The organism is Nonomuraea salmonea, assembly GCF_042428605.1.
In the GTDB taxonomy this organism is placed as follows: domain Bacteria; phylum Actinomycetota; class Actinomycetes; order Streptosporangiales; family Streptosporangiaceae; genus Nonomuraea; species Nonomuraea salmonea.
Genome location: NZ_JBHMCF010000051.1, coordinates 112,374 through 170,044 on the forward strand (window position 1 = coordinate 112,374; position 57,671 = coordinate 170,044).

The following is a 57,671-nucleotide window of genomic DNA, read 5'->3' on the forward strand; positions in this document are numbered from 1 at the left end:
TCGCCTGACGCCGCGAGATGTCGCGCATTGGGGGGATTCCTTCCCGTGATTCTGCTGGGTAGAGGGGGGCGGGGACGTCAGCCCTTGACCGCGCCGAGCATGACGCCGGAGACGAAGTACCGCTGGACGAACGGGTAGATCAGGAGGATGGGCAGGACGGTGAGCACGATCGTCACCGCCTGGATGTTGGCCGCCGCCTGGGTCACGTCGCTCGCCACCGCTCCATAGGAGTCGGCGCCGGTCGCGCCCGCGATGAGGTTGCGCAGGTAGACGGTGACCGGGAACAGCTCGGACTCGTTCATGTAGAGGAACGCGGGGAACCAGGAGTTCCAGAACGAGACCGCGTAGAACAGGATCATCGTGGCGATCACCGCCTTCGACAGCGGCAGCACGATCTTCCACAGGATGCCGTACGTGTTCAGGCCGTCGATCGCGGCGGCCTCCTCCAGGTCCTGGGGCAGGTTCTCGAAGAACGCCTTCATGACCAGGAGGTTGAACACGCTGATCGCGTTGGGCAGCACGATGGCCCAGATCGAGTTCTTCATGCCGAGGCTGGTGATCAGCACGTAGTTGGGGATCAGGCCGCCGGTGAAGAACATGGTGAAGACCGCGACGCCGATGAGGAACGTCCGGCCCTTGAGGTGTTTCTTGGACAGCACGTACGCGTAACAGGTGGTCATCACGATCGCGATGAACGTCGCGACGACCGTGTAGACGATCGTGTTGCGGTAGTTCGTCCAGAACATCGGGTCAGAGGCGACGATCTTGTACGTGGTCAGGTTGAACCCCTTGGGCAGCAGGTTCACCTCGCCCGCGCTGATCGCGCTCTGGCTGCTGAACGAGCGCGCCAGGATGTTGACGAACGGATAGAGCGTCACGATCACGACGACGGTCAGGATGAGAGCGTTGAACCACTGGAAGACGCGGTAGCCCCGGGTCAGGTCGTGCGTAGTCACCACAGGCTCGTCCCAACTGTGCGACGGGAGATCACATTGGCCGAGAGGATCAGCACCAGGCCGACCAGCGCCTCGAACAGGCCGATCGCCGCCGCGTAGCTGAAGTTGCTGGCCTCGAGGCCCATCCGGTACAGGTACGTCGAGATGACGTCGGCCGTCGGATAGGTCAGCGGGTTGTAGAGCAGGAAGACCTTCTCGAAGCCCACCGCCATGAACGTGCCGATGTTGAGGATCAGCAGCGTGACCGCCGTCGGCCGGATGCCGGGCAGCGTCACGTGCCAGATCTGCCGCATGCGGCCGGCGCCGTCGATCCTGGCCGCCTCGTAGAGCTGGTCGTCGATGGTGGTCAGCGCGGCGAGGTAGAGGATCGTGCCCCACCCGACCGTCTGCCAGACCTCCGAGCCGACGTAGATCGTCCTGAACCAGTCGGGGTCCTGCATGAAGGAGACCTTCTCGCTGCCGACGAAGTCGAGGAAGGCGTTGATCGGCCCGTCCAGCGCGGTGATCTGCATGACCAGACCGGCCACGATCACCATCGACAGGAAGTGCGGCAGGTAGGTCACCGACTGCAGGAACCGCTTCAGCGTGCGCCGCCTGACCTCGTTGAGCAGCAGCGCCAGCACGATCGGCAGCGGGAAGCAGAAGATCAGCGTCAGCGCGCCGAGGACGAGGGTGTTGGTGAAGACGTTCCAGAACGTGGGGTCGTTCAGGAACAGCTTCACGTAGCGCAGGCCCACCCACTCCTCGCCGAAGATGCTGCCGCCCGGCTCGAACTTCCTGAACGCGATGACGTTGCCGATCATCGGCGCGTACCGGAAGATCAGGAAGAACAGCAGGGGCAGGATCGCCAGCGTGTAGAGCTGCCAGTCGCGGCGCAGCGCCCGCCGCCACGAGCCGCTCTTCTCGCGGCGGCGGCGGCCCGGCGCGGGTTTCTCCTTGGCCGGCTGCGGCCTGGCCGGACTCAGCGTGTCGGGTGTGCTCATCCTCGGCCCTCCGGGGGGTTGCGATCGATCTGCGCCGGCGCCTGGAGCCGGCGGCCGTGGCCGATGTCGCGTACGTCGCCGGTGAGGCGCAGCGGCAGGGTCGCCACGGTCTCGGCGCACGAGCGGCCGAGCCGCAGCTCGACGTCGCCCGGCTCGACGATGCGCCGGCCGTGCGTCCCGGTGAAGGACGTCGCGTCGGCCGGCACGGTGAAGCTCACCCGCGCGCTCTCCCCCGCCTCCAGCGGGACGCGCGCGTAACCGATCAGGCGGACCACGGGCCTGGTGGTCTGCGCCACGGGGTCGTGCAGGTAGAGTTGGACGACCTCGGCGCCGGCCCGGTCGCCGCTGTTGCGCACGGTGACCTCGACCCGCACCTCGCCGTCCACCGGCCAGTCCGTGACGCCGTCGCCGACCTGAGCCTCGCTCCACTCGTACGTGGTGTAGCCCACGCCGTGGCCGAACGGGTAGGCGGGCGTCGGGTCCACCGACGACACCTGGGTGCGGCGGCCGAGCGGCGGCGCGAGATAGGTGGCGGGCAGCCCGCCCGCGTCGCGCGGGACGCTGACCGGCAGGCGGCCGGTCGGGTTCACCGCGCCGGTCAGCACCTCGGCCAGCGCCTGGCCGCCGCGCTGGCCGGGGAAGAAGCCGAACAGCACGGCCTTGGCCGCGTCCGTCTCCTCGCCCAGCGCGTACGGGCGGCCCGCGAGCAGCACCAGCACGACCGGCGTACCGGTCGCCAGCACCGCTTGGACCAGCTCCGCCTGCACGCCGGGCAGCCGCAGGTCGGTGGCATCGCAGCCCTCGCCCGACGTGCCCCGCCCGAACAGCCCTGCGCGGTCGCCGACGGCCACCACGCACACGTCGCTGTCCTCGGCCAGCGCCACCGCCTCGGCGATGCCGGAGGTGTCGGCGCCGCTGATGTCGCAGCCGGGGGCGTAGGCGAGATCGGGCACCAGTCCGGCGAGCGCCTCGCGCAGGGACGGGATCTCCAGGCCCAGCCCGTGCTCGGGGTGCGGGCCGACGTGCGCGGGGAAGGCGTAGCAGCCGAGCATCGCCATCGGATCGTCGGCCACCGGTCCGACCAGCGCCACCCGCTGCCCTGCCGCCTGTCCGGCCTCGCCCGCCTGCACCGCCGCCTGTGCGGCCTGGCCCGCGTGCGCCGCCGCCCGTCCGGTTTGTCCCGTTCGCAGGGGCAGGACGGCGTCATCGTTGCGCAGCAGCACGATCGCCTCGCGCGCCAGTCGTAGCGCCAGCTCCTGGCTCTCCTCGTCGTCCAGCCGCACCTCGTCGGCCGGGCCGGGCAGCGGCTGCCAGTCCGGGTCGAGCAGGCCGAGCTCCGCCTTCTGCGTCAGCACGCGGCGCAGCGCCCGGTCGATCAGTGCCTCGTCCACGGCGCCCGCCTTGACCGCGTCCACCAGCGGGGCGCCGAACGTGTCCACCGTCGGCAACTCCACGTCGATGCCCGCCCGCAGCGCGAGCCCCGCCGCCTGCCCGCCGTCGGCGGCCACGCCGTGCAGCCGCTCCAGGAACCGGACGGCGAAGTAGTCGGCGACCACCGTGCCGTCGAAGCCCCACTCGTCCCGCAGCAGGCCGGTGAGCAGGCTCTCGTCGGCCGCCACCGGGACGCCGTCGATCTCGGCGTACGAGTTCATCACCGAACGCGCCCCGCCGAGCCGCAGCGCCATCTCGAACGGCGGCAGCACCACGTCCGCCAGCTCCCTGGCGCCCATCGGGACCGGCGCGAGGTTCCTGCCGCCCCTGGAGGCGGAGTAGCCGGCGAAGTGCTTGAGCGTGGCCACCAGACCGGCGCCCTCCAGGCCGCGGACGTAGGCGGCGCCGACCGTCCCCACCAGGTACGGGTCCTCGCCGATCGTCTCCTCGGTGCGTCCCCAGCGGTAGTCCCTGGTCACGTCCACCACCGGCGCGAGGCCCTGGTGGATGCCCGCCGCGCGCATCGAGCGGCCGATCCTGGCCGCCACCTGCTCGACCAGCTCGGGGTCGAACGAGGCGCCCCAGCTCAGCGGCGCCGGGTAAACCGTCGCCCGCCACGCCGCGAAGCCCGTCAGGCACTCCTCGTGGACCTGCGCCGGGATGCCGAACCTGCTGGCCCGCACGATCTCCTCCTGCGAGGCCGCGAGCGAGCGAGCGCCCGCCACCGGGTCCACCGGCGCGGTGCCGAACGGCCTGGTCAGCTGACCCAGGCCCTGGCTGATGGCCTCGGGCCACTCGGGGCCGCCGCCCATGTCCGTCTGGTGCGGGGCGACGCCGCCCCCCGAGGCGTCGGCGCCGACCCACACCCCGACGAGCTGGGCGACCTTCTCTTCCAGAGTCATCAGAGGGATGAGGGCCTCGGCCCGCTGGGCGGGGGTCAACCGCGTGTCCCGCCACTGCTCGCGCTCGCCGGACTCCGCCGAGCGCGTGTCATCTGGTTCGTGGCCCCTCATGCCGTCCCTTCGCCCATGCCCTTATGCCGGCGCCGTCCCGCGAGCGCTAGCGGGGTGTTACGCGAAAGTGACGCCGAAAGTTTCAAGCAGTTCCGGTTAATATTGCGGCAACATAAGGGGGCCGGTTGAATCGTGTCAAGAGTGCCGCCAACTGCTGTGTTGCCGGTCCAGCCGGTTATCGCGCCCGGCGAGCTCCGGGCCTCGCGACGGCTTCATCCGGCGACAAGTTGCCCGAAACTTTCGGAAAGACAAAGGGCGCGAAGGGCGCCTCGCCACGATCCCGCCCCACCACGGCCGCGCTCCTGACCGCCCGTTTTGACAAGAAGGTTACAACCACCCCTCTTACCTGTCAGCGCCCATCACCGCCCGGCCTGCCCCCTTTCTGACGCGGTGACGGCGCTCTGCGCAGTGGCGGCCCAGTGCGGGGATTCTGCGCGGGCCGCGAGGGCGGTGGCCTGGCGGAAGTGCTCCTCGGCCAGATCCGGCCGGTCCAGCGCGGCGGCCAGGCGGCCGAGGTAGAGCGCCACCGGCCCAAGGGTGACCAGCCCGCTGCCTGCTCCGGCCAGCTCGTCCCGGGCTGGGAGCAGGCGGTCGTACAGGTCTTGGAGGTGATCGGTCACGCCGGCCGCCAGCGCCGCCGTGGCGTGCAGGCAGGTCCTCAGCTCGTACAGCAGGTCGCGCGGCGACTCGGGCACCATCCGCACGGCCTCGCGAGCCTGCTCGGAACGGCCCTCCGCCAGCAGCACCAACGGCCGCACCCACGCCTCGTACGGCCCCCATTCCAGACCGCCCTGCGCGGGACCCGGTCGAGTGGGGACGGGCGGGGCTTGACCGGGCTTGACTGACCCGGCATCGATGACGTCCAGCGTCACCAGAGCCAGAGGCAGCAGCCCCTGCTCGACGCCGGGCATGCTCACGCCATCGAGACGGCCGGCGGCCGCCCGGTAAGCAGCTCGGGCCGCGTCCCGATCGCCGGAGGTGATGGCCAGGCGGAGCGCGGCGTACCAGGTGGTGAAAACGCCGACAAGCGGCAGGTCGTACTGTTCCGCCAGCCGGTCAGCAGCGGCAGCATGCCGGTCGGCCGTGGCGAGATCCCCCATCCCAGCCCTGGCCTGGAGCAAAATGAGATGCCCCAGCACCGCAAACGTCACCATGCCCTCCCCCACCCCGGCCCCCGCACGTTCCCCCGCCCCCGCGCCCACGCCCCCGCGTGCGCCCGCACCCGTGGCATTCGCGCACTCTGCCGTCCCCGCACCCGCACCCGTGGCGCCCACGCACTCCGCCGCCCCCGCGCCCAAGCCCCCGCGCGCGCCCGCACCCGTGGCATTCGCGCGCTCCGCCTCCTCACCGGCACCCGCACCCGTGGGTCCCACGCCCCCGCACACACTCCTGCGCGGGCCCACACCCGCGCCCCCGCGCGTATCCGGGGCCGTGGCGTTCGCTGGGGCTGGGGTTGGGGCTGGGGCGGCGAGGGCCAGGAGTTCCTCGCCGATCGCGGCTCGTTCCGGCGCCAGGCCGGCTCGGTGGAAGGTTTGGAGGGCGCGGCCGTTGAGGGCGTAGGCCAGCAGTGTGCGGTCGCCCAGCCGCCGCGCGATGCTCTCCGCCTCCCGGGCCGCCTGGTCGGCGCGGCGGCCGGGGTCGGCGCGGCGTTCCATGGCGACGGTGATGAGCAGGCGGGCGCGCTCGGCCGCATACCGCCCCAGGGACGTGGGCGTGGTGTCGTCGGGGAGGACGGCGAGGGTGCGTTCGGCGGCGGCGACCAGGCGTTCTGACAGGGCCGGGTCGTCGTTGGTGGTCCAGTTGGCCGGCACGTCGAACGAGCCGATGACGGTGGCCGTCAGCAGCGGGTCGCCGAGCGCTTCCGCCGCATCCACCGCCTCGGCCCGCAACCGGCGCGACTCCTGCAACCGCCCGGTCACCGCCAACGCCCGCCCGAGCCCCATGACGGCCACCAGCCGCTCCTCAAGCAGCGTCCCCTCCGCCCCGTCCGGGTGGGGCGCGACCACCGTCCCGCCGCCCGAGGCCGGGCCATCAGAGGATGCCGTCTCCTCCCACCCGGACGGACGAGCGAGCCCCGAGCCGCCGGCCTCGTCGCGGGCCGCACGGTCCGAGGACATGCGACCGGCGGCATCCCGGTCGGGGCCGGCTGGAGCCGAAGGCATCCCACCGGCGGCATCCCTGCCAGGGACGGCTGGGGTGGTGCGGGAAGGGGTGGGTGTTTTCGTGATGGCGCGGTCGAGGGCGGTGAGGGCGGCGTGCCAGAGGCGGGCGGCCTCGTGGGGGGCGGAGCGGCGTTCGGCGCGTTCGGCCGCCGCGCGGGCGTAGCGGGCGGTACGGAGGTCGCCGGCCCGGCCCTCGGAGCGCACGCAATGGTGGGCGATGGTGTCCACGTCGCCGGGACGTGTCCGCTCCACGATGCCGGCCACGGCGGCGTGCCAGCGGGCGCGGCGGGCACGGGCGACGTCGTCGTACAGGGTCTCCTGGACGAGCGCGTGCGCGAACCCGAGCCGGTCGGCGTCCCGCTCGACGAGAAAGCCCGCGAGCAGGGCAAACTCGACCGAGTCCAGGACGGCGTCCTCGTCCCCGGCCAGCTCCGTCAGCACGTCGAGATCGACCTCCTGGCCGATGACGGCGGCCTGGCGCAGGTGCGTACGCGCCGCGCCGGGCAGCCCGGCCAGCCGGTGCCGGATGACGTCCCGCACCCCGGCGGGGACGGTGTGCAGGGCGGCGTCGCCGTCGCTCTCCCACAGGCGGGTCAGCTCGCGGACGAAGAACGGGTTTCCGGCGCTGCGCCTTTGAATCGTCTTAATGTGGGCGTCGGCCGGCTCTCGGGTGGCTAGGGCGCTCACCAGCTCGCGCACCTCGGACTGAGTCAGCCCGCCCAGGTACACCCGCACCGGCTCGGCCCGCGCCGCCCTGCCCAGGGCCTCGGTGAGGGGGACGGTGAGGTCGGTGGAGCGGTACGTGCCGACGATCAGCACGCGCGCGGGCCCGAGCCCGGTCGCCAGCCTGGCGAACACGGCCAGCGTCTCCTCGTCAACCTCGTGCAGATCGTCGAACACCAGCAACACCGGCGCCTCACGCGCAGCGACCACCACCGTCTGGAGGGTTTCGCTGGTGGGCCGGGCTGTCTGCCAGCCGGTTGCTCGCAGGCGGCGGGCCAAGGCGTCCACCAGGGCGGTTTTCCCCGCGCCTGCCGCACCCGAGATCAGGACGAGTCGCGGGCGGCCGGACGTGGTGACGGATGCCGCCGCACGTTCCAGCTCGGCCAGTTCCGCGTGCCGGCCCACGAAGGGGTGCTCCGCCGCCGCGAGGTGCGCCGCGGCCAGGCCCGTCGCTTGAGCTTCCGGTGCCGCAGTCTTCCCCGCCGCGAGGCGCGCCACTGGCAGAGCCGTCACTTCGGCCTCCATCGCCGCCGTCTCCATCGCCGGTGTCTTTCGGGACGTCTTCTCCGCTCGTTCAGAAGGGCCGGTGGGTCTCTTCGCCGGGGGCGGGGTGAGGTGGGGGGCTTGGGAGAGGATGTCGGATTCGAGGGTGCGGAGGGGCTCCCCCGGGTCCACGCCCAGTTCCGTCAGCAGAGTGTTTCTCGCGCGGCGCAGCGTTCCCAAAGCGTCGCCCTGGCGTCCTGTCGCGTACAGGCTGCGGGCCAGCAGGTGCCAGCCGTCCTCGCGGAGGGGGTGGGCGGCGACATGAGCCTCCAGGTCGGCGACGCACTCGGCGGCCAGCCCAGCGGCCAGGCCGGCCTTGGCGCGGCGTTCCACGGCGAGCAGGCGGAGCTCGTCCAGGCGGGCGGCCTCGCCACGCGCCCAGTCCTGATCGGCGAACTCCGCGTACGCGGGCCCGCGCCACAACTTCAGAGCCGCGTCGAGCAGCCGGTACGCCTCGGCGGCCGGGCGGCTTGTGGCGTCGGTGAGCGCGGACTCGAAGCGCCAGGCGTCCACCGCGTCCGGCTCGGCGCGCAGGGCGTAACCCGGGGGTGAGGTGACCAGGAGGCGGGACGGCGTGCGGGGCGGGCGGTCCGGTTCGAGTGCCTTCCTGAGTGCCCCGACGAACGTCTGCACGGCCCCCACCGCGCCCTGCCCCGGCTCCTCCCACAGGTCGCCGACCAGCCATGACACCGGCACGACCCGTCCCCTGGCGACCAGCAGCCGGGCCAGGACCGCCCGGTGACGCGGCCCCTTGAGCGGGATCGGGCCGCGCTCGCCGGCGGCCGTCAACGGGCCGAGCACACCGAAACTCACCATGGCGCCACCCAACCTATGCGCCCTCAGGACCGGACTGGGACCGCTCCCCCTCAACCGGCCTCTGACCAGGCATGACCGCCTGCCCCGCCCCACGTAGGACGGGGCGCGACGGGGCGCGACGGGGTGGGGTCCCTTGAGGGATACCGCTGATCCGGCCGCCGACCCGACACGCCGATCAACCGCGTTGATCCGGCGCGCTGATCCGACCGCCGAGTCGGCCGCTGATCCGGCCGCTGATCGGACTGCTGATCGGACTGCTGATCGGACTGCTGAGTGAGCGCTGAGTGACTGCTGATCGGCGGACGGCATGGTGGGGCCGTTCCCGAACCCCGGACCCCGAGGCCCGAGCCCCGGAGCTCGGAGCCGAGACCCCGAGCCCGGGAGCCGGGAGCCCAGAGCCCAGAGCCCAGAACCCGGCACCCGGCACCCGGAACGTCATGACACCTAACTCTCAAGGAGGTGAGCCCTTATGGCTCCCGAGATTCCCGGATTCGCTGAGCGGCGCGTCCCCGTCGCCGATGGGGTGGCGCTCAATGTGGCCGTCGGTGGAAGTGGGGATCCCGTCGTGTTGCTGCACGGGTTCCCACAGACCCATCTCATGTGGCGGCATGTCGCCGCCGACCTGGCGGCCGATCACACCGTCATCTGCCCCGACCTGCGCGGCTACGGCGCCAGTGACAAGCCGGAGGACGTGGACGGCGAGACCTACTCCAAGCGGACGATGGGCAATGACGTCGTCGCGCTGGCGGAGGCACTCGGGTTCGAACGGTTCGCGCTCGTGGGCCACGACCGGGGCGCGCTGGTCGCGGTCAGGGCGGGGCTCGATCACCCGGATCGGATCACGCACGTGGCGGCCCTCGACGTGCTGCCGACGCTGGACTCGTGGGAGGTCATGCAGGGGCGCTCCGCCGCCGTGGGGTTCCACCTGTTCCTGATGGCGCAGCCCAAGGGGCTGCCCGAGGCGATGATCGAGGCGACGGCGGACGCGTTCTTCGGCTACTTCCTCGACCTGTGGGCCTCCAGCCGGGACGCGATCCCGCAGGACGTGCGGGACGCCTACCTGGAGGCGTCGCGAGCGGCCGTGCCGTCGATCGTGGCCGACTACCGCGCCACCGCCACGATCGACGTGGAGCACGACGAGGCCGACCGGCGGGCGGGCCGCCGGTTGCGGATGCCGGTCACGGTCCTGCAGCAGGACTGGGGCTCGGCGCTGGGGTTCGACGCGGCGGGGCGGTGGCGGGCGTGGGCGGACGACCTGGATCACCGTACGGTCTCCAGCGGCCACTTCATGGCCGAGGAGGCGCCGGCGGAGGTGGTCAAGGCGATCCGCGACCTCCTCACCAGGCGCCCCACGAAAAGCCCCACGAAGAGCCCGCGGAAAGCCCCGCGAAAGGCTAGGACGTCGCCTTCGGGTCGTCGTACTCGATGGCGTAGTCCTGTTGTGAGCGGTCCTTCAACGCCCACGCCGCCACCACGCTGATCGCGGCGCAGATCGCCATGTACACGGCGATGGCGAACGAGCTCTTGTACGTCGCGTACAGCCACACCGCGATCAGCGGCGCGGGCCCGCCCGCCGTCAAAGAGGCGAGCTGGTAGCCGAGGGACGCGCCGCTGTAGCGCAGCCGCCCGGTGAAGCTCTCCGCGATGAACGTGGCCTGCGGCCCGTACTGGATGTCGTGGATGGGCGCGGCCAGCACGATGGCGAGGAAGACCAGGGCGGGCACGCGGGTGTCGAGCAGCGGCCAGTAGACGAACGACCAGACGACCATGAGCGCGGCACCGACGATGTAGAGGTGCCGCCGCCCGACCAGGTCCGAGATGTACCCCCAGAACGGCACGGTGACCAGGGAGACGAGGCCGGCGACGATCACGTACGTGTAGACGTCGCTCGCCTCGAACCCCAGCGCCGTCGTTGCGTAGGTGAGGATGAAGACGGTGAAGATGTAGAACGGCGCCTGCTGCCCGGTGCGCAGCAGCGCGCTGAGCACGATCTCCCGCCAGTTCTTGACCAGCACCTCCTTGACGGGCACCCGCTCGACCTTGTTCTCCTTCATGACCTTGGCGAAGACGGGCGTCTCGAGGATGCCGAGCCTGATGTAGAGGCCGACGGCGGCCATCACGATGCTGAGCAGGAACGGGATGCGCCACCCCCAGTACGGGTGCAGCGGCTCGAAGATCTGCAGCGCCAGGTAGCCGAGCACGAGCCCGACGGGCACACCGAACTGCGGCCAGCTGCCCAGGAACCCGCGCTTGCCCCCGCGCGTCTTGCCCCATTCGGTGGCGAGGAGCACGGATCCGCCCCATTCGCCGCCGACGCTGATGCCCTGGAGCAGGCGCAGCAGCGTGAGCAGGATGCCGCCCCAGATGCCGATCTGCTCGTACGTGGGCACGAGCCCGACGAGGGCGGTGGCCACGCCCATGGTGACGAGGGTGGTGATGAGCGCGGCCTTGCGGCCGATGCGGTCGCCGTAGTGGCCGAAGATGGCGGCGCCGATGGGCCGGGCGGCGAACCCGCCGAAGTAGGTGCCGAGGGCGAGCAGGAGTCCTGTGGTGGGGTCGCTGGTGGGGAAGAAGAGCTCCGCGAACAACGTGCTGGCGGCGAAGCCGTAGAGGAAGAAGTCGTACCACTCGATCGAGGTGCCGACGGCGGAGGCGACCACCGCACGGACCAGTTGCCGTCTTCTCAGCTGACCTGATGCGTCGAGTCCTTGCTGCTCAACCATCTGCCGCTCCTGGGGGAGGTCTGGCGTCACCCGCGACGGTACATGAACGCTGATCGATGGTCATCAGCCGGATTCGCCGGGGGTCCCGGCTTTCCATGAACCGGGCGGGTTCCGGGCCGGTCACGCGGGGTAGCGGGAGGACCACGAGGGGGACATGCCGGAAGGGGGGCGGCGCGATGCGTCGTTCGATCATCGCCGCCGTGGTCGTGGGCCTGGTGGTCACGGGCTGCACGAAGACGGAGAAGGACTGGGCGAACCAGGCGCCGCAGAACGACGGGGCCAACGCCAACGTGGGGCAGAGCCTGCAGTTGCGCAACGCCTTCCTGCTGGGCAGCGCCGACCCGGCGTCGCCGGCGCCCGAGCAGGCGCTCTTCGTGGTGCTGGTCAACAGCTCGAGCCGGGCGAACCGGCTGGAGAACGTCACGATCGAGGGCGGCGGCCAGGTGCGGCTGGCCGGGCCCGTCGAGATCCCGCCCGACCATGCGATCGGCACCGGCAACCAGCCGATCGGCACGGTCTCGGGCGCGCGCGGCACGTCGGTGCCGATGACGTTCACGTTCCAGGACCGTTCGAAGATGCGGGTGATGGTGCCGGTCATGGCGCGGACCGGCCAGTACGCGAACCTGCCGACCACCCCGACGGCGCCGCCGTCGGCCTCGCCGCCCGCCACCGCGCCGCCCACGGCTCCGACGAGCCCTGACACGATCAGCGGCAGCCCGTCACCGACGGGCTGAGTGTTCGGAGAGCGCGGCGGCCGCCCGCGTGACCAGCTCGCCGTATTCGGCGCGCAGGTCGTCCGGCATGCGGCTGGCCGGGGTGGAGATGCTGAGGCTGGCGACGGGCCCGGCAGGGCCGAGTACGGCGGCGGCGACGGCCGCGATGTCGGAGCGCCACTCGCCCCGGTTGTCGGCGTAGCCACGGGCGCGGACCTGCTCCAGCTCGGCCCGCAGCGCGGCCGGGTCGGTGATGGTGGTGGCGGTGTAGCCGGGCAGCTCGCCGAGTGGCCGGTCGAGGTGGGCGAGGACGGCCTTGCCGTTGGCGGAGGCGTGGAGGGGGAGCCTGATGCCGAGCGGCAGCACGATGCGCAGCGGCTTGTCGGTCTCCAGGCGTTCGATCAGGACGACGGCGTCGCCCTCGGGCACCATCAGGTGGATGGTCTCGCCGGTGCGCTGGCGCAGCTCCTCCATGACGGGCATGGCCGCGTCGCGCAGGCCCAGCTCGGTCGTCCGCGCGATCTGTAAGACCTTGCTCGTCACCTGCCAGCGCGTGACCTCGCCTCCCGCCCGCCTGATCCACCCGGCGTCGTGCAGTGTCCGCAACGACCGCTGCACGGTGCTCTTGGGCAGCCCCAGCGCGCGGGAGAGCTCGCCGACGCCGATGGGCTGGCGCGCGGCGACCGCTTCGAGGGCTCGGAGGGCGTTGACCACGTTCTGCATGCATTGACTCCTCTGCGGGCCGATCTTAATGTTAATGAACCGTCAAGCGGCACACCGTGCCGTCTAGCGGCACGGAGGTGATCCATCAGTGGGCCGGCACTTCCTGCAGATCCCAGGGCCGACCAACGTCCCCGACCGGGTGCTGCGCGCGATCGCGCAGCCCACGATCGACCATCGGGGGCCCGCGTTCGCCCAGCTCGCGGGCGAGGTGCTGGAGCGGCTGCGGGGCGTGTTCAGGACGTCGGGCCCGGTGGTCTGCTACCCCTCGTCCGGTACGGGCGCGTGGGAGGCGGCGCTGGTCAACACGCTGTCGCCGGGTGACAAGGTGGTGGCGTTCGATACCGGGCACTTCTCCTCGCTGTGGTGCGAGATGGCCACCAAGCTGGGCCTCGTCGTGGACGTCGTGCCCGGCGACTGGCGGCACGCCGCCGACCCCGCCGCGCTCGCCGACCGGCTCACCCCCGACGTGGCCGCGGTCATGGTGGTGCACAACGAGACCTCGACCGGCGTGCGCAGCCCGGTGCCGGAGATCCGCGACGCCATCGACCGGGCGGGGCATCCCGCGCTGCTGCTGGTGGACACGATCTCGTCGCTCGGCTCGATGGAGTACCGCCACGACGACTGGGGCGTCGACGTCACCGTCGGCTGCTCGCAGAAAGGGCTGATGCTGCCGCCCGGCCTCGGGTTCAACGCGGTCAGTGAGAAGGCGCTGGCGCACCGGGGGCGGCTGCCGCGCTCCTACTGGGACTGGGAGCCGGTCATCGCCGCCAACCGGCGCGGCTTCTTCCCGTACACGCCGCCCACCAATCTCCTGTACGGCCTGCGCGAGGCGCTGATCATGCTGGAGGAGGAGGGCCTGGACGCGGTGTTCGCCCGCCACGACCGGCACGCGGAGGCGACCAGGCGGGCCGTGCGCGGGTGGGGCCTGGAGGTGCTGTGCGCGGACGAGCGCGCGTACTCCAGCTCGCTCACCGCCGTGGTGCTGCCCGCGGGCCACGACGCCGACGCGGTCAGGGAGCTGATCCTCGACCGGTACGACATGTCGCTCGGCACCGGGCTCGGCCGGCTGGCGGGCCGCGTGTTCCGCATCGGGCATCTCGGCCACTTCAACGACCTGATGCTCGCCGGCACGCTGAGCGGCGTCGAGATGGGCCTGGCGGCGGCCGGGGTGCCGATCAAGGAGGGCGGGGCGCGGGCGGCGCTGACCTACCTGGAGGGCATGAGGGGCAGGGAGGGCGCGGAGGGCAGTGTAGGCGCGGAGGGCAGGGAGGGCGCCGAGTGAGCCTGGCACGCACGCTGGCCCCGCTGCTGGCCGGCGACGTCAGGGACGACCCGTACACCCGGCACCTCTACTCCTCCGACGCCAGCATGTACGCCATCGAGCCGCTGGCCGTCGCCTTCCCCCGGCACGCCGACGACGCGCAGGCACTGGTGGCGGCCTGCGGCGAGCTGGGCGTGCCGGTGCTGCCGCGCGGCGCCGGCACCAGCCTGGCCGGGCAGACGGTCGGCGCCGCGGTGATCGTGGACTTCTCCCGGCACATGAACCGCATCCTGGAGATCGACGGCGACACCGCCCGGGTGCAGCCCGGCGTGGTGCAGGACCAGCTCAACAGGGCCGCGCGCAAGCACGGCCTGATGTTCGGCCCCGACACCTCCACGAGCGACAGGGCCACGATCGGCGGCATGATCGGCAACAACTCGGCCGGCAGCCACTCCGTCCTGTACGGCTCCACCATCGACCACGTCCAGGCGCTGAAGGTGGTGCTCGCCGACGCCACCACGCCCGACCTCGCCACCGACGCCCGGCTGCGGGCGGCGGTCGGCGAGGTGCTGGACGGCGTCGATCTGTCGGGTTTCCCGCGCTTCTGGCGGCACGCCGGCGGCTACCGGCTGGACGCGGCCACGGCGGGCGGCGGGCTCGACCTGACGAAGCTGGTCGTCGGCTCGGAGGGCACGCTGGCCGTGGTCACCGAGGCCACGGTCGGGCTGGTGCCGCTGCCGCGCGCGAAGGCCATCGCGGTGGGCCACTTCGCCTCGACGGCGGCGGCCGTCGCGGCCACCGCCGACGCGCTGTCGTCCGGCGCCGCCTCGGTCGAGCTGCTGGACAAGGCCATCCTCGACCTGTCCAGGCGGCGGGTCGACTACGCGGCGCTGGCCGGCATCCTGGAGGGCGACCCCGAGGCGCTGCTGTTCGTGGAGTTCTTCGGCGACAGCCCGGCCGAGGTGGCCGGCCGGGTGGACGAGCTGGCCATGACGTGGCAGGCCGGCGGGCACGGCTACCACACGCTCAAGGCGGTCACCAAGGCCGGGCAGGAGGCCGTGCTGAAGGTCCGCAAGGCGGGGCTCGGCCTGCTCATGGCGTCCAGTGTGGGCAGCCGCAGGCCGCTGGCGTTCGTCGAGGACACCGCCGTGCCGCCGGAGCGGCTGCTGCCGTACGTCGAGGAGTTCGCCCACGTCCTCGACCGGCACGGGCTGAAGGCCGGCTTCTACGGCCACTGCTCGGTCGGGTGCCTGCACATCCGCCCGTTCGTCGACCTGCGGGTCCCCGGCGAGATCGCCACGATGCGGGCCGTCGCCGAGGAGGTCGCCGACCTCGCCGCCCGCTACGGCGGCGTCAACTCCAGCGAGCACGGCGACGGCCTGGCCCGCTCCGAGTTCAACCGGCACCTGTTCGGCGACCGCGTCTACGAGGCGATGCGGCAGGTCAAGCGGATCTTCGACCCCGAAGGGCGGCTGAACCCCGGCAAGATCGTGGACGCGCCCCCGATGACCGAGCACCTGCGCGACCCGAACCTGCCGGAGCCGCGCCCGCTGGCCACCACGCTGGCGTTCGAGGGCGGCATGCACGCCGCGGCCGACCGGTGCATGAACGTGGGTGTGTGCCGCAAGGACGACACCGGCGTCATGTGCCCGTCGTACATGGCGACCAGGGAGGAGGAGCACTCCACCAGGGGCCGCGCCAACGCGCTGGTCAAGGCGCTGTCGTCGCCCGACCCCCGGCGGGCGCTCGGCGACGAGCGGCTGCACGACATACTCGACCTGTGCCTGGAGTGCAAGGCGTGCCAGTCGGAGTGCCCGCTCGGCGTGGACATGGCGGCGCTGAAGAGCGAGTTCCTGCACCAGTACCAGAGCGAGCACGGCGTGCCGCTGCGCGCCCGCGCGTTCGGCGCGATCAGGACGCTCAACCGGCTCGGCTCGGCCACCGCGCCGCTGTCGAACTGGCTGGCCGGCGCCGTACGCGGCCCGCTCGGCCTGAGCCGGCGCCGCCCGCTCCCCCGGTTCCGCCGCGACACCCTGCCGCGCTGGTTCGCCCGCCGCAAGCCCGCTGACGGCAGGGACGTGATCCTGCTGGCCGACTCGTTCACCAGCTTCACCGAGCCCGCCATCGGCCGCGCCGCCGTCGAGCTGCTGGAGCGGGCCGGTCACCGGGTACGGCTGGAAGCCTCCGGCTGCTGCGGCCGCTCCAGCATCTCCAAGGGGCTGCTCGACCGGGCCCGCACGATGGCCGCCGACATGGTGGGCCGCCTGGCCGGCTCGGACGCGCCGATCGTCGGGCTCGAGCCGTCCTGCCTGCTCACGCTCAAGGACGAGTACGCCGCCCTGCTCCCCGGGGACCCCCGGGTGGCGGGCGTCGCGGCGCGCGCCAGGCTCGTCCCCGAACTGCTCACCGAGGCCATCGACGACGGCCGGCTGGTGCTCGGCGACGCGCTGCGCGGGCGCGAGATCCTGCTGCACGGCCACTGCCACGAGAAGGCCGTCACCGGCACGGCCGCCACCCGCGCGCTGCTGTCCAGGATCCCAGGAGCGGAGGTGACCGAGATCGACGCCGGCTGCTGCGGAATGGCCGGATCGTTCGGCTTCGAGGCCGAGCACTACGACCTGTCCATGAAGATCGGCGCTCTCCGGCTCTTCCCGGCGATCGCCGCATCGTCGCCCGACACCCTGCTCGCGGCCACGGGGGTCTCGTGCCGCCAGCAGATCGCTCACGGCGCGGGACGCACGGCGCGCCACCCGGTCGAGCTCGTCCACGAGGCGGCCGGTCCGACCTGACGCTCGGGGGAGATCGGAGTCAGCAGTGTCCGCAGAGCTCCTGTCCATTCTCGCCCTCATCCTCATGTTCGTCGTGGCCACGATGTTCCCCGTGAACCTCGGGGCGCTGGCCCTCGTCGGCGCCTTCCTGGTCGGGACGCTGGCCGCGGGCATGAGCACCGACGACATCCTCGGCGCGTTCCCCGGCAGCCTGTTCGTGATCCTCGTCGGAGTGACGCTGCTGTTCGCCATCGCCACCAACAACGGGACCGTGGACTGGCTCGTCCGGGCCGCCGTGCACCTCGTACGGGGGCGGCTGGCCGCCATCCCGCCCGTCGTCTTCGTCATCTCGGCGCTGCTGACGGCGGTCGGCGCGCCGGCGCCCGCCGTGGCGGCCATCCTCGCGCCGATCGCGTTCGGCTTCGCCGCCGAGTACCGCATCCACGCGCTGCTGATCGGGCTGATGGTGGCGCACGGGACACAGGCGGGCGCGTTCTCGCCGATCAGCGTGCTCGGCGGGATCGTGAACGGGGTCGCCAAGGACGCCGGGCTGCCCATGGACTATCTCGTGCTGTTCCTGGCCAGCTTCGCCTTCAACGCGGCCGCCGCCCTCCTCGTGTTCTTCCTGTTCGGCGGGCGGGAGCTGATCCGGCGCGGGACGTACGTGCCGGAGGCGCCCGCCGATGACGAGAGCCCGGGGGCGCCGGCCGCCGGAGGCACGGGCGGCGACGGGGGCGGGCTGCGGCTGACCGCGCACCAGGCGCTCACGCTGACCGGCATCGTCGCGCTCTGCGTGGCCGTCCTCGCCTTCAAGCTGGACGTCGGCCTGACCGCCGTCACCGTGGCCGTCGTGCTCTCCCTCACCTCGCCCAAGTCCGACAAGGGCGCGGTGGAGCGGGTGGCCTGGCCGACGGTGCTGCTGATCTGCGGCGTCGTCACGTACGTCGGCGTCCTCCAGGAGATCGGCACCGTCGACTACGTCGGGGCCACGGTGGCCGCGATCGGCGTCCCGCTGCTGGTGGCGCTGCTCATCTGCTACGTGGGCGGCGTGGTGTCGGCGTTCGCCTCGACGGTCGGCATCCTGGGCGCGCTGGTGCCGCTGGCCGTGCCGCTGCTGTCGCAGGGCACGCTCGGCCCCATCGCGATGATCGCCGCGCTGTCGGTGTCGTCGGCGATCGTGGACGTCAGCCCGTTCTCCACGACCGGCGCGCTGCTGGTCGCCAACGTGCGGGGCATGCCGAGGGACGACTTCTACCGCGGGCTGCTGGCGTACGGGGGCGCGATCGTGCTGGCCGGGCCGCTCGCGGCGTGGGCGGTGCTGGTGGCGCCCGGCTGGCTCGGCTGACCCGCGCGATCGTCCGGTGCCGCCGCCGCGTGCCCCCTGTCGCGCGGCGGCGGATCCCGGTTGGATCGGAGGGCATTCCACAACCAGAAAGGACCACCCATGGCTTTCCAGCTCATCGTCATGTACCACCACCCCGAGGACGTCACGGCGTTCGACGAGCACTACGACTCGGTCCACGCCCCGATCGCCGCCCGCCTGCCGGGGCTGCGCTCGTACACGGTCATGCGGCCCGCCCCCGTGCGCGGGGAGCGCCCGCCGTACCACCTGATCGCCGTCCTGACGTTCGACGACGAGGACGCCTACAACGCGGGAATGGCGGGCGAGGAGGGCAAGGCGGCGGTCGCCGATCTGGCCAATTTCGCCGGCGCAGGCGTCACGATGGTGACGGGACCGGCGAACGCGGTGGTCTGACCTTCCTCCCTGCCTCAGCAATGGTCCAGATGGCCATGTGGACAATGCCCGGACAATTGCTGGACGGTCATCTCATGGCGCATTTCCGATTAGCCGGCATGGTGAATGGCGGAAGGAACATGACAACCGGGGACATCGTCATGTGACGAGCGCACTGTGGGTGACGAGGCACTGCGGCCGACGAGCGCCCGTCGCCGGTCCGGAAGCGTCCGGGGGGCCGCTTCCGGACCGGCTTGTGCTTTTGCGAGCTTTCGCCTCGGCCACGACCAGGAGGAAACCCGCCACAAATGGCGCACCCTCTGGGAACAAGCCACCACCCCCGGACCCGGCCCGACCACCTTGCCGCAGGATGACTCGGTGTTCGAGCGGGACGTGACCTACCCCGACGGCACCGTCGTACCGGCGGGCGAGAGGTTCGACAAGACGTGGCGGATCAGGAACACGGGCAGCGTGCACTGGCGCGACCGCTACCGATGATGCCCGCAGTGCTCCGGCTGTCAGGCCGGGGGGGTGAAGCGGGCCGTCCCGCGTAGCGGGGCAGGGAGGGGTGAATCGCCGTCAAGACGATTCATCGTATGCCTGGTCGGCGGTGAGCGCGATCTCAAGCAGGTGCACGATCTGAGAATTCAGGGATCGCCGCTCGGTCTCGGCGCGGGCGACCACCTGGGCGTGCACGTTCTCGGGAAGCCGGAGCGTAATCCTGATCATGACACCATTGTAGTGCCAGGTTGGGTATGATCGGAGCGTGCAGCTCCGGTACAACTACCGCCTCTACCCGACCCCGGGCCAGCAGAGCGCGCTGGCGCGGGCGTTCGGGTGCGCCCGGGTGGTGTTCAACGACGGGCTGCGCGCACGGCAGCAAGCCCACGAGAACGACCTGCCGTACGTCTCGGACGGCGAGTTGTCCAAGCGCATCATCACCGAGGCGAAGAAGACCCCTGAGCGGGCCTGGCTGGGCGAGGTGTCGGCGGTCGTGCTCCAGCAGGCGCTGGCCGACCTGAACACCGCCTACCGCAACTTCTTCGCGTCGGTGTCCGGCAAGCGGAAAGGGCCGAAGCTCGCCCCGCCCCGGTTCCGGTCCCGCAAGGACAACCGGCAGGCGATCCGCTTCACCCGCAACGCCCGCTTCCAGGTCACGGCGGGCGGGAAACTGCGCCTGCCGAAGATCGGCGACGTCACGGTGCGCTGGTCGCGCCCTCTGCCGTCCGAGCCGTCCAGCGTGACGGTGGTCAAGGACGCGGCGGGCCGCTACTTCGCCTCGTTCGTGGTCGAGGCCGCCGCCGAGCCGCTGCCGCAGACGGCCGCCGAGATCGGCATCGATCTCGGGCTGACGCACTTCGCGGTGCTGTCGGACGGCCGGAAGATCAGCAATCCAAGGTTCCTGCGCCGGGCGGAGAAGCGGCTCAAGAAGGCGCAGCAGGCCCTGTCCCGCAAGGCGAAAGGGTCGAACAACCGCGCCAAGGCCGTGGTCAAGGTCGCCCGCGCCCACGCTCGTGTGGCCCACGCGCGCCGGGACTTCATCCACAAGCTCTCCACCCGGATCATCCGCGAGACCCAAGCGGTGATGGTGGAGGACCTGTGGGTGAAGGGCCTGGCCCGCACGAAGCTGGCCAAGAGTGTGCACGACACCGGATGGTCGGCGTTCGTGACCATGCTGGAGTACAAGGCCGCCCGCTACGGCCGCACCCTGGTGAAGATCGACCGCTGGTTCCCCAGCAGCAAACGGTGCTCGGCATGCGGGGCGGTCGCCGAGTCCATGCCGCTGAACGTCCGGTCGTGGACCTGCCCGTGCGGGGCGGTTCACGACCGGGACGTCAACGCCGCGATCAACATCCTCGCCGCCGGACGGGCGGAGAGGCGAAACGCCTGCGGAGGGACCGTAAGACCCGCCGCCTAGCGGAGGGCAGGACCCGGTGAAACAGGAAGCCACAGAGGTGCCGCACACGCGGCACGGGCTGAATCCCCGGCCTTCTTCAGGCCGGGGAGCGCGTCAACTCACCCGCATGAACGACACACCCCCTGCGAGGCCCCCAAGCGGGTCGGGATCGGCCCGGTGCGGCCGGGCGAGTCGGTGGACATCACCGTACGGGTGAAGGCCGCCAAGGCGCCGGGCCGCTGCAAGATCTATTGGAAGATGACCGACAAGGAAGGCACGCCGCTCATGGCCGACAAGCGCCCCATCTTCCTTGACGTCACCGTGGCCTGACGTCACCGTGGCCTGACGTCACCGTGGCCTGAGGTCAGCGGTAGGCGGTGGCCTGCAGGGTGTAGAGGTCGGCGTACAGGCCGTCCAGGGTCATCAGGGTATCGTGGTCGCCCTGTTCCGTGATCTCGCCGTGGTCGAGGACGTAGATGCGGTCGGCGTAACGCACGCTGGCCAGCCGGTGGGTGATGAGCAGGACCGTGCGGCCGTCGGAGTGGGAGCGGACGCGTTCGAACAAGGCGTGCTCGGCGCGGGCGTCGAGGGCGGCGGTGGGTTCGTCGCAGATGAGCAGGACGGCGTCCCGATGGAAGCCCCTCGCCACGGCGATGCGCTGCCACTGGCCGCCGGACAGCTCGTGGCCGTCCTTGAAGCGGCGGTCGAGCAGGGTGCGGTAGCCGTGGGGCAGCTCGGCGATGACCTCGTCGGCGCCGGCGACCGAGGCGGCGGCGTGGAGGGCGGCCTCGCCCTTGTCGGTGCCCATCGTGATGTTGTAGTGGGCGGCGAGCGGCCAGCGGGTGTGGTCCTGGGCGATGACGGCGGTGCGCAGCCGCAGGTCGTCGGGGCTGACCTGGCGCAGGTCGACGTCGTCCCAGCGGACGGTGCCCGTGTCGGGCTCGTAGAGGCCGGACAGGATCTTGGCGAGGGTGGTCTTGCCCGAGCCGTTCTCGCCGACGAACGCGATCACTTCGCCCTGCTTGATCTCCACCGACACCCCGCGCAGGGCCGGGCGGTCGGCGCCGGGGTAGGTGAAGGTGACGTGTTCGGCGGTGATGCAGGAGAAGCGGCCGGGGGCGGGAAGGGGGCGCGGGCGGGTGACGCGGCGCTCGGCCTCGGCGCAGAACTCGAGGAAGTCGGTGAAGTAGAGGCCCTGCTCGTAGAGGCGGTTGGTGGCGTACATGAGGTTGGCGAGGGAGTTCTGGCCGGAGCGGATGGCGAGGACGGCGGTGCCGGCGACGGCGAGCGGGATGGCGGCGACGGCCAGCAGGACGCCGAGCGCGACGTAGACGAGTGCGGTGCCGATGCCGCCGAGCGCCTCGCCCACCAGCCTGGCCACGGTCTGGCGGCGGGCGAGGCCGAGCATGACGTCCTGCTCGGAGCGGGCCACGATGTCGTAGAGGCGCAGCAGGAAGCCGCGCATGGTGAACGAGCGCACCTCGGCGGCTGACTCGCGCTCGGCCAGCAGGTCGGCCATGATCCACTTGCGGCGGCGTACGGGGATCAGGGCGTACATGGCGGCGTAGCGCATGCGGGCGGTGCGCACCGCCGCCCAGGCGTCGGGCAGGACGGCGAGCAGCAGCAGCGGGAGCAGAACGGGGTGCAGCACGCCGAGCACGCCCGCGGCGGCGGCGATGCCGACGGCGGCGGTGACGACGTCGACGGCCGAGCTGACCACGGAGTCGGGCACGGTCACGCCGCGCGTGGTGGCGCGTTCGAGCGAGTCGTGGAAGTCGGGGTCGTCGTAGGCGACGAGCTCGACCTGGCTGGTCAGGCCGTAGAGGCGCTCTTCCGTGAGCCGGGAGATCTGCGGGGTGAGCCGGGACTGCGCCCAGCCCGCCCCGGCCTGGACGGTGGTGCGCAGCACGGCGGCGGCGCCGACGAGGGCGAGGCTGGGCAGCGCCGCCATGACCCTGTCGGGGGTCGGGCCTTCGCTGAACAGCGCGGTCAGCACGCCGGTGGTGGCCAGCAGGCCGAACGCGGTGAACAGCCCGCCGAGCAGGCTGAGCGCGACCGTGGCCAGGGTGTCGCGGGGGCTCGCCTGCCAGGCCATGCGCAGCGCCTGGCCGACGAGCGAGGGCAGCCGTCTGGCGATGGTCAGGAAGCCGACCTCCGCCATCTTGTCGGTGTGGGCGCTCCAATTGGGAACGGTGAGTTCGCCGATGTCGAGCGGCTCGTTCTGCATGCTTTGAGTGTGCACGCGGGCACCGGCGGTTTCCGGTGGCGGCAAGGGTCGGCTTTTGTGAGGCGTTCGACGGTGGTCAGGGGACTTGTCATGTAAGTTTCACCGCCGGTTGACGGCCGATTTGAACGTTGTAATACTCCGTGCGATTCATCTCCCGTTCCACCCGCCTTCGACTGCATAAATGCGCATGAATCGATTCATGGGAGCGGAGTATGTCCAGCAGAAAACTTCTCACCGGTCTCGCCGCGCTCGTGCTCGCGGCGAGCGCACTGTCCGGCCCGGCCGCCGTCGCGGAGACGCGCGCCAGTAAGGCGCTGGCCTGCGGCGACGGCTCGTACAACGCCGAGGCCGTGCTGAGCGGCGGCACCTGGACCGCGCGCAACGGCTCCAGGACCGTCTACACCGGCGGCAGCATGCTGTCGGCCATGCAGGCCGCCGTGAACAGCCTCACCGCCGGCCGCACCTCCAAGCAGCGCGTCGTCGTGCGCGGCTCGGGCTCGATGAACGCCGGCTCGCGCCTGTCGCTGCCGAGTTACACGGTGCTGGACGTCTGCGGCACCGTGAACGTGACCGGCTCAGGCTCGGGCGACCAGGCCGTCGTGTACGCCAGAGGCGTCACCGACGTCGAGGTCCAGCATCTCAACGTCACCGGCGCCCCGCTGTACGGCATCTTCGTCCGCAACGGCGTCAACGTCACCCTCGGCCAGATCGACCTGCGCCTGTCCAGGGGTCTCGGCATCCGCATCGACAACCACGGCGACCGCGGCGTACGGACGAGGAACGTGCGCATCGACAACGTCTACGTCTCGGGCACCAGCACGCACGGCGTGGAGACGTACGGCGTGGACGGCCTCACCGTCGGCACCGTCACGGCGAGGAACACCGGCCACTCCGGCCTGCTCCTGAACGACACCGTCAACGCCACGGTCGGCACCGTGGACGCGCAGAACGCGGGCACCGGCACGGGTTACGCCGCCTTCCGCATGGCCAACAGGAACGGCAGGATCGGGTCGGGCTATCCCACCAACATCCGCGTCGATCAGGTCATCGCGCGGGGCGGCGGCCGGGGCGTGTTCTGTGTCTCGGAGAGCGGCGGCGCGGTGATCAACCGGGTCGACATCGCCCAGACCGGCAGCAACGCCATCCTCATCGAGAACTGCTACAACGTGAACATCGCCGCCCAGGGCGGCAGCGTGCAGGGGCCGGGCGACATCAGGCTCGCGGCCCGCTCGGAGTTCCCCAACACCTCCGACGTCATCATCCAGAACCTCACCGTGACCAACTCCGCGATCAACGAGAACCCGTGCGGCGCCAACACGACCTTCAGGAACAACACGCTGGTCAACAGCCGCCAGACGATCTGCTGAAGGGTCATACCACGGCGATAGGGGCAATCTGGTACCTCTTCCGGGGCTGGTGGGGCGCATACCGTCACAAACACCCCCACTTCCCCGGAGGAGGCTCCGTGTCGAAACGCCTTCGCATCGCCCTGTCCGCCGTCCTGAGCCTGGCGTTCCTGCTCGTCACCGCGCCGGCCCAGGCCACCGCCCTGGTCACGGTCATCCGGTACGACGCGAGCCGCGCCGCCGAGTTCAGCGCCACCGTGGACCAGGCGGCCCAGGTCTGGAACGCCGCCATGTCGAACGTCCGGCTGGTCCGCGGCACGCCCGCGCACTTCGTCGTGCTGGCCGACAACGGCTGGCCCCGCGCGCTGCCCACCGGGCTCGGGCGCGGCACGGTCTGGATGGGACGGCAGGCCGTGAACGAGGGCTACTACCCGCTGCGCATCGCCACCCACGAGATCGGCCACATCCTCGGCCTGCCCGACCGGCGCACGGGCCGCTGCACCGATCTGATGTCCGGGTCGAGCGCGCCGGTGAGCTGCCGCAACGCCAACCCGAGCGCGGCCGAGCGCGCCGAGGTGGACCGCAACTTCGCCGGCGCAACCCCGCAGGTCGAGTTCGGCACGCTCCACGTGAACCGCTGACCCGGGCGGCGCCCCCGGCCCGGCGCCGGGACCGTGGCGCGCCGGAGACCTTGGCAGGAGGGGCGGCCCCGCCCACCGGGGCCGCCCCTCCCCCGCCGCTTCCCCCGTCAGGCGGGAGCGGCTTCGCGTTCAGTCGCAGGTGTAGCCGGAGGGGAGGGCGGCGTCGCCGTTGGGGCGGCTCGCCTGGAAGCCGAAGGACGTGCTCGCGCCCGCCCCCAGCGTCCCGTTGTGCGGCGCGTTGCGCGCCGTGACGGTCCCGCCGCTGACGCTCACGGAGGCGTTCCACGACCCGGTGATCGTGTGCCCGGCGGGCAGGGTGAAGGTGGCGGTCCAGGAGGTCCTGGCGGCGCTGCCGTTGGTGACGGTGGCCTGGATGACGTACCCGTTGCCCCACTGGCTCTGCGTGGACGGCGTGACCGAGCAACCGCCGCCCGTGTCGCCGCCGGACGTCGTCAGCGTCACCGTGCCCGAGCGGGGTGAGCGGTTGCCCGCGGCGTCCCTGGCGTAGACGGCGAAGGTGTAGGAGGTGTCCGGCGACAGGCCGGTGATGGTGGTGGAGGTGGTGCTCACGGAGACCGCCGGCGACTCGGCGGAGCCCTGTAAGCGGACCACGTCGTACCCCGTCACGCCGACGTCGTCGGTGGCGGCGGCCCAGGTGAGGGTGGCCGAGGTGGAGGTGACGCCGGAGGCGGCGGGCGTGCCGGGCGCGGTGGGCGGGCTGGTGTCGTCCTCCTCGCCGCCCGGCTCGTACGTCAGCCCGAACCCCTGCGGGAACAGCGGCGTCTTGCCGTCACCGGCGTTGATCGGCTGCTGGGACGCGCTGCTCATCCAGGTCATGGGCAGCTTCCCGGCCGGCTCGACGGCGCCGAACAGCACGTCCGCCACTCCCTGCCCCTCGGTGCCCGGCAGCCAGGCGGCGACCAGGGCGTCCCAGCCGGGCAGCTGCGCGGCGATGTCGAGCGGCCGGCCCGAGACGAGCACCACGACGAGCGGCACGCCGGAGGCCCGCAGGGTGGCGAGCGTGTTGAGGTCGGTGGAGTCGAGGCCGAGGCCGCCGGGCCGGTCGCCCTGCCCCTCGGCGTACGGGGTCTCGCCCACGACCGCGACGGCCACCCGGTAGGAGCCGTCGATGCCGCTGCCGTCCCTGCTGTAGGTGACGGTGGCGCCGGAGCCGACGGTGTCCCTGATGCCCTCGAGGATGGTGGTGCCGGGGGTGATGTCGCCGGACGAGCCCTGCCAGGAGATCGTCCAGCCGCCGCTCTGGTTGCCGATGTCGTCGGCGCTCTTGCCGGCCACGAAGATCTTGCCGCCGGTCCTGGCGAGGGGCAGCAGGTCGTTCGCGTTCTTCAGCACGACCTGCGACTTGGCGACCGCCTCGCGGGCCAGCGCCCGGTGCGCGGCGCTGCCCACGGTCGAGGTGTACGACCGGTCGGTGAGCGGCTCCTCGAACAGCCCGAGCTCGAACTTCTTGGTCAGGATCCGGCGTACGGCGTCGTCCACCCGGGCGGTGGTGACGCGTCCTGCCTGCACCTCGGCGCGCAGCAGCTCGATGAAGCGGCGCCACTCGGTGGGCACCATCGCCATGTCGACCCCGGCGTTCACAGCGGTGCGCACGTCCTGCGCCGAGGTGCCGGGGGCGCCGTCGATCTGGTCGATGCCGTTCCAGTCGGAGACCACGAAGCCGTCGAAGCCCAGCTCGCCCTTGAGCACGTCGGTGATGAGGTAGCGGTGGCCGTGCAGCTTGGTGCCGTTCCAGCTGCTGAAGGAGATCATCACGGAGCCGACGCCGCGCTCGACGGCGGCCTCGAACGGCGGCAGGTGCACCGCGCGCAGCTCGGACTCGGACACGCGCGCGTCGCCCTGGTCGGTGCCGCCTTGCGTGCCGCCGTCGGCGAGGTAGTGCTTGGCGGTGGCGAGCACGGACGCGGGGCCGTTCAGCGTGTCGCCCTGGAGGCCGGTGATGATCGAGGCCATCTGCGAGGGCAGGTCGGGGGTCTCGCCGTACGACTCGTACGTGCGGCCCCACCGGTCGTCGCGGGCCACGCACAGGCAGGGGGCGAAGTTCCAGTCGATGCCGGTGCCGGCCACCTCCTCGGCGGTGGCGCGGCCGATGCGCTGGACGAGGCCGGGGTCGCGGGTGGCGCCGAGCCCGATGTTGTGCGGGAAGATCGTGGCGCCGACGACGTTGTTGTGGCCGTGCACGGCGTCCACGCCGTAGACGAGGGGGATGCCGAGCGGGGTGGCCAGGGCCGCGTTCTGGAACCTGTCGTACATGTCGGCCCAGCCGGTGGCCGTGTTCGGCGACGGGGCCGAGCCGCCGCCCGACAGCACCGAGCCGAGCCGGTACGTGGTGACGTCGGACGTGCTGACCGAGCCGCGCTCGGCCTGCGTCATCTGGCCCAGCTTCTCGTCCAGCGACATCCTGCCCATGAGGTCGTCGACCCGGGTGGCGACAGGAAGGCTCGGATCCTGGTACGGCAGGGCGGCCGCGCCCATCACAGCGGCCGTCGCCGGGGAGGGCGCCGTCAGGGTCGTGGCGAGGAGGGCGGCCACCACAGCACCGACCACCGGCCTCTTTCTGCTCGGGTTGCTGCTCATCGCACGCTGCTCCGGCTGGCTAGAAGGGATATGGGAGCGCTCCCAACAGCACTGTAGGTCACGATCCCCGAGTTTCCCCGCCGCGTTCGACGCACCACTCCGGCGACGGCGGGCACCAGCGGAAACAAGCCGTACGCCGGTGAAACTTTCAGCTCCTCTTGACCGGTGGCGAGGCCGGCGGGGCCCCGGTTCAGGCGACACTGTCCGCCGTCACTTCCACCTCAGGAGGCCCTCGATGGCGTACGGATCCCTGGCCGGCTACGGCGGCGGCGTCGCGGTGGCCGCGCTGGCCGGCGGTCACCCCTGGCTGGTCGCGCTCTGCGCGTCGATCGCGCTGGGCGCCGCCTTCCTGGTACGCGCCCGCTTCCGCCGCGACCGCACTCCCCTGTGCCCATGACGGACCCGTCCGCCGAGTACGCCGGCCACCCCAGGCTCCTCGCGCTCCTCGTCACCGGCGTCACCGGCGTCACCGTCTGGAGCGTGGCCAGGCTGGCGGCGGCCCTGCCCGGGAACGACGCGGGCCCGGCCACCTGGCTGCTCGCCGCGATGCTCCTGTGGTGGCTGCCGCTGTCGTGGTGCGAGCGCCGGATCACCGCGCCGCCGGGCGAGCGGGCCGGGCTGGACGCGCTGCGGGTGACCGTCCAGGTGCCGGTCTACAACGAGGACCCTGAGGCGCTGCGCGCCTGCCTGCGCTCGGTCCTGGCGCAGAGCCGGCCGGTCACGCGGGTGCGGGTGGTGGACGACGGCTCGCACGTCCCGTACGACGACGTCCGCCACGCGTTCGAGTCGGCGGCGGCGGCCCGCGGCGTCGAGACGACCTGGGACCGCACCCCGAACCGGGGCAAGCGCCACGCCCAGATGCACGCGCTGGCCGAGGACGACGGCGACGTGTTCGTCACCCTCGACAGCGACTCGGTGCTCGACCGGCATGCCGTCAGGGAGGGCCTGGCCCCGTTCGCGGACCCGCGCGTGCAGTCGGTGGCCGGTCAGGTGCTGGTGCTGAACCGGACGGCGGGCCCGATCGGCCGGCTGACGGGCCTGCTCTACCTGCCGTTCACGCTCGGCCTGCGCAGCGCGGGCTCGGTGCTGCGCAAGGTGACGCTGAACTCGGGCGCGCTGGCCTTCTACCGGGCGGGCGTGGTGCGCCGGTGCGCGGGCGCGTACGAGAACGAGCGCTTCCGCGGCCGGCCGATGCAGATGAACGACGACTCGCTGCTCACCTTCCACGCCCTGCTGGCGGGGCGGACCGTGCACCAGCCGTCGGCGATGGTGTTCACGCTGGCCCCGGCCCGGTTCGGTCATTACGCCAGGCAGCAGGTGCGGTGGATGCGCGGCACGGCCGTACGGCATCTGTGGTGGCTGCGGTACCTGCCGCTGACGAGCGTCATCTTCTGGACCACGGTGGCGCAGCACCTGCACCTGCTGCTCATGGCGGCGCTCCCGGTCGCGCTGCTGACCGACCGCCAAGTCGATTGGGGCGCTGTGGCGGCGGCCGGAGCACAGGCGGGGCTGGCCATGAACTACGTGATGGCGCTGCGGCTGTTCACGGTGCGGCGCGGCGACGAGAGCGCGGGGGCGCGGCTGCTGGCGTTCGCGCTCGCCCCGCTCGCCGCGCTGTGGCGGCTGGTGGTGCTGCGCCCGCTGCTGGCGTACGCGGTGCTGACGTGTCACCGGGTCGGCCGCTGGGGCACCAGGGGCGGCGTGGAGGTCGGGCTGACGGCCGGAAAATGATCCCTTTCCTGACAAGATCGCGGCGTGTATGTTCGATCTGAAAGAAAGTTTCACCCCTGGAGGAAGTGTGGGCAAGAAGCTTCAGATGCTGGCATTACCGCTCGCCGCCGCCGTCGTGGCGGCGCTCGGAACGCCGGCTCAGGCCGCCGAGGGCTACGACCGGTGCCAGGAGGGCTACTACTGCATGTTCTCCGGCCTCGACGGCACCGGGGACGTCATCCAGATCAACGCCGACACCCCCGACCTGGCCGCGCTGGGCATGGCCGACCGCGCCAAGTCCGACTGGAACCGTACGGACAGCCTGATCTACCTCTTCTCCGAGGCGAACTACGACGGCTGCGCCGCCGTCACCTTCGCCCGGGACAAGGGCAACTTCTTCTCCACCTACCGCGACTTCTTCGACTCCGTGCGCTTCGACGGGCCCGGCGGCCCGTCCTGCGGCATCACGGTCAAGAGCGGCGCGGCCGACTCCCACGGCTGACGGCCCCCGGCACGGGAAGACCCCCGGCCGGAGCAGCTCCGGCCGGGGGTCGCCCGGTGAGAGAGGGTCAGCCGGTGAAACCGACGATCGACCAGTCGTAGGTCTTGTAGCCTTCGGCGCCCAGGTTGGCGAGCGTCTTCTTGGCGGCCTGGATGTCGGGGCGCTGGTACAGCGGGATCGTGTGCACCATGTCCCAGATCATCTTGTCGGCCGCGTTGGCCTTCTCGATGGCCTTGGCCGGGTCCATCTCGCCCACGGCGTCCTCGATGGCGGCGTCCAGCTCGGGGTTCTCGGACTTCGGGAAGTTGCTCTCGGAGCCGGTCTTGTAGATCTGCGGCAGCGAGCCGATCGGCAGCGGCGTGCCGATCCAGGAGAACGGCACCAGGTCGAAGTCGCCCTTGATGATGTAGTCGGTGAAGAACTTGTCATCGGGGACCGCGCGGATCGACAGCTTGATGCCGGCCTCGGCCAGCATCGCCTGGGTCAGCTCACCCTCGGTCTTGGCGTACGGCACGCCCGCGGGCACCACGAAGGACAGCTCGAACTCCTTGCCGTCCTTCTTGCGGGTCGCGCCCTCGCTCTCCTGCTTCCAGCCGGCCGCGTCGAGCAGCTGCTTGGCCTTCTCGACGTTGTACTTGCCGAGGTCGCCGGAGTTGTCGACGTAACCCTTGTGGTTGTTCATGAAGACGTGGTTGCCGAGCGTCTGCAGCGGCCAGTCCATGTCCTTCAGGTCGGACTGCGTGATCACGTCACGGTTGATCGCGTAGGCCACGGCCTGGCGGACCGACTTGTCCTTCAGGAACTCGCTCTGGTTGTTGACGGTGATGTGCCGCCAGTTGGGGCTGAGCGCCTTGCGGATGTCCACGTTCGGGACTTCCTTGGCCCGCTTGAGGTCGGCGGGGCTGCCCGGCGGGATCTCCACCATGTCGAGTTCGCCGTTGGCGAAGGCGTTGACCTGCGCGGCGGGCGTCTCGATGGTACGGAAGATGACCTTGTCGAGCTTGGCCTTCTTGCCCCACCACTTGTCGTCACGCACGACGGTCAGCGTCTTGGTGCCCTCGTCGATGCTCTCGATCTTGAAGGGGCCCGCGGTGACCGGAACCTTCTGCAGGTAGTCCTTGTCGAACACGTCGGGCGAGTCGATGTGCTTGGCCGGCATGAGGGGCGAGAACAGGCCCTGCCACTCCGGGTACGTCTTGGAGAAGGTGACGACCACGACCCGGTCCGAGTCGCCCTTGGCGACCGACTCGATCCGGTCGTAACCGTCGGTGGAGGCCGGCTTGTACTTCTTGTTCTCGCCGTTGTTGGCCTTCCAGGCCGCCTCGAAGTCCTTCCACGTGATCGGCTCGCCGTCCGACCAGGTGGCCTTCTCGTTGATGGTGTAGGTGATGACCTGCTTGCCGGACGCCGTGTCCACCTTCACGTCGGTGAGGTAGTCGGGGTTCGGCGTGAAGTTGGCCTCCTCGTCCGCCACCATCACGCTCGGCAGGAAGGTGTCACGCATCTCCGTCGTGTCGGCCTGGTTGCCGTCCACGTGGTAGGGGTTCCACTGGCTCGGCCACTGGCCGACGGGCAGGGTGAGCGTGCCGCCGTCCTTCACCTGCTCGTAGGGAACGGGGTTGATGCTGATGGCCGGGGTCTCCGACATCTGCTGCTGAGCCTGCTGCGACTGCTCGGCGCTCGGCTGCTTGGTCTCGGAGCCGCCGCCACCACAAGCCGCCACGGCCATGGCCAGGACCGCCAGCCCAGCGGCCGCACGGTAATGAACCTTCACTCTTCCTCCTGATTGTCCGAGGCCGTGATGACCTCGACTTCCTCCGCGTAGTGGCAGGCGGCGCCGTGATCGGCGCTCGTCAGCCGGGCAACCGAGGGCTCTTCGTCCACACACCGCTGCCGCTCGCCCTCGCTGAGCCGGGCGAACTTGGGGCAACGGGTGCGGAACCTGCATCCGGACGGGGGGTCCGCCGGGCTGGGCAGGTCGCCTTCGAGCAGGATCCGCTTGCGGGTGCGTTCCATCTCGGGGTCGGGCAGCGGGATCGCCGACAGCAGGGCCTGCGTGTAGGGGTGCGCGGGCCGGTCGTAGACGTTCTCCACCGCGCCGATCTCGGCGATCCTGCCGAGGTACATGACGGCCACCCGATCCGCCAGGTGCCGTACCACGGCGAGGTCGTGCGCCACGAACAGGTAGGACAGGCCCAGCCTGTTCTTCAGCTCCTCCAGCAGGTTGATCACGCCTGCCTGGATCGACACGTCCAGGGCCGAGACGGGCTCGTCCAGGACGAGCATCCTGGGCTCCAGGGCCAGCGCGCGGGCGATGCCGATGCGCTGCCGCTGGCCGCCGGAGAACTGCTGCGGGTAACGCTCGGCGTGCTCCGGCGCGAGACCGACGAGCTGCAGCAGCTCGGCGACCTTGGCGGCGACGTCCTTCTTGCCGTGCGCGCGCAGCGGCTCGGCGATGATGTCGCCGATCGGCATGCGCGGGTCGAGCGCCGCCATGGGGTCCTGGAAGACGATCTGCAGGTCCCGCCGCAGCTCGCGGCGGGCCGCCTTGTCCAGCTTGCCGCTGTCCTTGCCGAGCACGACGACGCGGCCGTCCTGCGGCGGCTCCAGCTGCATGATCTGCTGCAGCGTGGTGGTCTTGCCGCAGCCGGACTCGCCGACCAGGGCCAGCGTCTCTCCTTCGGCGATGTCGAAGCTGATGCCGTCCACCGCGTACACGGTGCCGACGCGGCGCTTGAAGATGGCGCCCTTCATCAGCGGGTAGTGCCGCTTCATGCCGTCGAGCTCCAGCACGGTCGCGCGCTCGGCGCGCGGCACTCGGACGACGTCGCTCGGCGGGATGACGGGCACGGGGAACACGTCCGCCCCGGTCAGGCCCTTGTGCTCGATCTCGTGCGCGCGGATGCAGGCCACGTGGCGTCCCCCGCCGAACGGGGTCAGCGGCGGCTCCTCCTCGTCGCACATGTCGACCTTCATCGGGCAGCGCGGCGCGAACGGGCAGCCGGGCGGCAGCGAGGCGGGCGACGGCGGGTTGCCGTCGATCGGCACCAGCGGCCCCTCCTCGCCGTCGACCCTGGGGATCGAGGCGAGCAGGCCCATCGTGTACGGCATGCGCGGCCGGTAGTAGATGTCGTCCACCGGCCCCTGCTCGACCGGGCGGCCCGCGTACATGACGAGCACCCGGTCGGCCATGCCGGCGATGACGCCGAGGTCGTGGGTGATCATCACGATGCCGGCGCCGGTCTCCTGCTGCGCGGTCTTGAGCACCTCCAGGACCTGCGCCTGGATGGTGACGTCGAGCGCGGTGGTCGGCTCGTCGCAGATCAGCAGGTCGGGGTCGTTGGCGATGGCCATGGCGATCATCGCGCGCTGGCGCATGCCGCCGGAGAACTCGTGCGGGAACGCCTTGGCCCGCAGCCGCGGGTTGGGGATGCCCACCAGGTCGAGCAGGTCCACGGCGCGCTTGGCCGCCTTGTCCTTGCCCACCTTCTGGTGCACGCGGACGGCCTCGGCGATCTGGTCGCCGATGGTGTAGACGGGCGTGAAGGCCGACAGCGGATCCTGGAAGATCATGCTGATCGCCTTGCCGCGTACCTTGATCAGCTCGTCTTCCTGCATGCCGAGCAGCTCTTGGCCATGCAGCTTGACCGAGCCGTCCACCACCGCGTTCTTGGGCAGCAGGCCCATCACGGCCAGCGACGTCACGGACTTGCCCGAGCCGGACTCGCCCACGATGCCGAGCACTTCGCCGCGCTCGACCTCGTAGCTGACTCCGCGCACGGCCTCGATGCCGCCTGGGAAGGTGACGGTGAGGTCCTTGACCTCCAAGATGCTCACGAGTTGCTCCCCGGGTCGAGTGCGTCACGCAGCCCGTCGCCGATCATGTTCACGCTGAGCACCAGCGCGACCAGCAGGCCGGCGGGGAAGGCGAACAGCCACGGGTAGCCGGTGGCGTTGCGCGAGCCCTCCGCGATCAACGTGCCGAGCGAGACGTCGGGCGGCTGGATGCCGAAGCCGAAGAAGGACAGCGCCGCCTCGCCGATGATCGCGCCACTGACGTTCAGCGTCGCGTCGATGATCAGCAGCGACGACAGGTTGGGCACGATGTGCCGCATGATGATCTTCCAGCGCGGGATGCCCATGTAGACGGCGGCCAGGACGTACTCGCGCTCGCGCAGCGAGAGCGTCATGCTCCGCACCACCCGTGAGGTGATCATCCAGGAGAACGCGGCCAGCAGCACCACGAACCACAGCCAGGACGCGCCGTCCTTCAGCTGCGGCGAGACGATCGCGATGATGAGGAAGCTGGGCAGGACGAGGAGCAGGTCCACGCCCCACATGAGGGCCTTGTCCACCCAGCCGCCGAAGTAGCCGGCGAACGCGCCCACCAGCGCGGCCAGGCCGGTGGAGATCAGCGCCACCAGCAGGCCGATGACGATCGACTTCTGCATGCCGCGCAGCGTGACCGCGTACATGTCCTGGCCGATCGAGGTGGTGCCCCACCAGTGGTCGGCGCCCGGCGGCGACAGGAAGGCGAGGAAGTCCTTGTCGGTCCAGTCGTACGGGCCGATGAAGGGGCCGACGTAGGCCAGCGCCACCAGCAGGATCAGCGCGATGACCCCGTAACGGGCCTGCTTGTTGCGCAGCAGGCGCCTCAGGACGACTTTCGATCGCATCTTCTAGCTCACCCGCACCCGTGGATCGAGGGCCGCCACCAGCAGGTCCGACAGGAACGACGCCGCGAGCACGCACACCGCGGCGAAGAAGGTCACCGCGGCCACCGAGTTCACGTCGTTCTGGTTGATCGAGTCGACCAGCCAGGCGCCCATGCCGTGCCAGGCGAAGATCTTCTCCGTGAACGTGGCGCCGGTGAACATCGTCCCGAACGCGAACGCGAAGTACGTCGCCGACGGGATCAGCGCCGTGCGCAGCGCGTGCTTGATGAGCGCCGTCCTGCGCCGCAGGCCCTTGGCCATCGCGGTGCGGACGAAGTCCTGGTTCAGCACGTCGAGCATCATGTTGCGCTGGATCCGGCTGTAGAACGCGATGGAGCCGAGGCTGAGGGAGATCGTCGGGAGGATGAGGTGGTTCAGCCGGTTGAGGAACTGGTCCCAGCCGGAGAGCCGGGGGTCGTACTCGCCGGTGTACTCGATGAGCGTGAACCCGAGCCCTCTGTTCAGGTTGTACGTCGCGATCGCCAGCAACGTGGCCAGCACGAACACCGGGATCGCCATGATGACGAAGGAACTGACCCCTATTAACCGATCACTGAGCTTGTACTGCTTGACCGCGGAGATCGCACCCAGCGCCACACCCACCGCGAACCCCAGCAGGGTGCCGATGAGCAGGAGCCGGAGGCTGACCATGACCCGGCGGCCCATCTCGGCGTTGACCGAGCCGCCGTTCCAGGTCTTGCCGAAGTCTCCGGTGATGACGCCCGAGGCCCAGGTCGCGTAGCGCTCGAGCACGGGCGTCTTGTCGTTCAGGTTGTAGGCATCAAGTGTGGCGTCGATGGTCGCCTCGGGAACCGGGGGCTGCCGCCCCTCGTACGCCGCTCGCGGGTTCATGGTGGTGGCCGCGAGCATGTACGCCAAGCTTGCCGCGATAGCGACCAAGATCACATTTATCGCCAACCTGCGGAGCAGGTACTTGCCCATCACTCTCCGTTCGCGTTGATCGAGGGCGCGCACCCCTCGCGGAGCGACGCCTCCTCAACGGAAATCCCATCTCACATCGCGAAATTCACGTGACGCCAAGATGACTGATCACCGCGCAATATATAAGCAAAGCGATAACAGTCAGAATGGTGAAATATAACGGTCAGGTCACTCGCAATAGATCGCCCCGGCCCGCTCCGAGACCCGAAAAACAGGGGGTCACCTGCGGAAATGCGGCTGATCAGATGGTCGTTCCAGCGCCTCTCGCAGGGGCTTGTGTCACAGAATCCGGACATCAATTGACGGCCCCGATCGATGATCAACATCATATTCGGAGAGGCGGCGCTGTGAGCCTCAATCGATCTCCGCGAGCACGGCGGCCACGTCGTCGTAGGACTGCGCGACGCCGTCGGACTCCCCGTGACGGTGACGCTCCAGCCGGACGGCGCCGAGATGGCGGATCTCGTAGATCAGCGAGCGCCAGGCCGCGGCGGGGGTGCGCTCCTGCTTCCCGTACGTCTCCCAGAACGCCAGCCGCTCGTCCTGCTTCGCGTTCGCCATCCTGATCGTCCAGTCGGCGGCCGGGTCGCCCCACCACGTACGGTCGAAGTCGAGCACCCCCGTCAGCGTGGGCTCGGGCGCCTTTTCGGCGATCATGGTGTTGACCGTCCACAGGTCGCCGGTGAGCAGGCGCGGCTCGGTGATCTCGTCGAGCACGTCACGCCGCTCCTCCGCCAGCGCGGCGGCCTTACGCAGGTCGGCGGCGTGCAGGCCGGCGTCTTCCGCGTCCGCCGCCAGCTCGCGCAGGGCGCCTGCCACGGCCTCGCTCCACGTCCGGTACGCGGGCGCCGCCACCGGGCCGAATGCCGGGCCGCGCACGTCGTGGACCTTTCTGGTGACCTCCCCCATCTTCCTGAAGAAGCTCGTCCAGGTGGGGCGGGGGTAGCCGGGCAGGCCGTCGGGGGCCGGCACGCCGTCCAGGAGCGTCTGCACGAGGTAGTCGCGGCCGATCAGCTCGTGCGACCAGTCAGCGGCGATGATCCTGGGCATCAGCGGGGCGATCGGGGCGAGGTAGGGGGCGGTCGCGTACTCGTTGCGCATCAGCTCCCGCTCGGAGCGGGCCTGACGGGCGGGCTCCGGCGCGAACCGCATCACCACCGGCCGGTCCCGCCCCTCGATCGTCACCTTGTACGTGGTGTTGTACATGCCGAGCCCCAGCTCGACCGCCTCCACGACGTCGCGGCCGAACACCCGGCGGCTGATCTCCTGGAGGTGGGCGGGGGTCACGGGCTGCTGGAACGCCTGGGCGGGGCGCTCGATCGGCTGGAAGTGCATGCCGACCATCATCCCGCCCCGCGACCACCGCCCAGGGCCGGAACGGAACCCGCGGCCGCCCGCAGAAAGAAGTCATCCGCCCCCAACGCCGCCACCACCTGCCCCGAGGTGTCACCCCCGGCCAACGCCTCACGTCGAGCTACCAGACTCGCGGCGAGCCACCAGCCTCACGGCAAGCTACTACCGGACCGCGGCTCTGTAGAAGACTTCATCAGATGAAACTCGAACTTCATCTGATGAAGGGTCTAGGAATTCGGCCGGACTCGGGATAGCGTGCGGGTCCGTGGCTACTGATCCCCGCAGTGACGCGGCCCGGCACGTCCAGGTCGTACGCGCGCTCGGCGCCCGCATCGTCAACGGCGACCTCGCGCCGGGCACCTCCATCCCCATCGAGGAGGAGCTGGTCGGCGAGCTGGGCGTGGGCCGCTCGGCGGTGCGCGAGGGCGTGAAGGTGCTGGCCGGCAAGGGCCTGCTGGAGACCAGGAGGAGCGCGGGCACGATCGTGCGGCCCCGCGAGTCGTGGAGCCTGCTCGACGCCGACGTGCTGAGCTGGCGCTTCGAGCCCGAGCCGCGCCCGGAGGACATCCGGGTGCTGGCCGACCTGCGGGTCGCGCTGGAGCCCGGCGCCGCGAGGGTGGCGGCCGAGCGGGCCGACGCGGCGGCGCTGCGCCGCATCGACGAAGCCCTGGCCGCGCTGTACGCCACGGCCGACGACCCCGAGCCGTTCATCGAGGCCGACCTGGCCTTCCACCAGGCGGTGTTCGCCGCCGCCGACAACGACCTGCTGCTCTACCTCTACGACATGATCAGCATCGCCCTGCGGTCCGTGCGCCAGGTGCACACCCGCTCGGTGGCGCACAACAAGGAAACGCTGCCGAACCACGAGCGCGTGGCCCAGGCCATCAGGCGCCGCCACCACCGCAAGGCCGAGGAGGCCATGCGCACGGTGGTCGAGGTGGCCCGCGCCGACGCCGAACAGCACGTACGTCTCTGCTGCTAGAAATGAGCCTCCCCTTGGACGTCCTCCTCGACGTCGACGGCCCGGTGGCCGTCGTCACCCTCAACAGACCCGCCAAGCTCAACGCCATCACCCCCGACATGGCCGCCGCGCTGCGCGCCTGCCTGACCAGGGTGGACGCCGACCCGCAGATCAGGGTGGCCGTCCTGACGGGGGCGGGCGAGCGCTCGTTCTGCGTCGGCAGCGACATCCGCGAGCTGGACGAGTACACGACGCCGTGGGAGTTCCGCAACCGCGGCGACTACGGCGACGCCGTCCGCGCGCTGCGCAAGCCGATCATCGCGGCGATCAACGGTTACGCCTACGGCGGCGGCCTGGAGCTGGCGCTGGCCTGCGACATCCGGCTGGCGTCCGAGACGGCGACGTTCGCCGCGCCGGAGATCAAGCTGGGCTGGATCGGCGGCAGCGGCCAGTCGGCGCTGCTGGCGCACGCGGTGGGCCCGAGCAACGCGGCCACGATGCTGCTGACCGGCGACCCGATCGACGCCGCCCGCGCGCTGTCGTGGGGCCTGGTCACCGAGGTGCGCCCGCAGGACAAGCTGATGGCGGCGGCCGAGGAGCTGGCCGCCACCATCGGCAGGCGTCCGCCGATCGCCGCGCAGACCGCCAAGGCCAACCTGGGCGCCGCCTACTCGATGCCGCTCGACCAGGCCATCAGGTACGAGCGCGACCTGCAGACCGTCTGCTTCGCCACGGCCGACGCCGCCGAGGGCAGGGCCGCGTTCGCCGCCCGCCGCGAGCCCGTCTTCGAGGGACGCTGACATGGGCGTGCTCGACGGCTACCGGGTGATCGACCTGTCCATCGCGATGGCGGGGCCGCTGGCCGCGATGCGGCTCGGCGACCTCGGCGCCGACGTGGTCAAGGTGGAGCCGGTCACGGGCGAGTGGCAGCGTCACGCCCCGGCGGGCGGCGCGACCGGCACCAAGGTCAACGCCTCGTTCCTGTCGCTCAACCGCAACAAGCGCAGCCTCGCGGTGAACCTCAAGTCCGAGGCGGGCCGCGAGATCGTGCACCGGCTGGCCGCGACGGCCGACGTGTTCCTGCAGAACTACCGGCCGGGCGTGGCCGAGCGGCTCGGCATGGACCACGGCACGATCAGCGGGCTCAACCCGTCCATCGTGTACGTCTCCATGTCCGGCTACGGCGAGACCGGGCCCTATGCCGCCCGGCCGGGCCAGGACCTGCTGCTGCAGGCCATGAGCGGGGCCATGCTGAGCACAGGCAGGCAGGGCGACCCGCCGGCGCCCGCGGGCTCGTACGCGATCGACGCCATCACCGCCTACAGCGCCTTCGAGGGCGCGCTGGCCGCACTGCTGCACCGCGAGCGGACCGGCGAGGGCCAGCGGGTGAGCGTGAACATGCTGGACGCGGCGGTCGCCGTGCAGATGCAGGAGCTGTCGATCTTCACGGTCGGCAAGGTGCCGCAGCGGCGCGGCCGCGAGCCGCACGGCCACACCTACATCAGGGCCCCGTACGGCGTCTTCGCCACGAAGGACGGCTACGTCGCGCTCGCCATGCCCCGGCTGGACGGCCTGGCCGTGGCGCTCGGCCTGCCGGAGCTGGCCGCGATGGACGGCGACGCCGACGGCCACACCAGGCGCGACGAGATCACCGCGCTGGTCGCGTCCCGGCTGCCTGAGCGCACGACGGCAGAGTGGCTGGAGATCTTCGCCCGCCACGACCTGTGGGCCGGCCCTGTCTACGGCTACGCCGACCTGGTCGCCGACCCGCAGGTCGAGCGCAACGGCTCGTTCGTCACCTACGAGCACCGCACCGAGGGCACGGTCACCACGCCCGGCTTCCCCTACGGCCTCAGCGCCGCCCCGCCGGAGGTGCGCAGGGGCGCGCCGCTGGTGGGCGAGCACACCAGGGAGCTGCTCGCGGAGCTCGGCTACCCGGCCGAGCGCACCGCCGAGCTGGTGGCGGAGGGCGTGCTGGCATGCGAGGACTGACCTGGGACCATCCGCGCGGGTACGCGCCGCTGGAGCGGCTGACCCGGCTCGACCAGGCGGGCGAGCACCCGTACGGGCGGGTGCCCGAGCCGATCAGGTGGGACAGGCAGCCCCTGGAGGGGTTCGAGTCCGAGCCGATCGCGACGCTGGCCGAGACGTACGACGTGCTGGTGATCGACCATCCAGGGCTGGGTGCGGCGGTGGACGCGCTGGTGCCGATGGAGGAGCTGTTCGCCCCTGAGGAGCTGGCCGGGCTGCGGTTCGCGGGCCGGTCATGGGAGAGCTACCGGCTGGACGGCCGCCAGTGGGCGCTGCCGCTGGACGCCGCGGCCCAGGTGGCCGCCGCCCGGCAGGGCCTGCGGGTGCCGGGCACCTGGCCGGAGGTGGCCGCGCGGGCGCGGGGCGCACGGTTGGCGCTGTGTCTCGGCGGGCCGCACGCGTTCCTCATGTTCTGCGCGCTGACCTGCGGCGACTTCCTGGACGAGGCGGCCGGCGAGCGGGCGCTGGAGCTGATGGCCGAGCTGCTGGCGCACGCGGACCGCGAGGTGTCGCTACTCGACCCGATCGGCGTGCTGGACGCGATCGCGGCGGGCCGGATCGACTGGTGTCCCCTGCTGTACGGCTACGTCACGTACCCGCTGGCCTTCTCCGACGCGCCCGCCTGGCCCGGCGGTCCGCCCGGCAGCGTGCTGGGCGGCACCGGCCTCGCGGTCTCGCGCCGCGCCGCCGGCAAGCGCGAGTCAGTGCGGACGCACCTGCTGCGGCTGACGTCGGAGCCGGTGCAGGCCGGACTGTTCCCGGCCACCGGCGGGCAGCCGGCCGCGCACTCCGTCTGGGAGAACGGCGACGGCTTCTACCGCGACACCCGCGCGACCTTGGAGGCCGCCTGGATCAGGCCGCGCTTCCCCGGCTACATCGAGCGGCAGCGGCGCTCGTCCGCGATCGTCCGCGACGGGCTGCTGGCCGGGACCCCGCCCAGGAGCCTGCTGAAGGAGCTGCACGAGGAATGGAGGACGACTTGACCACGGCGCTCGTCACGGGAGCCGCCGGCGCGCTCGGCGGCGCGATCGTGCGCCGCCTGACCGCCGACGGCCACCGGGTGGCGGCACTCGACGTCGACGCGGGCGGCCTGGCCGGCGCGCTCACCCTGAAGACCGACCTGCGCGACCCGGCCGCGATCGAGGCGGCGTTCGCCGAGACGGCCGAGCGGCTCGGCCCGGTCGGCATTCTCGTCAACAACGCCGCCGTCTACCCGGCCAGGCCGTTCCTCGAGGTGCCGCCCGCCGAGTACGACGAGGTGGTGGCGGTCAACCAGCGCGCCTACTGGCTGTGCGCGCAGCACGCCGCCCGGCACATGCTCGATCTCGGCGGCGGCGCGATCGTCAACGTCGCCTCGATCACCATGCACGGCGGCTGGTCCGACCTGGCCGCGTACGTCTCGACCAAGGGCGCGGCGGCGGCGCTCACCCGGGCGCTGGCCCGCGAGCTGGGCCCGCGCGAGATCAGGGTCAACTGCGTCTCGCCCGGCGGCGGCCGAGGAGATCCACGAGGACCTGGAGGCGTACAACCGCATGGTGCTGGAGCGGCAGGCGCTGCAGCGGCGCGGCACGCCGGACGAGCTGGCCGCCGTGGTGTCGTTCCTGACCGGCCCCGACGCCTCCTTCGTCACGGGCCAGACCATCGAAGTCAACGGAGGGTGGGTGATGGCATGATGCCGAACCGCGGCCGGCTGGCCGAGCTGACGGGCGATCCGAGCGCGGCCGGCGGGGTCCGGCTGGTGACGCTGGGCGACGGCGTCGAGCGCGGCATCAGGACGCTGGAGTTCCGCACCGGCTCTGGGCTGGCGTTCGACGTGCTGGTGGACCGGTGCATGGACATCGGGCACGCCGAGCACGCCGGGCGCGCCTTCGGCTGGCGCTCCCCCACCGGCTTCCGGCACCCCGGGCTGCACGAGAACAACGACGAGGACGGGCTGTCGTGGCTGCGCTCGTTCTCGGGGCTGATCGTGACGGCCGGGCTCGACCACACGCTGTTCGGCGGCGACGTGCCTGCCGAGGGCTACGGGTATCCGCCGCGCGCGTCCGTACGGCACGGGCTGCACGGCCGGGCCGGGAACCTGCCGGCGCGGCTGACCGGCTACGGCGAGCGGTGGGACGGCGAGCGCTGCGTGCTGTGGGCGGAGGGCGAGATGCGGCAGGCGGCGGTCTTCGCCGAGAACCTGCGGCTGGTCCGTCGGATCGAGGCCGACCTGGGCGGCGACGAGATCCGGCTGACCGACACGGTGACGAACGCCGGGTTCGAGCCGACGCCGCACATGTACCTGTACCACATCAATCTGGGCTGGCCGCTGCTCGACGAGGGCGCCAGGCTGGAGGCCGACGTCCGCGAGACGCTGTGGCAGAGCGACAGCGTCGCCGAGCAGAAGGCCGACCACGTCGTCTTCCCCGGGCCGGCGCCGGGGTTCGTGGAGCAGGTGTACGAGCACGCGCTGGTGCCGCGCTCCGACGGGCTGCACCGGGTGGCCGTGGTCAACGACCGGATCGGCATGCGGGTGGCCGTCGAGTGGCGGGCGGCGGAGTTCCCGTACTTCTTCGAGTGGCTGAACCTGCGCTCGGGCAACTACGCGGTCGGTCTCGAGCCCTCCACCCACCACGTGGCGGGCGACGCCGCGGCCCGCCAGGACGGCACCATGATCTGGCTGGGCCCGCAGGAGTCGCGCAGCTACCACACGACGTTCAGGGTGGAGGCCGCCTAGATCTGGTACGCGCGGCGGGCGGTCCCGGCGAAGACGGCGGCCCGCTCGTCCTCCGACAGGCCGGCGCACAGCTCGTCGGCGGCCGCCACGACCTGGTCGTAGCGGGCGGCGAGCAGGCAGACCGGCCAGTCGGAGCCGAACATCACCCGCTCGGGCCCGAACGCCTCCAGCACGGTCTCGGCGTACGGCCGCAGGTCGGACACCCGCCAGGACGTGTTTTCGGCCTCGGTGACCATGCCGGAGAGCTTGCAGAAGACGTTCGGGTACGCGGCCAGCTCCCTGATGTGGCCGCGCCACGGCTCCAGCTCGCCGCTCGCGATCGGTGGCTTGGACAGGTGGTCGAGCACGAACGTCAGCTGGGGCAGCGCGGCCACCGTCCTGATCGCGGAAGGGAGCTGGTGCGGCAGCGTGAGCAGGTCGTAGGCGAGCCCGGCGGCGGCCACGCCGGCCAGCCCGCGGCGCACGTCCGGCCGGTCGAGCCAGGCCGGATCGGGCTCGGACTGCACGCCGTGGCGCACGCCCACGAGCCCCGGCGGCAGCGCGGCCAGCGTGTCCGCGACGCCCGGCGCGGTGAGGTCGATCCATCCGACCACGCCGGCGACCAGCTCGGACGCGGCTGCGAGCGCGAGGAACTCGCGGGTCTCGTCGAGGTCGGGCAGCACCTGCACGAGCACCGTGCGCGTCACGCCGGCCGCCGCGGCGTGCCCGGCGAGGTCGTCCAGCGTGTACGTGCGCCGCACCGGCGCCATCGGCTCCGGGTCGAGCCAGGTGTGCGGGCGGGCCGCCAGGTCCCAGACGTGGTGGTGGGCGTCGATACGGCTCACGGCTTTCCTCCGATGTTTCAACGAAATTACGCCGGGTCTGGACAGATATCGACAGTGTGACGTAAAGATACATCCCATGTATAGGGCGATTCTCGCCCTTGGCTCGTGCTCACGGCAGTGCGCACCCGGCACTGACCCCGGGCAGCCGGCTCGTCGCCCCCCGGGCGAGCGTCCATCCCCCACCCCACCGAACAGGAGCAACCGTGACCAACGACGGCTACACCCGCCGAGGCGTGCTCGCGACCGGTCTGACGGCCGCCGCCGGATCCCTGCTCGTGAACGGCGTCACGGCCGGCCCCGCCTGGGCCGCCGCCGGCGACGACGCCCTGACCCTCTGGTACACCCGCCCGGCCGCCGAGTGGCTGGAGGCGCTGCCCGTCGGCTGCGGCCGGCTGGGCGCGATGGTCTTCGGCGGCGTGGCCACAGAACGGCTCCAGCTCAACGAGGACAGCATCTGGGCCGGCGGCCCGCACACCTACGACAATCCCGAGGCGCTGGCCGCGCTCCCCCAGATCCGGCAGTGGGTGTGGGAGGACAAGTGGAAGGCGGCCCAGAACCTGGCCGACCAGAAGTTCCTCGGGCAGCCCAGCGAGCAGGCGCCGTACCAGGTGCTCGGCGACCTGACGCTGACCTTCCCCGGCTCCGAGGAGTTCACCGACTACCGCCGCGAGCTGGACCTGACCACCGCCGTCACCTCCGTGAGCTTCGTGCGCGACGGCGTGCGGCACACCCGGGAGGTCTTCGCCGGCAACCCCGACCAGGTCATCGTGGTCCGGCTGAGCGCCGACCAGCCGGGCTCGGTGACGTTCCAGGCCGCCTTCTCCAGCCCGCAGAACGTCAGCGCCTCGGCGGCCGGGAGCGACACGATCGCGCTCGACGGCGTCAGCGGCGACACCCAGGGCCTGAAGGGCGAGGTGCGCTTCCGCGCCCTGGCCAAGGCGGAGGCCGAACGCGGCACCGTGCGCACCGAGGGCGGCACGCTGTCGGTCGAGGGCGCCGACGAGGTCACGCTGCTCATCTCCATGGGCTCCAGCTACCGCAGCTACCGGGACGTCGGCGGCGACCCCGCCGAGGTGGCCGGGCGGTATCTCAAGCGGGCCAGCGGGCAGCCGTACGAGGTGCTGCGGCGCAGGCACGTACGCGACTACCAGGAGCTGTTCGGCCGGGTGTCGATCGACCTCGGCACGTCCGACGCGGCCGCGCTGCCGACCGACGAGCGCATCGCCCGCCAGCAGCTCGACACCGACCCGCAGCTCGCCGCGCTCTACTTCCAGTACGGCCGCTACCTGCTCATCTCCTCCTCCCGCTCCCCCGGCCACGCGGCGAACCTCCAGGGCGTCTGGAACGACTCCCTGGCCCCCGCGTGGGAGTCGAAGTACACGATCAACATCAACCTGGAGATGAACTACTGGCCGGCCGCGCCCGGCAACCTCATCGAGTGCATGGACCCGCTCTTCGACCTCATCAAGGACCTGTCGGAGACGGGCACGAAGACCGCGAAGACGCAGTACGGCGCCATGGGCTGGGTCGCGCACCACAACACCGACGGCTGGCGCGGCACCGCGCCGGTGGACTTCGCCTTCTACGGCGTCTGGCCGACCGGCGGCGCCTGGCTCTGCCTGACCCTGTGGGAGCACTACCTCTACACCGGCGACGAGCGGCGGCTGCGCGAGCACTTCCCGCTGATCAGGGGCTCGGTGGAGTTCTTCCTCGACACGCTGCAGACCGACCCCAGGTCCGGCTACCTGGTGACGAACCCGTCGCACTCCCCCGAGGTCGGCCACCACGAGGACGACGACGAGAACGTCAGCATCTGCGCGGGCCCGACCATGGACATGCAGATCCTGCGCGAGCTGTTCGGGGCCTTCGCCGAGGCGTCGGAGGTGCTCGGGGCCGAGCCCGAGCTGGCGGCCAAGGCGTCGGAGGCGCGCGGGCGGCTCGTCCCCAACCAGATCGGGCACCTCGGGCAGATCCAGGAGTGGCAGGAGGACTACCGGGGCGACGCGGCGCTGTCGCGCAGCCGGCACATCTCCCACCTGTGGGGGCTGTTCCCCGCGCACCAGATCGACCCCAGGCTCTCGCCGGAGCTGGCCCAGGCCGCGCGGCGGACGCTGGAGCTGCGCGGCGAGGCGGGCGCCGGATGGTCGCTGGCCTGGAAGATCAACTTCTGGGCGCGGCTGCTGGACTCCGTCGAGGCGTACAAGCGGCTGTCGAACCTGCTGGTGCCGGCGCGGACCGCGCCCAACATGTTCGACCTGCACCCGCCGTTCCAGATCGACGGGAACTTCGGCGGCACCTCGGGCATCACCGAGATGCTGCTGCAGAGCCACGCCGGCCAGGTGCACCTGCTGCCCGCCCTGCCCGCCGCCTGGCCGGCCGGGTCCTACCGGGGGCTGCGGGCCCGTGGCGGGTTCGAGGTGGACGTGGAGTGGGCCGGCGGCGCGCTGCGGCGCGGCCGGATCAGGTCGGACCTCGGGCGGCGGCTGACGCTGCGCACGGCGGGCCCTGTGACGGTCACCGAGCACGGCCGGCCGGTCAAGGCCGGGCGGCCGGAGCCGGGCGTGATCGTGCTGGACACCCGCCGCGGCGCCACCTACGAGGTCACCCCGTCCGCCTGAACCACCACGGCCTCTCCCGCACCTGCCGCGTTCTTGGGGCGGGTGCGGGAGGCCTCGCCGCGGGCGTGGGCGGCGAACAGGCGGGCGGCCTCCTCGGGGTCGCCCGCGGCCAGCGCCGCGACCAGGTCGTCGTGGTGACCGGCCATCGCGCCCCAGTCGCCGTCGTAGAGCGGGTTGCCCACGACGTGCAGGCTCCACAGGTTCGACTCGATCGTCCGCCACAGCCGCAGCAGGAAGGAGTTTCCGCAGGCCGCGCAGACCCGGCGGTGGAAGGCGAGGTCGGCGTCGCGGAAGGCGCCGATGTCGCCGTCGCGCGCCGCCTTGCGCATGGCCAGCACGTCGGCCGAGAGCTGGCGCAGCGTCTCGGGCTGGATGCGGGCGGCCGCACCTCGTGCGGCATACTCCTCCAGCAACACCCTGATGTCGCGAACCTCCCGGGCCTGCTCGTCCGAGATCTCGGCGACGTAGCTGCCTCGGTTCGGATAGGAGATGACCAGGCCCTCGTGCGCCAGCCGCTTGATCGCCTCACGCGCCGGTGCCTGGCTGGTGCCGACCCGGCGGGCGATCTCGGCTTCCACCAGGCGCTGCCCGGCCGTCAGCTCGCCCGAGACGATCCAGCCGCGCAGCAGCGCGTAGACGCGGTCGGACAGCAGCTCTCTGGGCAGCAGGCGGGCGGCGGGCGGCGCGATCTGCTGCTCCTGCCAGATGCGCGCCACCGTGGACTGCGAGAGGCCGAGCTGGGCGGCCATCGTCCTGGTGGACGGTACGGCGGCGCCGTCGGCCGCGGCGGCGATGACCCGCTCGGCCTCCTGCCGCTCGGGGCTGCGCGGGCGGCCCGGCCTGGGCGCGTCGGCGAGCCCGTCGATGCCGCGCTCGACGAAGCGGGCCCGCCACTTGGCGACCGTGGCGGGACTCACGCCGAGCCTGCTCGCGATCTCCTTGCGGGGCAGCCCCTCGGCACAGGCCAGGACGATGCGGCTGCGCAGCGCCTGGCCCTTGGCCGGCTCGCGCGCGGCCCACTCTCGCAGCGTGGCGAGCTCCTCGTCGCCCACCACCAGCCGCTTGTCGTCATCGGGTGCGTTCACGGGCTCACTTTAACGTACTTATGACTCAGCAAGCCGCTGGAAACGTTTTTGTAGCGTCACATATCCCCTTGACGACCCCATGTGACCAACGTATTAAATAATCGCTAATCGAGTACCGACCCATTAAAAGGCGTCGCAGATCTCGCCCCTTTGGAGGTGCGATGCGTTCCCCCCGACCGTCCCTCGCCCTATCGGCCCTCGGCTGCCTGCTCGTCCTGACCGGCTGCGGCGGGGGCGGCTTCGCCGGCGACTCCCAGGCGCGGCAGAACGAGGACGGCCAGGTCACCGTCCGGATGCTGGTGAACATCAGCCCGAACCTCACCCAGACGTACTGGGAGGGCCTGGTCAAGCCGTTCGAGCAGGCCAACCCCGGCATCGACGTCAAGATCGAGGCGCCGACCGGCAAGGGCGTGGCCGACACGCTGCCGCAGCAGCTCGCCGCGGGCAACGCACCCGACGTGGTCGAGACGCTGATGGCCGACGAGACGCTGGCCCAGCAGCTCCTCGACCTGACCGACCAGCCGTGGGCCAAGGACACGCCGCTCGCCGAGCAGGCCAAGCTGGGCGGCAGGATCTACACCGTCGGCGTCGGCGTGCAGGCCCAGTCTCTGGTCTTCTACAACAAGACCGCGTTCGAGAAGGCGGGCATCGAGGAGCCGCCGACCACGTTCGACGAGTTCGACGCCGCCATGGGCCGGCTCAAGGACGCGGGCTACCTGCCGCTGCAGACCGGCGGCGACTTCCTCACCGGGCTGCAGCTGCTGCAGCTGTCCAACCCGAGCAGGGCGCAGCTGCACCCTGCCTGGCAGCAGGACGTCAAGGCGGGCACGATCAAGGCGGGCGAGTCGCTGCTGCCCTACCTGGAGCGCTACCGCACCTGGATCGACAAGGGGTACGTCGACGAGAACGCGCTCGGCATGAAGTACGCCGACGCCGAGACCAATTTCCTGTCCGGCAAATCCGGCATGTACGTCATGGGGAGCTGGTTCACCGCCACCGAGGCCAAGGCGAAGAAGGACTTCGAGGTCGGCGTCTTCCCCGCCCCCGTCGACAAGGGCCAGACCTACCCGGGGCCACAGGGCGCGACCCTGGCGGCCCCGTACATGATCCTCAAGTCCACCCCCAACAAGGACGCCGCGCTCAAGCTCGTCCAGTGGCTCGTCACCGACCCCGCGGCGGTCAAGAGCCAGCTCGCCCAGGACGGCAACTTCCGCACCGGCGTCGAGCGCGAGTTCACCCCGCTGGAGAAGCAGGTCCAGGAGATCCTCGACCAGGCGCCGCAGGGCGTGCCGCAGGGTGAGGGCTACGGCGACGCCACCCTGCCCAAGGGCTTCAACGCCGCGTGGAACACCGAGGTCCAGGGCCTGTACGTGGGCAAGTCGCCCAAGGAGGTCGCGGAGGGCGTGGACCGCTGGGTGGCCTCCAAGTCATGACGCTCACCCGGGAGGCACCCCCGACCGTGCGACGGCCCCCGGCGGGCGAGCGCTCCAGGCGCCGCACCGAGGGCCTGGCGACCACGCTGATGGTGGCGCCGGCGACCGTGCTCTACGTGGTCATGCTGATCGTCCCGGTCGGCCTGGCCCTCTACCTGAGCCTGACCGACTGGGACGGCTTCAGCGCCGACCCCGCCTTCGTGGGCGCCGCCAACTACGTCACCCTGCTCGACGACCCCGAGCTGCGCCGCGCGGCGCTGGTCACCCTGCTCGTCGCCGCGGCCGGCACCGCCGGGCTCAACCTGTGCGGCCTCGGCTTCGCCCTCCTGGTGAACGGCGCCTCCCGGCTCAACACGTTCTTCCGGATCGTGCTGTTCTACCCGCACGTGCTCAGCGCCCTCGTGGTCGGCTTCCTCTGGTCGGCCATCCTCGGCACCACCGGCGCCGTCAACAACCTCGTCACCACGTGGGGCGGCGAGGTGCTGCCGTTCCTGTCCGACCCCACGTGGGCCACCGTCACCATGATCGCGGTGCTGGTGTGGGCCGGGTTCGGCGTCAACGTGGTGCTCTACCTGGCCGGGCTGCAGGCGGTGCCGCACTCGCTGATCGAGGCGGCCCGCATCGACGGGGCCACGCGGTGGCAGGTGTTCAGGAACGTCACGCTGCCCGCGCTGGGGCCGTCGGTGACGGTGAACGTCGTGCTGTCGCTGGTGACGCTGCTGAAGACGTACGACCTGGTCGTCTCGCTGACGGCGGGCGGCCCGGCCGGGCAGACGCAGACCGTCGCCTACCTCATCCTCTGGAACTCCTTCCACGACGCCCGCCTCGGCTTCGGCTCGGCGCAGTCGGTGATCCTCATGGGGGTCACGGCGGCGCTGGCGTTCGTGGTGACGAAGCTGCGCAGGCGCGGCGAGCTGGCGGTGCACCAATGAGAAAGACGTTCCTCTGGGCGGCCGCCGCCTTCATGCTCATCCCCCTGTACGTGCTGACCGTCAACGCCTTCAAGGGCCAGCAGGACATCCTGGCCAACCCGTTCGGCCTGGGTGGCCTGACCCTCGAACCGCTCGGCAGGGCGCTGACCAACCCGAATTTCAACGTGGCCAAGGGCTACGCGATCACGCTGCTGTTCGTGGTGGCGGTCAACGTGCTGTCGGTGGGGCTGGCCGCGCCCGCCGCGTACGTGATCGCCCGCAGCCCCAAGCGCCGCTTCCGCGTCCTCATGCTGTTCTTCCTGGCCGGCACCTTCATCCCCGGCCAGGTGCTGGTCATCCCCGTCGTGTACGTGCTCAAGACCCTGGGCCTGATGGGCACCATCCGGGGGTTCGTGCTGTTCGAGACCACGCTCACGCTGCCGTTCTCGATCTTCCTGTACGCCGGCTACATCGCGACCGTCCCCGCCGTGCTCGACCAGGCGGCGGCGGTGGACGGAGCGGGCAGGCTGCGGACGTTCTGGCAGATCGTCTTCCCGCTCATGCGGCCCGCGGTCGCCACGATGATCATCCTCAACACCTTCTCGGTGTGGAACGACTTCGTGAACCCGCAGATCATCCTCGGCCCCGGCAGCGGCCTCTACACCGTCACCACCGGCGTCTACGCGGCGGTCAGCCAGTACTCCACCGACTACTCGGTGGTCTTCCCGACGCTGCTGCTGGCCATCGCTCCCCTGCTCGTCTTCTTCGTCTTCATGCAACGGCACATCATCAGCGGCCTCACGGCAGGAGCTACGAAAGGGTGACCATGCGCGAGATCAGAGCGACCGTACCGCTCGGCGCGCCCCCGGCCTGGGCGGTGCTGGAACGCCGGCTGTTCGACGCCCTCGACGAGGCCTGGCGGGCCTTCGCCGGCCGCTACTGCGGGCCCGACGGGCGGCTGATCTACCACGGCCCGGCCGCCGACCGCGACGGGGCCGACGACTTCTACGAGGCGTTCTTCAACTGGCCGACCCTCTACCAGCTCGGCGGCGCCGACGACCTGCTCGGCGCGGCCAAGCAGCACTGGGAGGGCGTCACCGCCCAGCTCACCGAGCTGGGCTACCTGGTGGAGGAGTACGAGCGCGGCTACGACTGGTTCCACCAGGGCGAGTCGATGCTGCTGTTCTACGGCATCTGCGCCGCCGACCCGCGCGACGAGCGCTTCGCCGAGCGGGCCCGCCGCTTCGCCGAGCTGTACCTGCCGGGCTCGGCCAACTACGACGCCGAGCACGACATCATCCGCGCCCCGCACAACGGCGCCGTCGGCCCCCGCTACGGCCTGCAGTGGGAGTGGGCCTCCTACCACACCGACCTGGTCAGCATGCGGCCGTTCGGCCTGCCGCTGCGCGACCTGCCCGGCATCACCCGCTGGGAGGACCTCGGCGACCCGTGCAACGCCGCCCGCATGGGCGCCGCGATGAGCGAGCGCATCGGCCGCGGTGACGTCGCCGTCAACCTCGCCGCGACCAGCCTGGCCGTCAACGCCTGGCTGTACGACGGCGACGACCGCTACCGCGACTGGGCGCTGCGCTACATCGGCGCCTGGCAGCGCAGGGCCGAGGCCAACGACGGGATCATCCCCGACAACGTGGGCCCGTCCGGGATCGTCGGCGAGCTGCACGACGGCCGCTGGTACGGCGGCAACTACGGCTGGCAGTGGCCGCACGGCCTCTACAGCGTGGGCGCCGCCGCCGCGATCGCCGCCGTCAACGCCCACCTGCTGACCGGCGACGACGCCGCGCTCGCCATCGGCCGCGACCCCTTGGAGGCGGTGTACGAGCGCGCCACCCAGGCCGCCGTCACCGAGACCGAGATGAGCATCAGCGACCGCTGGCTGGCCGAGCTGGGCGACGAGGCCGGCAAGCCCACCATGCTGGTGCCCAACCGGCACGACGACTCCGGCTGGTTCGACTTCCAGCCGCCGCAGCTCGGCCTGCCCGTCTGGCTCTGGCACCGCTCGCCCGGCGGCGCGGACGCCGACCGGCTGGAGCGGCTGCGCCGCGCGTCCGGCTACGACTGGACGACCGTGCGGCCGTTCCGCAACAAGGAGGAGGCCGGGCACGAGGCGCCCTGGCTGGAGTACCTGCGCGGCGCCAACCCGGCCTACCCCGAACTGATGCTCACCACCGCGCTCGGCCAGGTGCAGCGCCGCATGGCGCTCATCGAGGCCGACGACGCCGACCTCGCCACCATCCACGTGCACCACTGGCAGCGGCTCAACCCCGTGCTCACCGAGGCGCTGCTGCAGCTCGTCACCGGCACCCCGCAGGTGCTCTACAACGGCGGCCTGCTGCCGGCCCGCCTGGCCTACTTCGACGCCGACCGCCACCGCCCCGGCCTGCCGCCCGACGTGGCCGCCCTGGTCAGCGCGGTCCGCGCGGACGGCGCCGAGCTGGAGCTGGTCAACCTCGGCCTCCGCAGCACCCGCCGCGTCGTGGTGCAGGCAGGACAGTTCGGCGAGCACGACATCGACCACGTCACCACCACCGGCTTCGCCGGTGACGGCTACCCGGGCGACCCCCGCGCCTACACCGCGCCCCCCATCCACGAGAGCGAGCAGGACGTGCCGGTGCACGGCCCGCGGCTGCTCGTGGAGCTGCCGCCCGGCCGCCGCATCCGGCTCGACCTGCACACGACCGCGCGCGTCCGCACGCCGTCACACCAGCACTACTGAGGAGTCACATGGACGAGGCCATCTGGGATCTCCCCGTTCGCGGGTCGCTGCCCGCGGACCCCGATCCCGCGCTCATCGCGGGGCTGTCCCGGATCAGCTCGGCCACCGCCTGCGCCAAGCTGCACGCCCAGGGCATCCGGCGGACCTTCATCGAAGGCCCGCGCCCCATCGCCCAAGGCCAGAAGATCGCCGGACGGGTCCGCACGCTGCAGTTCATGCCGCAGCGCGAGGACATCGCCTCCGGGCTCGGGCAGGAGTACGTCGAGCGGCACACGGCCCTGTGGCACGTGCTCGAGGACATCAGGCCGGGAGACGTGCTCGTGGTGCAGGCGTACGGGAGCGCCTACACCGGCTGCTTCGGCGACATGCTGGTCCGCTACTTCAAGCGCCGGGGCGGCGCGGGCATCGTCGTGGACGGCAGGATCAGGGACCTGCCCCGCGTCAGCGGCGTCGGCCTGCCCATCTGGTGCACCGGCGCCACCCCGCACTACGCCTCGCAGGCCGAGCTGTTCCCCTGGGCGTACGACGTGCCGGTGGCCGTGGGCGGGGCGCTCGCGCTGCCCGGCGACCTGTGCGTGGCCGACGACGACGGCGCCGTGGTGGTGCCGCTGCGCCGGGCCGGCCAGGTGCTGGAGGCCGCCGCCGACCACGAGCAGTGGGAGCGCTACAGCAGGGCCCGCATCGAGGAGGGCGGCGCGCTGTCCGACTACTACCCCCTCACCCCCGAGACCCGCGCCGAGTACGAACGGTGGCGGGAGGTTAAGGAGAGCCAGTGATCCTCAGGTCCATCGGCGCCGTCGCGTTACTCCTGGGCGGCCTGACCGCCCCGGCCACCACGTCCGCCGTCTCCGCCAGGACGTGCGACTACTACGTGGCCACCGACGGCAGCGAGCGCGGCGACGGCAGCGCCGGAAACCCGTGGAAGACCATCGAGCAGGCCCGCGACGCGCTCAGGAACCCGAAGTACCAGAAGAACTGCGACATCGTGGTCAACGTCAAGGCCGGTGACTACGTCGTCGACAAGACCATCGAGTTCACCGACGCCGACTCGGGACGCGACGGCCACACCATCACCTACCGCAGCGCCGACGGCCCCGGCAAGGCCCGCCTGGTCGGCGCCCGGCCGGTCACCGGGTGGGAGAAGTACAAGGACGACATCTACAAGACGAAGGTCGACCGGACCTTCTACACGCTCTTCGAGGACGGCGCCCGCGCCACCACCGCCCGCCACCCCAACAGGACCGCCGACGACCTCTGGTCGCCCTACCTGTTCTCGGTGACGCCCGAGGCCGAATACCAGGCCGTGCACAACTGGCTGTTCTTCGACCCCAAGGACATCCCGCAGGAGTGGGACGCCGACTTCGACCAGAACGCCCAGATGGTGGTCTGGTCGGGCGGGTCGTGGAGCTGGTTCACCGACCACGTGCCGCTCGGCGGCGCCGACTTCCGCAAGAACTTCTTCACCCTCAACCACGACAGCCGCTTCGCCCTGGTCAACAGCCGCAGCGGCTCCCGCTACTTCGTGCAGAACACTCTGCGCTTCCTCGACCAGCCCGGTGAGTACTACTTCGACTTCGCCAACAGCGAGGTCTACTACTGGCCGAAGACCTCCATCGACAAGGTCATGGCGCCCACCGTGAAGACGATCATCTCGCTGGCCGGCTCGTCGCCCGGCAAGCGGGTCGAGCGGCTCACCTTCGACGGGCTCGCCCTGCAGTACTCCGACTTCGTCAACTGGTACCGCTACGGCTGGAACTCCTCCGGCGACTCCGGCTACGAGCACAAGTACCCGATCTACGACCGGCAGATCGAGATGCCGCGCAACCGGTTCGGCATGATCACCCTGGAGAACACCCGCGACATCGGCCTGACCAGGCTGCACGTCTCCGACACCGGCTTCACCGGCATCTTCCTGCTCTTCGCGAACGAACGGGTCAAGATCGCCGACAGCCTGCTCGCCAACCTCGGCGGCGACGGCATCAAGGTCGAAGGCGGCTACCCCGGCGAAGGTGACATCTCCGGCCACCACACCATCAGCAACACCTACATCGACCACGTCGGCGAACTCGTCCCCGGCGACGCCTCCGGCATCGAGCTGATGAGCACCGGCCACAACGAGGTCAGCAACGTGGTCGTCAAGCACAGCGCCCGCTACGGCATCAGCCTGGAGGTCCGCCCCGAGATCGCCAACGCCGACAACTACGCCAGGGGCAACCGCTTCTCCTACATCCGCCTGGAGGAGACCGGCCTGGACAGCGGCGACATGGGCGCCTTCTACACCTACGGCGTGCACAACACCGAACCGCACGCCATCGACAACCACGTCACGCAGATGGTCATCGGGGACGTCATCAACGACCCCGCCGGCCAGATGCCCGACTCGGGGACGCGCGGCGTCCACATGGACGCCGGCGGCTGCGGCTTCTCCATCTCGAACATCGAGGTGGGCGAGGTGAGCGACGACAAGTACCAGTCGTACCAGTGCAACGAGGTCACGAACGCCAACTGGCAGGACGACTTCGACCCCTCGAAGATGGAGTACGACAAGATCGGCGTCACGACCACCTTCCCCTACCCCCTCCCCTCCTGACCACCTGGCGAGCGGCTGAGGCCGGTGCCCGGCACCGTCCGGACACCGGCCGCAGGCCGACTGACCGTCTGGCACGAGTCAGGGCGGTCGGCCAACCCGGGGCTCATCGACCCGCCAGGCGGCGCAGGTCGGCAACGTGTGCCACCGGCAAGCCCGGCCAGCCGCCAGGCCTGGTCGCGTCCTGCCGGGCGGCCTCGGGCGGTCGTGTTCCGGTCGGTCTCCTTGCCGGGGCGTCGGGCCCAGTGGCCCGGCGCCCCATCCACCCCCGCAGGACCTTGTCTCCTGGAGGACCCGTGTCCGATTCCACCCCCCACGGCCACACTCCTGCTCACCCCTCCGCCACTCCCCCAGCACCCGATCCGGCCTCAGGACCCGCTACGGCCGCTCGCCCTCTGCCAGGCTCTCCGCCGACCTCCGGAACCGCTACGGCCGCTCACCCTTCGCCGGGCTCTCCCCCGACCTCCGGACCCGCCTCGGACGCTCGCCCCGTGGCCGGCGCTGCTCCCACCTCCACGCCCTCCCCTGCCGCTTCTGTGACGCGGCGGGGGTTTCTTGTGCTGGGTGGGGTGGCCACGGCTTCCGTTGCGCTGGCCGGGCAGCCCCTTCCTTCCCCTGCTACCGCTGCCCCCGCGTCCGGAGCCGGGTGGTTTCAGCGGCCGGAGGCCGGGGTGCGGCCGATGGTGCGGTGGTGGTGGCCGGATGCCCATGTCACGCCCAGTGAGATTCGGCGGGAGGTCGATCAGCTGGCCGATGCCGGGTTCGGTGGGGCGGAGATCGCGGCAGTTCATCACAGCATTTCGGATAAGTCCGTACTCGATCCCGCGAAGCACGGCTGGGGCACGCCCGCCTGGAACGCGGCCGTCGAGGCGGCGCTGGACCAGGCGGCCCGGCGGGGCGTCACGATCGACCTGACCATCGGCCCCTCCTGGCCGGCCGCCGTCCCCACCATCACCCCCGAGAGCGAGGCCGCCTGCAAGGAGCTGGCCCACGGCTCGGTGCAGGTGGCGGGCGGGAGCACGTACCGGGGTCCGGTGCCGCCGCCCGCCGTCGAAGGGCGGAGTGAGCGTACGTTGCTGCTGGTCCAGGCGGCCGAAATCGAGCCCGCCCACTCGACCCGCGACGAGACCGGCCTCGACCCCGCTTCGGTACGGACCGTCCCGGTGGACGGCGACACGATCACCTGGACGGCCCCGGGCGACGGCGACTGGCTGCTCATCTCCTACTGGCAGCGCGGCTCGGGCCAGCGCCCCGAGTCGGGCCCGCACACCGCGCCCGAGGCGTACGTGGTGGACCACTTCAGCCGCGCCGGCACCCATGCGGTGATCGACTTCTGGGAGCGGCGGCTGCTCACCCCCAGCATCAGGAAGCTGCTGAAACGATCGGGCGGGGCGCTGTTCGAGGACTCGATCGAGATCGAGAGCGACGCCCTGCCGTGGACGCCGGAGCTGCCCGCGGAGTTCGAGCGGCGGCGCGGCTACCCGCTGACGGACGTGCTGCCGGTGGTCGTGCTGGCCGACGAGGACCCGGTGTTCGCGTTCGACCCGGTGCTGACCAGACATGCCCGCAAGGACTACTGGGACACGGTGTCCGAGCTGTTCAACGAGCACCACTTCACCGCGCTGCGCGACTGGGCGCACTCGCTGGGGCTGCGGTTGCGGGCGCAGCCGTACGGGCTGCAGACCGACGCCATCGAGGCGGCGGCCATCCTCGACGTGCCCGAGGGCGAGTCGCTCGGCTTCAAGAACCTCGACGACTACCGCTGCCTGGCCGGCGGCCGGGACATGGCGGGGGGCGCGGTGCTGTCCTGCGAGGCGGGGGCGTACCAGGGCGGGGCCTACACGACGACGTGGCGCAAGCTGCTGCTGACGATGGGCGGCGGGTACGCGGCGGGGCTCAACCAGACGGTGCTGCACGGCTTCTCGTACGCGAGCGCGCCGGGCGCGCGGTGGCCGGGGTTCGCGGCGTTCACGCCGTACGGGGGTTCGGTGGGGTACGCGGAGTCGTGGGGCCCGCGCCAGCCCACCTGGGACCACATCACCGACATTTCCCGATATTTCGCGCGAATCAACCTGATCATGCGGCAAGGGACGCCTCGGGTGGACGTGGCGGTGTTCCGGCAGACCGGCTACACCAAGACCGGCATCGGCGCCACGTGGTTCACCGCGAACGGCGTACCGACCGGCTGGACCCACCAGTTCGTCAGCGGCCCGCTGCTCGACCTGCCCGACGCCCGCGTCAGGGACGGGCGGCTGGGGCGGCTCGCGTACAAGGCGCTGTTCGTGGAGGGCGACCGCTTCGGGGGCAACGAATGCACGATGACGCGCCGGGTGGCCGAACGGCTGCTCGCGTACGCCAGGGACGGGCTGCCCATCGTGCTGCTCGGCGCCTGGGAGTCGGCGTCGGTGCCGGGCGTCCCCCGCGAAGGCGACGACGAACGCCTGCGCGCCCTCGTGACGGACCTCCTGACCCAGCCCACCGTCCGCCGCGTCACCACGGCCGACGAGGTGCCGGGCGCGCTCGAAGCCCTCGGGGTGCGCCCCGACGTCCGGTACGCGACCCCGTCCACGCTGCTCACCATGCGCCGGGTGGCCGGCCGGGTGGACTACTACTACCTGTGCAACGGCAAGCATCAGGAGAACGCCAAGCCCCCGGTCACCGCCATCGACCACGAGGTCACGCTGGCGCGTACGGACGGGAACGGCGTCCCGTACCTGTTGAACCCGTGGACCGGCCGGGCCGAGCGCATCGCCCGCTACACCGAGGACGCCGGCGGCATCCACCTGCGCGTCGCCCTGCACCCCGGCCAGGCCCGCGTGATCGCCATCGGCCGCCCGGGACTCTTCGGCGACCGCACCGGCACCCGCCCGCACGCCACGGACACCTCCGCCGACCAGGTGGTCTACGACAACGGCCATCTGGTGATCCGCACGACCAAAGCCGGCCGGCACACGACGACCCTCTCGACAGGCCGCACGATCACCACCCGCATCGACGAGATCCCCCAGCCCACCGAGCTGCGAGCCTGGCACCTCAAGGTCCGCGACCGCCGCCCGGACGGCGACCACACCCACACGCTCGACCTCGACCGGCTGGCGCCTTGGCACGACCTCCCGGGCCTGGCGGACGTCTCAGGCGTCGGCACGTACACGACCACGGCGCACCTGGACGGCCCCGCGTACCTGGACCTGGGCGAGGTCACCGACACCTGCCGGGTCCGCGTCAACGGCCACCTTCTCGACCCGGTGGACCTCCTCCACCCGGTCATCGACGTGGGCCCGCACCTCGAA

The 57,671-nt window shown here is 71.3% G+C and carries 42 protein-coding genes and 4 pseudogenes (2 of these 46 cut by a window edge); 29 read left to right on the plus strand and 17 right to left on the minus strand.

What is annotated here, in order from left to right; genetic code table 11:
• The 5 genes from ACFFR3_RS44120 to ACFFR3_RS44140 form a co-directional block, all read right to left on the minus strand.
• On the minus strand, positions 1–28 hold the beginning of the coding sequence (locus tag ACFFR3_RS44120) for an ABC transporter substrate-binding protein (RefSeq protein ID WP_345400124.1). Its footprint begins 1,616 nt before the window's first position; the window shows 28 of its 1,644 coding nt (coding positions 1–28); its start codon is at positions 26–28; its stop codon lies off the left edge, out of view.
• 49 nt (positions 29–77) lie between these two features.
• Entirely contained in the window at positions 78–956 is an 879-nt protein-coding gene (locus tag ACFFR3_RS44125) for a carbohydrate ABC transporter permease (RefSeq protein WP_345400121.1), read from the minus strand.
• A complete protein-coding gene (locus ACFFR3_RS44130) occupies positions 953–1,939 on the minus strand; it encodes an ABC transporter permease (protein WP_364369428.1) in 987 nt (328 codons plus the stop codon). Before ACFFR3_RS44130 ends, ACFFR3_RS44125 begins: the two co-directional genes overlap by 4 nt.
• Positions 1,936–4,383, minus strand: a complete 2,448-nt coding sequence (locus ACFFR3_RS44135) for a beta-xylosidase/alpha-l-arabinosidase (protein ID WP_446686067.1) — start codon at positions 4,381–4,383, stop codon at positions 1,936–1,938. The genes ACFFR3_RS44130 and ACFFR3_RS44135 overlap by 4 nt, the downstream gene beginning before the upstream one ends.
• A gap of 359 nt (positions 4,384–4,742) precedes the next feature.
• Entirely contained in the window at positions 4,743–8,627 is a 3,885-nt protein-coding gene (locus ACFFR3_RS44140) for an ATP-binding protein (protein WP_379485085.1), read from the minus strand.
• A 469-nt stretch (positions 8,628–9,096) separates the two neighbouring features.
• Here ACFFR3_RS44140 and ACFFR3_RS44145 point away from each other — a divergent pair.
• Positions 9,097–9,972, plus strand: a pseudogene (locus ACFFR3_RS44145) (alpha/beta fold hydrolase); the annotation flags it as partial.
• Between the two features lie 49 nt (positions 9,973–10,021).
• On the opposite strand, the gene ACFFR3_RS44150 reads toward ACFFR3_RS44145, so the two are convergent.
• Entirely contained in the window at positions 10,022–11,350 is a 1,329-nt protein-coding gene (locus ACFFR3_RS44150) for an MFS transporter (protein WP_379485086.1), read from the minus strand.
• A gap of 176 nt (positions 11,351–11,526) precedes the next feature.
• On the opposite strand from ACFFR3_RS44150, the gene ACFFR3_RS44155 reads away from it, so the two are divergent.
• A complete protein-coding gene (locus ACFFR3_RS44155) occupies positions 11,527–12,084 on the plus strand; it encodes a copper chaperone PCu(A)C (protein WP_345400108.1) in 558 nt (185 codons plus the stop codon).
• Here ACFFR3_RS44155 and ACFFR3_RS44160 read toward each other — a convergent pair.
• Entirely contained in the window at positions 12,070–12,786 is a 717-nt protein-coding gene (locus ACFFR3_RS44160; protein WP_345400105.1) for an IclR family transcriptional regulator, read from the minus strand. The genes ACFFR3_RS44155 and ACFFR3_RS44160 overlap by 15 nt on opposite strands.
• A gap of 88 nt (positions 12,787–12,874) precedes the next feature.
• Here ACFFR3_RS44160 and ACFFR3_RS44165 point away from each other — a divergent pair, with 88 nt between their 5' ends.
• The 5 genes from ACFFR3_RS44165 to ACFFR3_RS44185 all read left to right on the plus strand — a co-directional run bounded on the left by ACFFR3_RS44165 (position 12,875) and on the right by ACFFR3_RS44185 (position 19,048).
• On the plus strand, positions 12,875–14,068 hold the full coding sequence (locus ACFFR3_RS44165) for a pyridoxal-phosphate-dependent aminotransferase family protein (RefSeq protein ID WP_379485087.1): 1,194 nt from the start codon (positions 12,875–12,877) through the stop codon (positions 14,066–14,068).
• Positions 14,065–16,836 carry an FAD-binding and (Fe-S)-binding domain-containing protein gene (locus ACFFR3_RS44170; protein ID WP_345400099.1) on the plus strand — a complete coding sequence of 924 codons (2,772 nt, stop codon included), beginning with the start codon at positions 14,065–14,067 and terminating at the stop codon, positions 16,834–16,836. The genes ACFFR3_RS44165 and ACFFR3_RS44170 overlap by 4 nt, the downstream gene beginning before the upstream one ends.
• Positions 16,837–16,861: 25 nt before the next feature.
• Positions 16,862–18,160, plus strand: coding sequence for an SLC13 family permease (locus ACFFR3_RS44175; protein ID WP_345400096.1), 1,299 nt, complete (start codon positions 16,862–16,864; stop codon positions 18,158–18,160).
• Positions 18,161–18,259: 99 nt separating this feature from the next.
• A complete protein-coding gene (locus tag ACFFR3_RS44180) occupies positions 18,260–18,571 on the plus strand; it encodes an EthD family reductase (RefSeq protein ID WP_364369404.1) in 312 nt (103 codons plus the stop codon).
• A 357-nt stretch (positions 18,572–18,928) separates the two neighbouring features.
• Positions 18,929–19,048 carry an NBR1-Ig-like domain-containing protein gene (locus ACFFR3_RS44185; RefSeq protein WP_345400090.1) on the plus strand — a complete coding sequence of 40 codons (120 nt, stop codon included), beginning with the start codon at positions 18,929–18,931 and terminating at the stop codon, positions 19,046–19,048.
• A gap of 81 nt (positions 19,049–19,129) precedes the next feature.
• Here ACFFR3_RS44185 and ACFFR3_RS44190 read toward each other — a convergent pair whose 3' ends face one another.
• Positions 19,130–19,279 carry an Arc family DNA-binding protein gene (locus tag ACFFR3_RS44190; protein ID WP_345400087.1) on the minus strand — a complete coding sequence of 50 codons (150 nt, stop codon included), beginning with the start codon at positions 19,277–19,279 and terminating at the stop codon, positions 19,130–19,132.
• Between the two features lie 37 nt (positions 19,280–19,316).
• Here ACFFR3_RS44190 and ACFFR3_RS44195 point away from each other — a divergent pair, with 37 nt between their 5' ends.
• Entirely contained in the window at positions 19,317–20,468 is a 1,152-nt protein-coding gene (locus ACFFR3_RS44195) for an RNA-guided endonuclease InsQ/TnpB family protein (protein WP_345400084.1), read from the plus strand.
• Positions 20,469–20,579: 111 nt separating this feature from the next.
• A pseudogene (locus ACFFR3_RS44200) lies at positions 20,580–20,777 on the plus strand (NBR1-Ig-like domain-containing protein); the annotation flags it as partial.
• Positions 20,778–20,811: 34 nt separating this feature from the next.
• Here ACFFR3_RS44200 and ACFFR3_RS44205 read toward each other — a convergent pair.
• A complete protein-coding gene (locus tag ACFFR3_RS44205) occupies positions 20,812–22,674 on the minus strand; it encodes an ABC transporter ATP-binding protein (protein ID WP_379485088.1) in 1,863 nt (620 codons plus the stop codon).
• 212 nt (positions 22,675–22,886) lie between these two features.
• Here ACFFR3_RS44205 and ACFFR3_RS44210 point away from each other — a divergent pair, with 212 nt between their 5' ends.
• Complete coding sequence (locus ACFFR3_RS44210) at positions 22,887–24,041, plus strand: hypothetical protein (protein ID WP_379485089.1); 1,155 nt, start codon at positions 22,887–22,889, stop codon at positions 24,039–24,041.
• 98 nt (positions 24,042–24,139) lie between these two features.
• On the plus strand, positions 24,140–24,661 hold the full coding sequence (locus ACFFR3_RS44215) for a snapalysin family zinc-dependent metalloprotease (RefSeq protein WP_345400070.1): 522 nt from the start codon (positions 24,140–24,142) through the stop codon (positions 24,659–24,661).
• 129 nt (positions 24,662–24,790) lie between these two features.
• Here the strand turns inward: ACFFR3_RS44215 and ACFFR3_RS44220 are convergent, their stop codons facing one another.
• Entirely contained in the window at positions 24,791–27,259 is a 2,469-nt protein-coding gene (locus ACFFR3_RS44220) for a glycoside hydrolase family 3 N-terminal domain-containing protein (protein ID WP_379485090.1), read from the minus strand.
• Between the two features lie 235 nt (positions 27,260–27,494).
• On the opposite strand from ACFFR3_RS44220, the gene ACFFR3_RS44225 reads away from it, so the two are divergent.
• The 3 genes from ACFFR3_RS44225 to ACFFR3_RS44235 all read left to right on the plus strand — a co-directional run bounded on the left by ACFFR3_RS44225 (position 27,495) and on the right by ACFFR3_RS44235 (position 29,471).
• Positions 27,495–27,656: a hypothetical protein gene (locus tag ACFFR3_RS44225; protein WP_345400064.1), complete on the plus strand. Its 162-nt coding sequence runs from the start codon at positions 27,495–27,497 to the stop codon at positions 27,654–27,656.
• Positions 27,653–28,990 (plus strand): glycosyltransferase, encoded by a 1,338-nt coding sequence (locus tag ACFFR3_RS44230; protein ID WP_379485091.1) that lies wholly within the window; start codon positions 27,653–27,655, stop codon positions 28,988–28,990. The genes ACFFR3_RS44225 and ACFFR3_RS44230 overlap by 4 nt, the downstream gene beginning before the upstream one ends.
• 85 nt (positions 28,991–29,075) lie before the next feature.
• Positions 29,076–29,471, plus strand: a complete 396-nt coding sequence (locus tag ACFFR3_RS44235; RefSeq protein ID WP_355419055.1) for a peptidase inhibitor family I36 protein — start codon at positions 29,076–29,078, stop codon at positions 29,469–29,471.
• 67 nt (positions 29,472–29,538) lie between these two features.
• On the opposite strand, the gene ACFFR3_RS44240 is transcribed toward ACFFR3_RS44235, so the two are convergent.
• The 5 genes from ACFFR3_RS44240 to ACFFR3_RS44260 form a co-directional block, all read right to left on the minus strand.
• Entirely contained in the window at positions 29,539–31,245 is a 1,707-nt protein-coding gene (locus tag ACFFR3_RS44240; RefSeq protein ID WP_345400055.1) for an ABC transporter family substrate-binding protein, read from the minus strand.
• A complete protein-coding gene (locus tag ACFFR3_RS44245; RefSeq protein WP_345400051.1) occupies positions 31,242–33,308 on the minus strand; it encodes an ABC transporter ATP-binding protein in 2,067 nt (688 codons plus the stop codon). The genes ACFFR3_RS44240 and ACFFR3_RS44245 overlap by 4 nt, the downstream gene beginning before the upstream one ends.
• Positions 33,305–34,147 carry an ABC transporter permease gene (locus ACFFR3_RS44250; protein ID WP_345400048.1) on the minus strand — a complete coding sequence of 281 codons (843 nt, stop codon included), beginning with the start codon at positions 34,145–34,147 and terminating at the stop codon, positions 33,305–33,307. Before ACFFR3_RS44250 ends, ACFFR3_RS44245 begins: the two co-directional genes overlap by 4 nt.
• Before the next feature lie 3 nt (positions 34,148–34,150).
• Positions 34,151–35,128 (minus strand): ABC transporter permease, encoded by a 978-nt coding sequence (locus ACFFR3_RS44255; RefSeq protein WP_345400045.1) that lies wholly within the window; start codon positions 35,126–35,128, stop codon positions 34,151–34,153.
• Positions 35,129–35,482: 354 nt separating this feature from the next.
• Positions 35,483–36,463 carry a phosphotransferase family protein gene (locus ACFFR3_RS44260; protein ID WP_364369379.1) on the minus strand — a complete coding sequence of 327 codons (981 nt, stop codon included), beginning with the start codon at positions 36,461–36,463 and terminating at the stop codon, positions 35,483–35,485.
• A 283-nt stretch (positions 36,464–36,746) separates the two neighbouring features.
• On the opposite strand from ACFFR3_RS44260, the gene ACFFR3_RS44265 reads away from it, so the two are divergent.
• The 7 genes and pseudogenes from ACFFR3_RS44265 to ACFFR3_RS44295 form a co-directional block, all read left to right on the plus strand.
• Complete coding sequence (locus tag ACFFR3_RS44265; protein WP_345400036.1) at positions 36,747–37,463, plus strand: FadR/GntR family transcriptional regulator; 717 nt, start codon at positions 36,747–36,749, stop codon at positions 37,461–37,463.
• A gap of 2 nt (positions 37,464–37,465) precedes the next feature.
• Complete coding sequence (locus ACFFR3_RS44270) at positions 37,466–38,242, plus strand: enoyl-CoA hydratase/isomerase family protein (RefSeq protein ID WP_364369376.1); 777 nt, start codon at positions 37,466–37,468, stop codon at positions 38,240–38,242.
• 1 nt (position 38,243) lies between these two features.
• Positions 38,244–39,434, plus strand: coding sequence for a CaiB/BaiF CoA transferase family protein (locus ACFFR3_RS44275; RefSeq protein ID WP_345400030.1), 1,191 nt, complete (start codon positions 38,244–38,246; stop codon positions 39,432–39,434).
• Positions 39,422–40,456 carry a hypothetical protein gene (locus ACFFR3_RS44280; protein WP_345400027.1) on the plus strand — a complete coding sequence of 345 codons (1,035 nt, stop codon included), beginning with the start codon at positions 39,422–39,424 and terminating at the stop codon, positions 40,454–40,456. Before ACFFR3_RS44275 ends, ACFFR3_RS44280 begins: the two co-directional genes overlap by 13 nt.
• Positions 40,441–40,953: pseudogene (locus ACFFR3_RS44285) on the plus strand (SDR family NAD(P)-dependent oxidoreductase); the annotation flags it as partial. The gene ACFFR3_RS44280 and the pseudogene ACFFR3_RS44285, both read left to right, overlap by 16 nt.
• Before the next feature lie 52 nt (positions 40,954–41,005).
• On the plus strand, positions 41,006–41,146 hold the full coding sequence (locus ACFFR3_RS44290) for an SDR family oxidoreductase (RefSeq protein ID WP_379485106.1): 141 nt from the start codon (positions 41,006–41,008) through the stop codon (positions 41,144–41,146).
• Positions 41,147–41,247: 101 nt separating this feature from the next.
• Positions 41,248–42,189, plus strand: a pseudogene (locus ACFFR3_RS44295) (aldose 1-epimerase family protein); the annotation flags it as partial.
• On the opposite strand, the gene ACFFR3_RS44300 reads toward ACFFR3_RS44295, so the two are convergent.
• Complete coding sequence (locus tag ACFFR3_RS44300; RefSeq protein ID WP_379485092.1) at positions 42,186–43,013, minus strand: amidohydrolase family protein; 828 nt, start codon at positions 43,011–43,013, stop codon at positions 42,186–42,188. The pseudogene ACFFR3_RS44295 and the gene ACFFR3_RS44300 overlap by 4 nt on opposite strands.
• Positions 43,014–43,216: 203 nt before the next feature.
• On the opposite strand from ACFFR3_RS44300, the gene ACFFR3_RS44305 reads away from it, so the two are divergent.
• The gene (locus ACFFR3_RS44305) at positions 43,217–45,631 is read left to right on the plus strand and encodes a glycoside hydrolase family 95 protein (RefSeq protein ID WP_379485093.1); all 2,415 of its coding nucleotides are present in this window, start codon (positions 43,217–43,219) and stop codon (positions 45,629–45,631) included.
• Here ACFFR3_RS44305 and ACFFR3_RS44310 read toward each other — a convergent pair.
• Entirely contained in the window at positions 45,607–46,716 is a 1,110-nt protein-coding gene (locus ACFFR3_RS44310; RefSeq protein ID WP_345400018.1) for an FCD domain-containing protein, read from the minus strand. The two genes, ACFFR3_RS44305 and ACFFR3_RS44310, sit on opposite strands and share 25 nt — an antisense overlap.
• Positions 46,717–46,877: 161 nt before the next feature.
• Between ACFFR3_RS44310 and ACFFR3_RS44315 the strand changes: the two genes are divergently transcribed.
• The 7 genes from ACFFR3_RS44315 to ACFFR3_RS44345 form a co-directional block, all read left to right on the plus strand.
• Positions 46,878–48,149: an ABC transporter substrate-binding protein gene (locus ACFFR3_RS44315; RefSeq protein WP_364369355.1), complete on the plus strand. Its 1,272-nt coding sequence runs from the start codon at positions 46,878–46,880 to the stop codon at positions 48,147–48,149.
• Positions 48,146–49,081 (plus strand): carbohydrate ABC transporter permease, encoded by a 936-nt coding sequence (locus ACFFR3_RS44320; protein ID WP_379485094.1) that lies wholly within the window; start codon positions 48,146–48,148, stop codon positions 49,079–49,081. Before ACFFR3_RS44315 ends, ACFFR3_RS44320 begins: the two co-directional genes overlap by 4 nt.
• Entirely contained in the window at positions 49,078–49,884 is an 807-nt protein-coding gene (locus tag ACFFR3_RS44325) for a carbohydrate ABC transporter permease (RefSeq protein ID WP_364369349.1), read from the plus strand. Before ACFFR3_RS44320 ends, ACFFR3_RS44325 begins: the two co-directional genes overlap by 4 nt.
• 2 nt (positions 49,885–49,886) lie before the next feature.
• Positions 49,887–51,794 carry a DUF8034 domain-containing protein gene (locus tag ACFFR3_RS44330; RefSeq protein WP_379485095.1) on the plus strand — a complete coding sequence of 636 codons (1,908 nt, stop codon included), beginning with the start codon at positions 49,887–49,889 and terminating at the stop codon, positions 51,792–51,794.
• A gap of 8 nt (positions 51,795–51,802) precedes the next feature.
• Positions 51,803–52,570: an RraA family protein gene (locus tag ACFFR3_RS44335; RefSeq protein WP_379485096.1), complete on the plus strand. Its 768-nt coding sequence runs from the start codon at positions 51,803–51,805 to the stop codon at positions 52,568–52,570.
• Complete coding sequence (locus ACFFR3_RS44340) at positions 52,567–54,384, plus strand: right-handed parallel beta-helix repeat-containing protein (RefSeq protein WP_364369341.1); 1,818 nt, start codon at positions 52,567–52,569, stop codon at positions 54,382–54,384. The genes ACFFR3_RS44335 and ACFFR3_RS44340 overlap by 4 nt, the downstream gene beginning before the upstream one ends.
• 533 nt (positions 54,385–54,917) lie before the next feature.
• Positions 54,918–57,671: the 5' portion of a glycosyl hydrolase gene (locus ACFFR3_RS44345; protein ID WP_379485107.1), read on the plus strand. Its footprint extends 153 nt past the window's final position; only the first 2,754 of its 2,907 coding nucleotides appear in the window; it begins with the start codon at positions 54,918–54,920; its stop codon lies beyond the right edge, outside the window.

Bases quoted from the DNA above. Each gene is read 5' to 3' on its own strand.
- ACFFR3_RS44130 (WP_364369428.1), bottom strand. From the start codon at position 1,939: ATGAGCACACCCGACACGCTGAGTCCGGCCAGGCCGCAGCCGGCCAAG.
- ACFFR3_RS44135 (WP_446686067.1), bottom strand. From the start codon at position 4,383: ATGAGGGGCCACGAACCAGATGACACGCGCTCGGCGGAGTCCGGCGAG.
- ACFFR3_RS44140 (WP_379485085.1), bottom strand. From the start codon at position 8,627: ATGGTGAGTTTCGGTGTGCTCGGCCCGTTGACGGCCGCCGGCGAGCGC.
- ACFFR3_RS44150 (WP_379485086.1), bottom strand. From the start codon at position 11,350: ATGGTTGAGCAGCAAGGACTCGACGCATCAGGTCAGCTGAGAAGACGG.
- ACFFR3_RS44155 (WP_345400108.1), top strand. From the start codon at position 11,527: ATGCGTCGTTCGATCATCGCCGCCGTGGTCGTGGGCCTGGTGGTCACG.
- ACFFR3_RS44160 (WP_345400105.1), bottom strand. From the start codon at position 12,786: ATGCAGAACGTGGTCAACGCCCTCCGAGCCCTCGAAGCGGTCGCCGCG.
- ACFFR3_RS44180 (WP_364369404.1), top strand. From the start codon at position 18,260: ATGGCTTTCCAGCTCATCGTCATGTACCACCACCCCGAGGACGTCACG.
- ACFFR3_RS44190 (WP_345400087.1), bottom strand. From the start codon at position 19,279: ATGATCAGGATTACGCTCCGGCTTCCCGAGAACGTGCACGCCCAGGTG.
- ACFFR3_RS44205 (WP_379485088.1), bottom strand. From the start codon at position 22,674: ATGCAGAACGAGCCGCTCGACATCGGCGAACTCACCGTTCCCAATTGG.
- ACFFR3_RS44210 (WP_379485089.1), top strand. From the start codon at position 22,887: ATGTCCAGCAGAAAACTTCTCACCGGTCTCGCCGCGCTCGTGCTCGCG.
- ACFFR3_RS44220 (WP_379485090.1), bottom strand. From the start codon at position 27,259: ATGAGCAGCAACCCGAGCAGAAAGAGGCCGGTGGTCGGTGCTGTGGTG.
- ACFFR3_RS44225 (WP_345400064.1), top strand. From the start codon at position 27,495: ATGGCGTACGGATCCCTGGCCGGCTACGGCGGCGGCGTCGCGGTGGCC.
- ACFFR3_RS44230 (WP_379485091.1), top strand. From the start codon at position 27,653: ATGACGGACCCGTCCGCCGAGTACGCCGGCCACCCCAGGCTCCTCGCG.
- ACFFR3_RS44235 (WP_355419055.1), top strand. From the start codon at position 29,076: ATGCTGGCATTACCGCTCGCCGCCGCCGTCGTGGCGGCGCTCGGAACG.
- ACFFR3_RS44250 (WP_345400048.1), bottom strand. From the start codon at position 34,147: ATGCGATCGAAAGTCGTCCTGAGGCGCCTGCTGCGCAACAAGCAGGCC.
- ACFFR3_RS44255 (WP_345400045.1), bottom strand. From the start codon at position 35,128: ATGGGCAAGTACCTGCTCCGCAGGTTGGCGATAAATGTGATCTTGGTC.
- ACFFR3_RS44260 (WP_364369379.1), bottom strand. From the start codon at position 36,463: ATGCACTTCCAGCCGATCGAGCGCCCCGCCCAGGCGTTCCAGCAGCCC.
- ACFFR3_RS44270 (WP_364369376.1), top strand. From the start codon at position 37,466: ATGAGCCTCCCCTTGGACGTCCTCCTCGACGTCGACGGCCCGGTGGCC.
- ACFFR3_RS44275 (WP_345400030.1), top strand. From the start codon at position 38,244: ATGGGCGTGCTCGACGGCTACCGGGTGATCGACCTGTCCATCGCGATG.
- ACFFR3_RS44280 (WP_345400027.1), top strand. From the start codon at position 39,422: ATGCGAGGACTGACCTGGGACCATCCGCGCGGGTACGCGCCGCTGGAG.
- ACFFR3_RS44290 (WP_379485106.1), top strand. From the start codon at position 41,006: ATGGTGCTGGAGCGGCAGGCGCTGCAGCGGCGCGGCACGCCGGACGAG.
- ACFFR3_RS44315 (WP_364369355.1), top strand. From the start codon at position 46,878: ATGCGTTCCCCCCGACCGTCCCTCGCCCTATCGGCCCTCGGCTGCCTG.
- ACFFR3_RS44320 (WP_379485094.1), top strand. From the start codon at position 48,146: ATGACGCTCACCCGGGAGGCACCCCCGACCGTGCGACGGCCCCCGGCG.
- ACFFR3_RS44325 (WP_364369349.1), top strand. From the start codon at position 49,078: ATGAGAAAGACGTTCCTCTGGGCGGCCGCCGCCTTCATGCTCATCCCC.
- ACFFR3_RS44330 (WP_379485095.1), top strand. From the start codon at position 49,887: ATGCGCGAGATCAGAGCGACCGTACCGCTCGGCGCGCCCCCGGCCTGG.
- ACFFR3_RS44335 (WP_379485096.1), top strand. From the start codon at position 51,803: ATGGACGAGGCCATCTGGGATCTCCCCGTTCGCGGGTCGCTGCCCGCG.